27 protein-coding genes and 1 pseudogene (2 of these 28 cut by a window edge) are annotated in these 57,671 nt (G+C 70.4%); 20 read left to right on the forward strand and 8 right to left on the reverse strand.

Translation table 11 applies throughout. From position 1 onward, the window contains the following. From GD1_RS02015 to GD1_RS02030, 4 genes are all read left to right on the forward strand, one after another. Positions 1 to 23,146: the 3' portion of a non-ribosomal peptide synthase/polyketide synthase gene (locus GD1_RS02015; RefSeq protein WP_059035328.1), read on the forward strand. 17,246 nt of this gene lie to the left of the window's left edge; 23,146 of the gene's 40,392 nt are visible here — the last part of the coding sequence; its start codon lies beyond the left edge, outside the window; it ends in the stop codon at positions 23,144 to 23,146. Between the two features lie 85 nt (positions 23,147 to 23,231). Next, positions 23,232 to 36,950 carry a non-ribosomal peptide synthetase gene (locus tag GD1_RS02020; RefSeq protein ID WP_444979449.1) on the forward strand — a complete coding sequence of 4,573 codons (13,719 nt, stop codon included), beginning with the start codon at positions 23,232 to 23,234 and terminating at the stop codon, positions 36,948 to 36,950. 149 nt (positions 36,951 to 37,099) lie between these two features. Further along, entirely contained in the window at positions 37,100 to 37,351 is a 252-nt protein-coding gene (locus GD1_RS02025) for an MbtH family protein (RefSeq protein WP_020793989.1), read from the forward strand. A gap of 259 nt (positions 37,352 to 37,610) precedes the next feature. After that, a complete protein-coding gene (locus tag GD1_RS02030; RefSeq protein ID WP_157079346.1) occupies positions 37,611 to 37,937 on the forward strand; it encodes a hypothetical protein in 327 nt (108 codons plus the stop codon). Between the two features lie 68 nt (positions 37,938 to 38,005). Here GD1_RS02030 and GD1_RS02035 read toward each other — a convergent pair whose 3' ends face one another. Then, positions 38,006 to 38,587: a DUF4190 domain-containing protein gene (locus GD1_RS02035; RefSeq protein ID WP_083533796.1), complete on the reverse strand. Its 582-nt coding sequence runs from the start codon at positions 38,585 to 38,587 to the stop codon at positions 38,006 to 38,008. Between the two features lie 192 nt (positions 38,588 to 38,779). Continuing rightward, positions 38,780 to 39,289 carry an MTB12 C-terminal domain-containing protein gene (locus GD1_RS02040; RefSeq protein ID WP_059035335.1) on the reverse strand — a complete coding sequence of 170 codons (510 nt, stop codon included), beginning with the start codon at positions 39,287 to 39,289 and terminating at the stop codon, positions 38,780 to 38,782. 143 nt (positions 39,290 to 39,432) lie between these two features. Between GD1_RS02040 and GD1_RS02045 the strand changes: the two genes are divergently transcribed. From GD1_RS02045 to GD1_RS02055, 3 genes are all read left to right on the forward strand, one after another. After that, complete coding sequence (locus GD1_RS02045) at positions 39,433 to 40,545, forward strand: LLM class flavin-dependent oxidoreductase (protein ID WP_053777910.1); 1,113 nt, start codon at positions 39,433 to 39,435, stop codon at positions 40,543 to 40,545. Next, positions 40,542 to 41,222, forward strand: a complete 681-nt coding sequence (locus tag GD1_RS02050) for a CE1759 family FMN reductase (protein ID WP_059035338.1) — start codon at positions 40,542 to 40,544, stop codon at positions 41,220 to 41,222. Before GD1_RS02045 ends, GD1_RS02050 begins: the two co-directional genes overlap by 4 nt. A gap of 356 nt (positions 41,223 to 41,578) precedes the next feature. After that, positions 41,579 to 41,986 carry a nitroreductase family deazaflavin-dependent oxidoreductase gene (locus GD1_RS02055; protein WP_059035340.1) on the forward strand — a complete coding sequence of 136 codons (408 nt, stop codon included), beginning with the start codon at positions 41,579 to 41,581 and terminating at the stop codon, positions 41,984 to 41,986. Positions 41,987 to 42,491: 505 nt separating this feature from the next. On the opposite strand, the gene GD1_RS02060 is transcribed toward GD1_RS02055, so the two are convergent. Both GD1_RS02060 and GD1_RS02065 read right to left on the reverse strand, forming a co-directional pair. Further along, positions 42,492 to 43,505, reverse strand: a complete 1,014-nt coding sequence (locus GD1_RS02060; protein ID WP_059035342.1) for a pirin family protein — start codon at positions 43,503 to 43,505, stop codon at positions 42,492 to 42,494. Positions 43,506 to 43,583: 78 nt separating this feature from the next. Beyond that, positions 43,584 to 44,336 carry an acetoacetate decarboxylase family protein gene (locus GD1_RS02065; RefSeq protein WP_020793526.1) on the reverse strand — a complete coding sequence of 251 codons (753 nt, stop codon included), beginning with the start codon at positions 44,334 to 44,336 and terminating at the stop codon, positions 43,584 to 43,586. A gap of 205 nt (positions 44,337 to 44,541) precedes the next feature. On the opposite strand from GD1_RS02065, the gene GD1_RS02070 reads away from it, so the two are divergent. From GD1_RS02070 to GD1_RS02085, 4 genes are all read left to right on the forward strand, one after another. Next, positions 44,542 to 45,246 carry a response regulator transcription factor gene (locus tag GD1_RS02070; RefSeq protein WP_238403643.1) on the forward strand — a complete coding sequence of 235 codons (705 nt, stop codon included), beginning with the start codon at positions 44,542 to 44,544 and terminating at the stop codon, positions 45,244 to 45,246. Continuing rightward, positions 45,237 to 46,439, forward strand: a complete 1,203-nt coding sequence (locus tag GD1_RS02075) for a sensor histidine kinase (protein WP_059035346.1) — start codon at positions 45,237 to 45,239, stop codon at positions 46,437 to 46,439. Before GD1_RS02070 ends, GD1_RS02075 begins: the two co-directional genes overlap by 10 nt. Further along, positions 46,436 to 47,554: a DUF8320 family protein gene (locus GD1_RS02080; RefSeq protein WP_053777905.1), complete on the forward strand. Its 1,119-nt coding sequence runs from the start codon at positions 46,436 to 46,438 to the stop codon at positions 47,552 to 47,554. The genes GD1_RS02075 and GD1_RS02080 overlap by 4 nt, the downstream gene beginning before the upstream one ends. Before the next feature lie 131 nt (positions 47,555 to 47,685). Beyond that, positions 47,686 to 48,117 (forward strand): response regulator transcription factor, encoded by a 432-nt coding sequence (locus tag GD1_RS02085; RefSeq protein ID WP_244882452.1) that lies wholly within the window; start codon positions 47,686 to 47,688, stop codon positions 48,115 to 48,117. Here the strand turns inward: GD1_RS02085 and GD1_RS02090 are convergent. Next, positions 48,095 to 49,378 carry a CoA transferase gene (locus GD1_RS02090; RefSeq protein WP_059035348.1) on the reverse strand — a complete coding sequence of 428 codons (1,284 nt, stop codon included), beginning with the start codon at positions 49,376 to 49,378 and terminating at the stop codon, positions 48,095 to 48,097. The genes GD1_RS02085 and GD1_RS02090 overlap by 23 nt on opposite strands. Positions 49,379 to 49,426: 48 nt before the next feature. On the opposite strand from GD1_RS02090, the gene GD1_RS02095 reads away from it, so the two are divergent. Then, positions 49,427 to 50,830 (forward strand): amidohydrolase family protein, encoded by a 1,404-nt coding sequence (locus GD1_RS02095; protein ID WP_053777902.1) that lies wholly within the window; start codon positions 49,427 to 49,429, stop codon positions 50,828 to 50,830. A 206-nt stretch (positions 50,831 to 51,036) separates the two neighbouring features. Here the strand turns inward: GD1_RS02095 and GD1_RS25615 are convergent. After that, positions 51,037 to 52,004, reverse strand: a pseudogene (locus GD1_RS25615) (enoyl-CoA hydratase/isomerase family protein). 629 nt (positions 52,005 to 52,633) lie between these two features. On the opposite strand from GD1_RS25615, the gene rplN reads away from it, so the two are divergent. From rplN to GD1_RS02120, 4 genes are read left to right on the forward strand one after another with little or no spacing between them, the layout of a single operon-like run. Then, entirely contained in the window at positions 52,634 to 53,002 is a 369-nt protein-coding gene (rplN, locus tag GD1_RS02105; RefSeq protein WP_053777901.1) for a 50S ribosomal protein L14, read from the forward strand. A gap of 1 nt (position 53,003) precedes the next feature. After that, complete coding sequence (rplX, locus tag GD1_RS02110; RefSeq protein WP_020791091.1) at positions 53,004 to 53,321, forward strand: 50S ribosomal protein L24; 318 nt, start codon at positions 53,004 to 53,006, stop codon at positions 53,319 to 53,321. 1 nt (position 53,322) lies between these two features. After that, positions 53,323 to 53,901, forward strand: coding sequence for a 50S ribosomal protein L5 (gene rplE, locus GD1_RS02115; RefSeq protein ID WP_020791088.1), 579 nt, complete (start codon positions 53,323 to 53,325; stop codon positions 53,899 to 53,901). Between the two features lies 1 nt (position 53,902). Further along, on the forward strand, positions 53,903 to 54,088 hold the full coding sequence (locus GD1_RS02120; protein ID WP_020791084.1) for a type Z 30S ribosomal protein S14: 186 nt from the start codon (positions 53,903 to 53,905) through the stop codon (positions 54,086 to 54,088). 94 nt (positions 54,089 to 54,182) lie between these two features. On the opposite strand, the gene GD1_RS02125 is transcribed toward GD1_RS02120, so the two are convergent. After that, positions 54,183 to 54,638, reverse strand: coding sequence for an SRPBCC family protein (locus tag GD1_RS02125; protein ID WP_020791081.1), 456 nt, complete (start codon positions 54,636 to 54,638; stop codon positions 54,183 to 54,185). 166 nt (positions 54,639 to 54,804) lie between these two features. Between GD1_RS02125 and GD1_RS02130 the strand changes: the two genes are divergently transcribed. The 3 genes from GD1_RS02130 to GD1_RS02140 all read left to right on the forward strand — a co-directional run bounded on the left by GD1_RS02130 (position 54,805) and on the right by GD1_RS02140 (position 56,563). Beyond that, the gene (locus GD1_RS02130; protein ID WP_157079347.1) at positions 54,805 to 55,071 is read left to right on the forward strand and encodes a hypothetical protein; all 267 of its coding nucleotides are present in this window, start codon (positions 54,805 to 54,807) and stop codon (positions 55,069 to 55,071) included. Continuing rightward, positions 55,068 to 55,877 carry a thioesterase family protein gene (locus tag GD1_RS02135; RefSeq protein ID WP_053777900.1) on the forward strand — a complete coding sequence of 270 codons (810 nt, stop codon included), beginning with the start codon at positions 55,068 to 55,070 and terminating at the stop codon, positions 55,875 to 55,877. The genes GD1_RS02130 and GD1_RS02135 overlap by 4 nt, the downstream gene beginning before the upstream one ends. Positions 55,878 to 56,167: 290 nt before the next feature. Then, entirely contained in the window at positions 56,168 to 56,563 is a 396-nt protein-coding gene (locus tag GD1_RS02140; protein ID WP_244882454.1) for a hemophore-related protein, read from the forward strand. Between the two features lie 53 nt (positions 56,564 to 56,616). On the opposite strand, the gene GD1_RS02145 is transcribed toward GD1_RS02140, so the two are convergent. Further along, a complete protein-coding gene (locus GD1_RS02145) occupies positions 56,617 to 57,513 on the reverse strand; it encodes an SDR family oxidoreductase (protein ID WP_053777898.1) in 897 nt (298 codons plus the stop codon). A 146-nt stretch (positions 57,514 to 57,659) separates the two neighbouring features. Between GD1_RS02145 and GD1_RS02150 the strand changes: the two genes are divergently transcribed. Then, positions 57,660 to 57,671: the 5' portion of a TetR family transcriptional regulator gene (locus GD1_RS02150; protein WP_053777897.1), read on the forward strand. 546 nt of this gene lie beyond the right edge of the window; the window shows 12 of its 558 coding nt (coding positions 1-12); its start codon is at positions 57,660 to 57,662; the stop codon falls past the right edge of the window.

Below are 57,671 nucleotides of genomic sequence, written 5' to 3' on the forward strand. Positions count from 1 at the left end.
ACCGGCCGAGGTGGCCGACCGGGCCGCGGCGATCGGCGCCGACCACGGCAGCACCGCCTTCATGGTCGCCCACGCCGCCCTGTCGGTGCTCCTCGCCCGGCTGTCGGCGACCGACGACATCGCCGTCGCCACCCCGATCGCCGGGCGTGGCCGGCGCGAACTCGACCCGCTCGTCGGCATGTTCGTCAACACCCTGGTGCTGCGCACCGGCGTGGATCCGGCGGTGAGTTTCACCGATCTGCTCGGCCACACCCGCACCGTCGACCTGGACGCCTTCGCCAACGCCGACGTGCCGTTCGAAACCCTCGTGGAGAAGATCAATCCGGTGCGGTCGGAGGCATTCGCCCCGCTCGCCCAGGTGATGCTGACCCTCGATCGTTCGGCGATCCCCGGTGTCACCGATCCTTCGGTCGGCATCCCGGCAGGCGAGCACGCCGGACTCGCGATCTGTGCACTGCCGGCACCCGTGGTGGCGGCGCAGGTGGATCTCGCGATCGGACTGACCGTCGGCGAGCGGGGCGAGAGTTGGTCCGGGACACTGATCTACGCCACCGATCTCTTCGACGAACCGTCCGCACAGCGCTTCGCGTCGTCGTTCTCCGACGTGCTGCGCGCGGTCACCGCCGACCCGCAGATCGCGGTCGGCGACGTGGCCCTGCTCGACGACCGGGAACGCCGGGACCTCGACGTGTGCTCGCGCGGTGCGCGGACCCGCTACGCCACCGGCACCGTCGCCGACGCCGTGGCCGCCACGATCGCCGCCGCGCCCACCGCGGTGGCCCTGCACCACGAGGGTCGCGAGGTGACCTACGGCGAGTTCGGTGAGCGCATCGATACCCTTGCGCGACAACTCATCACACTGGGTGTCGGTCCCGACGTCGCGGTGGGCGTGTGCCTGCCGCGGTCGGTGGAGATGGTCGTGGCGATCGCGGCGGTCGTCACCGCGGGCGGACAGTACGTGCCGATCGACACCGCGGCGCCGACCGACCGTGTGGCGGGCATGATCGCCACCGCCGGGGTCGGAATCGTGCTGGTCTCCGGCACCGTCCCACCCGCGATCGCCGAGATCGCCGACGCCGCACCCGGCCCCGCCAGCACAGACAGCTCCGACAGCACAGACGGCCCCGACGCCACCGACGGCACCGGCCTGACGAACGTGTCCGTCACGGTGCTCGCCGTCGATGCGTCGGCCCCGGTCACCGGCGATCACACCCCGGTCACCGACGCCGAGCGCATCGCCCCGCTGCGCCCCGATCACGCCCTGTACACACTGTTCACCTCCGGCTCCACCGGTCGCCCCAAGGGGGTCACCGTCTCGCACGCCGCAGTACTCAACCGCCTGCACTGGGGGCTCGACGAGTACCCGTGGGGCCCGGCCGATCGCATCGTCCAGAAGACCCCGTACACCTTCGACGTCTCGGTTCCGGAGCTGTTCGGTCCGCTCCTGGCCGGGGCGCAGATGGTGATCGCCCGGGCAGGCGGACACACCGACCCCGAGTACATCGCCGATCTGATCACGGCCACCGGGGCCACCTCGGTCCACTTCGTCCCGTCGATGCTCGCGGTCTTCCTCGACGTGGTCGGCCGTGACCGGTTGCGCGAACTGAGCACGCTGCGATGGCTGTTCGCCTCCGGTGAGGCGCTGCCACCGGCGGTGGTGGCGCAGGCCCACGAGGCGTTGCCCTGGGTGGGTGTCCACAACCTGTTCGGTCCCACCGAGGCCGCGGTGGAGGTCGCCCATGCCGACGTGACCGACGCCCCGCGGATCGTCCCGATCGGACGCCCGGTGACCAACACCGACACCTGGGTGCTCGACGCGCGGCTGCGGCCGGTGCCGGTCGGCGTCCCGGGTGAGCTGTACCTCGGCGGCGTCCAGCTGGCCCGCGGATATGCCGGCCGGCCGGACCTCACCGTGCAACGATTCGTCGCCGACCCCCACGGTGAACCCGGTTCCCGGCTCTACCGCACCGGAGACCTGGTGCGGTGGAACACCTCCGGTGCGATCGAGTACCTCGGCCGCACCGACTTCCAGGTCAAGCTGCGCGGTCAGCGGATCGAGCTCGGCGAGATCGAATCGGTCCTCGCGGCCGTCGACGCCGTGGTGCATGCCGCGGTGACCGTGGCCACCGCGCCGTCGGGTGCCCAGCATCTGGTGGGCTACCTGGCGCCGGCGACGGTCGACCTCGACGTGGTGCGCACCCGGATCGCCCGCGATCTACCCGAATACATGCGGCCCACCGTGTACGTACGGCTCGAGACCGTCCCGCTGAACCCGGCGGGCAAACTCGACCGCCGCGCCCTGCCCGCCCCGGACTTCGGGATCGGCGACGAGCACGTCGCCGCCGAGGGCACCGTGGAGGTGGCGCTGGCGGCCATCGTCTCCGCCGTACTCGGCGTCGACGACGTGTCGGTGACCGAGTCGTTCTTCGCACTCGGCGGCGACTCGATCATGTCGATCCAGCTCGCCTCCGCCGCGCGCGCCGCGGGGATGGGACTCTCGCCACGGGATGTCTTCGAGCACCGCACCGTCCGGGCGCTGGCCCGGGCGGTGATCGCGGGTGCGAACATCCTCCCGGCGCTCGCGGAGCCCGACGGCGGGCCGACCGGCGGGCTCCCGGTGCCGCCGATCGTCTCCTGGATGCTCGAACATTCCGACACCACAGCCGATCTCGCCGACTTCTCGCAGGCATCGGTCCTGCAGGCACCCACCGGGATCACCGCCGAGGTGCTCGCCGGACTGCTCGGTACGGTGCTCGCCACCCACCCGATGCTGAGCGCTGCGCTGACCGTCGACGTCACCGGCCCGCGACTCGTGGCCGGTACCCGCACCGACCTCGCCGGGCCGGTGACGGTGATCGGGTCGCCCGAGGCCGTCGGCTCGGCGGGATTCGTCGACGCGGTGACCGCCGCACATGCCGACGCCGCCGGTCGACTCGACCCGGTGGCGGGCCGGCTGGTCGAGGCGGTGCTGGTGACCGACCCCGCAGGGGCCGGGTGGATCGTGCTGGTCATCCACCACCTCGGCGTCGACGCCGTGTCGTGGTCGGTGATCATCGAAGACCTCGTCACCGCGTGGGCCGCCCGCACCGCCGGACAGACCCCCGCGCCACGTCCCGAACAGACCTCCATGCGGGCCTGGGCGAGCGCACTGGCCGCCCAGACCGACCTGCGCACAAGCGAACTCGGCTACTGGCTGCACCGGCTGCCGGTGCGTCCGACCGCGCTGGGCGCCCAGCTCGACCGCAGCCGCGACCGGGCGGCCACCGCACGATCGGTGGTTGCGCGCGTCGGATCCGAACTCGCCGAGGCGATCCTGACGTCGGTACCGCGGGCCTTCGACGCCGGTGTGGAGGACGTGCTGCTGGCCACCCTGGCGCGTGCCGTCCGATCCTGGCAGGCCGAACGTGGCATCGTCGACGACGCACCGGTCTCGGTGCTGGTCGAGGGACACGGCCGCACCGAGGAGATCCTCGCCCGCGGCGACGACCCGCGCAGCGCCGACCTGTCGCGCACCGTCGGCTGGTTCACCACCGTCGTGCCGGTCGCACTGGACCCGTGCGCCGACCCGGTGCACGCGGTGAAGGCGGCCAAGGAGGAGCGACTGGGCCGCCCCGACGCCGGAGTGGGTTTCGGTGTCCTGCGCTATCTCGCCGACACCGAGCTGTCGGCGCGTCCGCTGCCGTCGATCGGCTTCAACTACCTGGGCAACGTCGCCGGCGGACCCGCGCGGTCCGGTGATCTGTTGCCGGTGGCACAGGAGATCCGGCTGTCCGGTTCGCCGGCCGGCCGGATGGTCGCCCTGAATTCGCTGACCATCAACGCGAGCACGGTACCCACCGCGGACGGCCGGGAGATCAGCGCCGACATCGCGTTCCCCGCAGCACTGTTCGACGATTCCGACATCACCGGGCTCGCCGACCGGTGGCTGGCCGAACTCGGTGCCGTGGCCGCCGTCGTGGCCGGCGGCATCCCGCTGGGTCTGTCGCCGTCGGATGTGCCCGGTGCCGATGTCGGGCAGGCCGACCTCGACGACCTCGCCGCACGGTTCGGGGACGCGGCGATCTGGCCGCTCGCACCCCTGCAGCAGGGCCTGTACTTCCAGGCCGAACTCGCCGCGGCGGGTTCGGCGGCCGGTGCCGTCGACGTGTACGTGACCCAGGTGATCGTGTCGCTCGGCGGTGACGTCGACGCCGAACGGCTGCGCGGGGCCGCCCGCCGATTGTTCGATCACCACCGGGTGCTGCGGTCGGGATTCGTCCGCACCATCGGCGGTTCGGTGGTCGCGGTGATCGCCGATGACGTCGAGATCCCCTGGGAAGTGGTCGACCTCGCCGATGATCTCACCTCGGTGACCGATGCCGATGCCGCTGCCGATGTCGAGGACGATCGGATCGCGCGGATCGCCGATCGCGAGCGGCTGGCGCGGTTCGATCTCGATCGGCCGCCGCTGGTCCGGTTCGTGCTCGTCCGCCACGCCGGCGGTGCCCATCTGGTGGTCACCAACCACCACATCCTGCTCGACGGATGGTCCGGGCCGCTGGTCCTCGCCGATCTGCTGGCGCTGTATGCAACCGGGCGCACCTACACCGAGAACACCGGTGCCGCAGGAGACTTCGCCGACCATCTGCGTCGGCTGGCGACCGCCGACACCACTGCGGGAACGGCGGCCTGGCGAGAGGTCCTGGCCCGGGTCGACCGGCCGACCCTGGTCGCCGCCGGACGTGAGGCCTCCGTCGACGATCTCCCGCAGGAACGCGTGCTGACCGTCCCCGCCGGCCGCACCGCGGCACTCGAGGCCGCCGCCCGCGATCTCGGCGTCACCCTGGCCACCCTCGTCCAGTTCGCGTGGGCGGTCCTGGTGTCGCGGGTCAGCGGCGAACAGGTCGTCACGTTCGGCGAGACCGTCTCCGGCCGCCCCGCCGACCTCGACGGTGTCGAGTCGATGGTGGGACTGTTCATCAACACGCTGCCCGTGGTGGTCGACGTCGATCCGGACCGTTCGGTGCGAGATGTGCTGGCCCGCCTGCAGTCGGACAAGGTCGCCGTGCTCGACCATCAGCAGATCGGCCTCCCCGACCTGCTCGCGATGACCGGGGTCGCCGGTGCATTGTTCGACACCCTGATGGTGCACGAGTCCTATCCGGTCGACACCGACTCACTGACCGGCACCGGGACCGGCACCGATCTCGAGATCGTCGACGTCGTGACCCGCGACGCCACCCACTACCCGCTCACCCTGATCTCGTCCCTGCGGGGTGAGACCCTCCGGATGACGCTGGCATATCTGCCGTCGGCCTTCGGCGACCGGCAGGTGGAGATCTTCACCGACATGCTGCTGCGGGTGCTCGACGCCGTCGCCGAGACGCCGTCGACGCCGGTCGGCGACATCGCGCTGCTCGACGTGGACGGCTACGTCGAGGCCCTGGCGGAACCGGTGCCCGGCCCCCGATCCGGGCGCAGTCTGGTCGACCTCGCCGGGGAATCGGCGGGCCGCTTCGCCGATCGCGTGGCGATCACCGCCGGACGGTCGGCACTCGGATACGGCGAACTCGACCGGCGGTCGGCTGCGGTGGCCACCGCCCTGATCGACCGTGGTGTGCGGGTGGGGGATCTGGTCGGCGTCGCCACCGGGCGCGGCACCGATCTGCCGGTGGCGATCCTCGGTGTCCTGCGCGCCGGGGCCGGCTACCTGCCGCTCGATCTGACCAACCCGACCGAACGCCTGCGGCACATCGTCACCGACGCCGCACCCGCTGTGGTGATCACCGACGCCGGATCGGCGGGTGCACCCCTGTGGGCGGAGCTGCCCGCGTCCGTGGCGATCGCCGACATCGGGTCGCTGGTGTCCGACGGCGCGGCGCACACACCGGCGGACCTGCCGCGAGTGCACCCCGACACCCTCGCCTACGTGATCTACACATCGGGTTCCACCGGCCTGCCCAAGGGGGTGGCGGTCAGCCATCGCGACGTGGTGGCCCTGCTCGACGCCGCGGCGGCCGAGTTCACCCTGGACGAGACCGACACCTGGACCCTGTTCCACTCCTATGCCTTCGACTTCTCGGTGTGGGAGTTGTGGGGTGCACTGTGCACCGGGGCCCGATGCGTGATAGTCGACCGGGACGTCGCGCGCTCCCCGGAGGAGTTCCTCGGCCTGCTCGCCGACGAACATGCCACCGTCGTCAGCCTCACCCCGTCGGCCTTCGTCCAGCTCGGCGAGGCACGGCGCCGCACACCGACCGCACTCCCGGATCTGCGCTACCTCGTCTTCGGTGGCGAGGCACTGGAATTCGAGTACGTCCGCCGCTGGTTCGACGAGCACCCCGCCGACACCGCGACCCTGGTCAACATGTACGGGATCACCGAGACCACCGTGCACGTCAGCTTCCGCGCACTCGATCCCGAGGTGGTCGCCGCGGGTGACGCCAGCTTCGTCGGCCGGCCGCTGAACAGTCTGGGCATCCACCTCCTCGACGGCCGGCTGCGGCCGGTGCCCGACGGCGTCGTCGGCGAGATGTATGTGACCGGACACCAACTGGCACAAGGATATCTGCGTCGTCCCGAACTGTCTGCGACACGTTTCGTCGCCTCCCCGTTCGGCACCGCCGAGCGCATGTACCGCACCGGTGACCTCGCCCGCCGCATCGGCGGGGACATCGAATACCTCGGACGCGGTGACGCCCAGGTGCAACTGCGTGGCTACCGGATCGAATACGGCGAGGTCGAGGCGGCACTGCTCGCGGCACCAGGGGTACTCGCCGCCGCCGCACGCGTCGTCGAGATGCCCGGGCGCGGTGACCAGCTGATCGGCTACGTGGTGCTCGGCGATACCGGGTCGGATGCCGGGGAGCCCGATGCCCAGCTCATCCGGGCGAGCGCCGCGAAGGTGGTACCCGGCTACATGGTTCCCGACATGGTGATGGGAATCGACCGGCTGCCGCTGACCGCGAACGGCAAACTCGACCGCGGCGCGCTGCCGATCCCGGAGCCGGTGGCACACACCGGCGGGATCGTCGAGGCCGCGAGTGCCGACGAACTGATGCTCGCCGAGGTGTTCGCCGATGTCCTCGGACTCGACGATCCGGCCGAGATCGGGGTCACCACAGGCTTCTTCGACATCGGCGGCAACTCGCTGTCGGCGTCGCGGCTGGCGGCCCGGGTGGCCGATGTGCTCGGCGTGGACGTCTCGGTACGCGATGTCTTCGAGGCGCCGTCGGTGCGGGCACTGCTGGCCCTGGTCGCCGACCGTGGTGCCGGCCTCGCCCCGATCACCGCGGTCAGCCCGCGGCCGGAGCACATCCCGCTGTCGTTCGCCCAGCAGCGCATGTGGTTCCTCAACCGCTTCGACGCGCGGTCGGCGGCCTACAACATCCCGGTGGTGGTACGGATCCGCGGACATCTCGAGGTACCCACCCTGCGGACGGCGCTGCTCGACGTCGTCACCCGGCACGAGATCCTGCGCACGGTGTTCCCCGCGCAGGACGGTGCCGGCCGTCAGGTGATCCTGTCGCCGGAACAGATGGCCGACCGATTCGACTGGGCGGTGGTCGATTCCGCGGCCGACGTCGAATCCGCGGTGATGTCGGGGTTCGACCTCACCGAGACGCTGCCGGTACGGGTGCGGCTGTGGCCGGTGTCGGCCGACGAGCACGTGCTGGCCGTGGTGATGCACCACATCGCCGCCGACGGCGAGTCGATGGTGCCGCTGGTGACCGACATGACCACCGCCTACGCGGCGCGCATCCGGGGCGGGGAACCGGAGTTCACGCCGCCGCCGGTGCAGTTCGCCGACTACGCGATCTGGCAGCATGCCGAGCTCGGCGCGGCCGACGCCCCCGACTCGGTGGTCGGCGCCCAGCTGGCCTACTGGACCGGTGCGCTCGCCGGACTGCCCGATCTCCTCGAACTGCCCACCGACCGGCCACGTCCGCCGGTGGCATCACAGCGCGGTGCCCGGACCGGACTGGACATTCCCGCCGAACTCGCCGACCGCATCGCAGCGCTGGCCCGCGATGTCGGGGTCACCCCGTTCATGGTGGTGCACGCCGGACTGGCGGTCCTGCTCTCCCGGCTGGCGGCGGCCGACGACATCGCCGTCGCCGTCCCGGTCGCCGGACGCGGACAGCGCGTCCTCGACCCGCTGATCGGAATGTTCGTGAACACCCTGGTGCTGCGCACCGGGATCGTCGCCGACGAGACGTTCACCGATCTGTTGCGCGGTGTCCGCACCGGCGATCTGGCGGCCTTCGCGCACGCCGACGTCCCCTTCGAGACCGTCGTCGAGGCACTCGAGCCGACCCGGTCGGAGGCCTTCTCGCCACTGGCACAGGTGATGCTGACCTTCAACGAGGGCACCCGCGGGGCCTCGGTGATCGAGGCGATCGGTGCGGTCACCGGTGACGAACTCACCCTCACCGCGGTCGAGCCCGCCGAGGTGCCCGCACAGCTCGACCTCAACGTCGTGGTGTCCACCGCACCGGCCGGGCAGGACTGGGATCTCCGGACCACCTATGCCACCGACCTGTTCGACGAGGCGACCATCGACCGGCTCAACCGGCGGCTCGTGCGGGTACTCGACCTGCTCACCGCGACCCCGGACGGCGCCGTCGGCGACATCCGGATCGTCGACGAGACCGAGAACCGCGCCATCGCAGAAACCGAAACGGGTGCGGCGGTAAATCTTCCGCGGGTGAACACGGTCGCCGATGCGATCGCCGCGGGTATCGCGGCACACCGCCGGTCCGTCGCGCTGGTCGCCGGCGACCGGGAGATGTCGTTCGCCGAGTTCGGTGCCCGGATCGGTGTCCTCGCCCGCGATCTCATCGCCGCCGGTGTAGGACCCGATGTGGCCGTGGCCCTATGCATCCCGCGTTCGCCGGAGATGATGGTGGCCGTCCACGCGGTGATCGCCGCAGGCGGACAGTATGTGCCCGTGGAGATCTCGGCACCCGCCGACCGTGTGGAGTACATGCTCACCACCGCCGGTGCCGCAGTGTTGCTGACCACCGCCGCGACCTCCGGCTCGGATGCCGCGACGGCGGCCCGCGCCGCCGGGATCCCGGTGCTGACGGTGGACACCTCCGGTCCGGCCGATCTCACCGTCGCCCCCGTCACCGACGCCGACCGGCTCGCCCCGCTGCATGCCGACGCGGCGGCCTACACCCTGTTCACCTCCGGATCCACCGGTCGCCCCAAGGGGGTCACGCTCTCGCATGCCGCCGTGCTCAACCGCCTGTGGTGGGGACTCGACGAACTGCCCATCGACACCACCGACGTGGTGCTGCAGAAGACGCCCTACACCTTCGACTGCTCGGTTCCGGAGTTGTTCGCGCCGTTGATGATCGGTGCGAAGACCGTGGTCCTGCGCGACGGCGGCCACCTCGATCCGGTACACGTGGCCGACGAGATCGAACGCACCGGTGTCACGATGGTGCACTTCGTGCCGTCGATCCTGTCGGTGTTCCTCGAGGTCGTCCCCGGTGACCGGCTCGCCCGGCTCGACACGGTCCGGATCCTCTCGACGACCGGTGAGGCACTGCCGCCGGCCGTGGCCGCCACCGTCCGGCAGATCTGGCCGGAGGCGTTGTTCTACAACCTGTACGGCCCCACCGAGGCCGCGGTCGAGATCACCTATCAGCGCATCGAGACCGTCTCGGCCGGCGACCCCACGGTCCCGATCGGCCTGCCGATGTGGAATTCGTCGGCGGTGGTGCTCGACGCACGTCTGCACCGGGTTCCCGACGGTGTCGCCGGTGAGCTCTACCTGGGTGGCGTCCAGCTCGCCCGCGGCTATGCCGCCCGGGCCGACCTCACCGCCGAACGGTTCGTCGCCGACCCCTACGGGGCACCCGGTACACGGCTGTACCGGACCGGAGACCTGGTGCGCCGCCGCGCCGACGGTGTGCTGGAGTACCTGGGCCGCACCGACTTCCAGGTCAAACTGCGCGGCCAGCGGATCGAGCTGGGGGAGATCGAGTCGGTGATCGCCTCGGCGCCGGGTGTGGTACACACCGCGGCGACCGTGGCGACGGCACCCGGCGGGGGAGAACACCTCGTCGGCTATGTGTCGGCCGCGACCGGCACGGAGATAGACCTCGACGCGGTGCGGGCGACCGTCGCCGCCGCACTACCGGAGTACATGCGGCCCACCGTGTGGATGCCGGTCGACCACCTCGCCCTCAACACGGCGGGCAAGATCGATCGAAAAGCGTTGCCGGAACCGGTCTTCGAGGCGTCGGAGTACGTCGAACCGCAGACCGGCACCGAGCGCACGCTGGCCGCGGTGTTCGCCGAGGTACTCGGCACCGACCGGGTCGGTGCCACCGACCACTTCTTCGATCTCGGTGGCAACTCGCTGTCGGCGATGCGGCTCACCGCCCGCGCCGGCCAGATCCTCGGCCGCGACCTGGGGGTCCGCGATCTGTTCGACGCACCGACCGTGCGCGACCTCGCCGCGCGGATCGGCGCCCCCGACCACAGCGGCGCGGCGCCCGGACCGGTCACCGTGGCCGATCCACGCCCGGAGCGCATCCCGCTGGCCTTCGCGCAGCAGCGCATGTGGTTCATCAACCGGCTCGACCCCACCTCGCCGACCTACAACATCCCGGTCGTCCTGCAGGTGTCGGGCGAACTCGACGTGGACGCGCTGCACGCGGCACTGATCGCCGTCGTCGTCCGCCACGAGATCCTGCGGACCACCTTCCCGTCGGCCGACGGTGTCGGCCACCAGAAGATCGGCCGGGTGTCGTCGGTGGCGGCCCGGCTCGACTGGGCCGTGGTGGACTCGACCGACGAGATCCGGGAGGCGGTGGAGACCGGGTTCGACGTCACCACCGCCTGGCCGATCCGGGTACGGGTCGCCCGCACCGCGCCGGCCGAGTACGTCGTCGCCGTGATCACCCATCACATCGCCGCCGACGGTGAGTCGATGGCACCGCTGATCGCCGACCTCACCACCGCCTACCTCGCCGAATCGGCCGACACCGACCCCGACTTCGCGCCGCTGGCAGTGCAATTCGCCGATTTCGCGATCTGGCAGCACCGTGTCCTGGGCAGCCCGGAGAACCCGGGATCGTCGGTGGGCGGGCAACTGGCGTACTGGACCGGCCGGCTGGCCGGACTCGACCCGGTCGGCGACCTGCCGACCGATCGGCCGCGCCCACCGGTCGCCTCGGGACGCGGTGGCCGCGTCGGATTCGGGATCGACACCGGCCTCGGTGCCCGGATCGACGATCTCGCACGCGAATCCGGTACGACACCGTTCATGGTGGTCCACGCCGCACTCTCGGTGGTCCTGGCACGGCTCGGTGCCGCCGACGACATCGCGGTGGGGACCCCGATCGCCGGTCGCGGCTCCGCGGAGCTGGATCCGCTGATCGGTATGTTCGTCAACACGCTGATCCTGCGGACCCGAGTCGACCGGGACGCCACCTTCGCCGCCCTCCTCGACGAGGTCAGGCGCACCGATCTCGACGCCTTCGCCAACGCCGACGTCCCGTTCGAGGCCGTCGTCGAGGCGTCCGGGGCGCCGCGCTCGGAGGCGTTCGCACCGTTCTCGCAGGTGTGGCTGACCTTCGACCAGTCCACCCTGCCCGAGACCGCCGGGGCCGATCTGGCCGCCGGGCGGCTCGGTGACCTCACGCTGACCCCGCTGACGCCGGACACCGTGCGGGCCCGGGTGGACCTCATGGTCTCGGTGGCCCACGCCGACGACGCACCGTGGCAGGCCTCGATCGTGTACGCCACCGACCTGTTCGACGAGCCGACGGTGTCGGGGCTGGCCGAGCACCTCGTCGGGGTGCTCGAGGCCGTGGTCGCCGATCCGCGCATCCTCGTCGGTGACGTGCCGTTCTCGGCGGGTACGACCGTCGGGGAACTGGCCCGCGCACCCCGGCCGGTGACCCCGGCGCCGCCGGCGAGTTCGTTCGATCCCGCCGCCTTCGATTCGGATGTGGTGGTGACCGGCGGGCGCCAGACCCCGCCGGTGATCCTCGCCGACATCTTCGCCACCGCCGCCGCCACCTGGGGGCCACGGCAGGCGGTGGTGGACGCCGACGGTGAGATGCTCACCTATGCCGAGCTCGATGCGCGCTCGAATCGGCTGGCGCGCTGGCTGATCGGGCAGGGGATCGGCGCCGAGTCGCTGGTCGCGCTGGCGATGGGCCGATCGGCACGTCTGCTGACCGCGATCTGGGCGGTCGCCAAGACCGGCGCCGGCTACGTCCCGATCGACGCCGACTACCCGGCCGACCGGATCGCCACGATGATCGAGGACTCCGGGGCGGTGCTGGGACTCACCGTTACCGCCGCCGGAGATCTGCCGGGTACGGCATTCGAGTGGATTCGGATCGACGACGACGCGGTGACGGCGACGATCGCCTCGACCTCCGACGCGGCGATCACCGACACCGATCGCCTCGCCACGGTCCACCCGACCTCGATCGCCTACGTCATCTACACCTCCGGGTCGACCGGCCGGCCGAAGGGCGTGGCGGTCACCCACACCGGGCTGGCGAACTTCGCCGCCGAGGAGATCGGCCGCAGCGGTGCCGACGAGTACGCGCGGGTCCTCGGCTTCGCATCGCCGAGCTTCGACGCGTCGGTGCTGGAGTATCTGCTGGCGACGGTGTCCGGTGGGGTCCTGATCTACCGGCCGGCCGATGCCGTCGGCGGTCCGGGACTGACCGACCACATGGCCCGGCAGGCGGTCACCCACGCCTTCCTCACCCCGTCGGTGCTGGCGACGCTGGAGCCACACGGTGTTCCGACGCTGCGCGTGGTCTACGCGGGCGGCGAGGCGGTGCCGCAGGCGCTCAAGGACCAGTGGGCGGCGTTCCGGCGGGTGCAGAACCTGTACGGCCCCACCGAGACCACGATCGGCGTGACGATCAGCGCGCCGATGGGTGTCGGCGAGCCGGTCACCCTCGGCGGGCCGCTCGCCGGTGTCGGGCTGATGGTGCTCGACGCACGGCTGCGTCCGGTCCTGGTGGGTGTGCCCGGGGAGCTCTACGTGTGTGGCGGCGCACTCTCGCGCGGCTACCTCGACGACCCGGCCCGCACGGCGAGCCGGTTCGTCGCCAACCCGCACGGGCCCGGCGGTGATCGCATGTACCGCACCGGTGACGTCGTCCGGTGGCGGCAGAACCTTGCCGGTGAGGTGGTCCTGGACTACTCCGGCCGCAGCGACGACCAGGTCAAGCTGCGTGGTCTGCGGATCGAGCTCGGCGAGATCGAGGCGGTGCTGGCCGGCCATCCCGGTGTGCGCGCCGCGGTGGTGGTCGGTGTCGGCGGTTCGGTGGCGACCGCACTGGCCGGCTACGTGGTGGCCGACGCCGGATCGCTCGACGTCGACGAGGTCCGTGCCCATGTCGCCGAACGCCTTCCCGCCCACATGGTCCCGTCGTCGATCATGGTTCTCGACGCACTGCCGCTGACCCCGGTCGGCAAACTCGACAAGCGGGCACTGCCCGATCCGGTGATCACCGTGGGCGAGTTCGTCGCACCGGCCGATCCCACCGAGGCCGCGATGGTGCGCGTCTTCGCCGAACTCCTCGACCTCGATCCCGCCGAGGTGTCGGTGACCGCCGACTTCTTCGATCTCGGGGGCAACTCGCTCTCGGCCACCCGGCTCGCCGCCCGGGCCGGTGAGGCGCTGTCGGCGGAGATCTCGGTCCGCGACGTCTTCGCGGCCGGATCGGTGCGGGCGCTGGTGGCCGCCGCGGTCGGCCGGGACGGCGGCATCGTCGCCCCGATCGTGGCCGAACCGGCACGGCCGGACCGTATCCCGCTGTCGTTCGCACAGCAGCGGATGTGGTTCATCAACCAGTTCGACCCGTCGTCGCCGACCTACAACGTGCCGATCGTGATGCGCGTGAGCGGTCCGCTCGACATCCGGGCACTGCGGTCGGCGATCGCCGATCTCGTGGTGCGCCACGAGATCCTGCGCACCACCTTCGTCTCCGTCGACGGTGATCCGGTGCAGCTGATCGGTGACGTCGCCGAGATCGGCGACCGGCTCGACTGGGCGGTGGTGGACACACCGGCCGAGCTCGAGTCGGCGGTGACCACCGGATTCGACGTCACCGCCGACCTGCCGCTGCGGGTCCGCGTGCTCACCCTCGCCGAGGGCGAGGCCGTGGTGGCGGTGGTGACCCACCACATCGTCGCCGACGGCGAGTCGATGGCACCGCTGATCGGTGACCTGATGACCGCCTACGAGGCCCGGCTGCGGGGTGCGGCACCGGAGTTCGCGCCGATGGAGATCCAGTTCGCCGATTTCGCACTCTGGCAGCGCGAGACCCTCGGCGACACCGGCGATCCGGACTCGGTGGTCGGCAGGCAACTGCGTTACTGGGCCGAACGGCTCGACGGTCTGCCCGACGTCCTCGACCTGCCCGCCGACCGGCCACGGCCACGCGTCGCCTCGCAGCGGGGTGCCTCGGTGGCCTTCGACCTGCCGGCCGACGTCGCCACCGCGGTCGCGACGATCGCCCGCGAGGCCGGGGTCACCTCCTACATGGTCGTGCACGCCGCACTCGCGGTGCTGCTGGCCCGGCTGTCGGCGACCGACGACATCGCGATCGGCAGTCCGGTCGCCGGGCGTGGCCGCCGCGAACTCGACCCGCTGGTGGGCATGTTCGTCAACACGCTGGTGTTGCGGACCCGGATCGACCCGGACATGTCGTTCGCCGATCTGCTCGCGGTGGTGCGTGAGACCGACCTGGATGCCTTCGCCAATGCCGATGTGCCGTTCGAGACCGTCGTCGAGACCCTCGCTCCGGTGCGGTCGGAGGCCTTCGCGCCGCTGGCGCAGGTGTGGCTGACCCTCGACCAGTCGGTGCTGCCGGAACTGGCGCCGGGCGCACCGGCGGCGACGATCGCCGGCCTGCAGATCACCCCGGTCGACGACCTGGGCGTTCCCGCCAAGGTGGATCTGCTGATCAGCCTGACCCCGGGCGCCCCCGGCGACCGGTGGCAGGGCGCGATCGTCTACGCGACCGATCTGTTCGACGCCGCCCGCGTCGCCGACCTGGCCGCCCGTCTCACCCGTCTGCTCGCCGACCTGACCGCGGCACCGCAGCTTCCGGTGTCGGCCCCGGCACTGGTGACCGACGACGAGCGCGCGACGATCGCGGGCTGGTCGGACGGCGCCGAGGTCGGTCTCACCGACGAGGCACTGCGCGGGGCGCCGACCCACGGCACCCTGGCCGACGTGATCGACGCCGCCTGGCGCCGGTTCGGCGAGGCGACCGCGGTGACCTTCGACGGTCGGGCGATGTCGTTCTCCGAACTGGGTTCCCGGGTCGGTGCCACCGCCCGCCGCCTGATCGGTCTCGGCGTGGGACCGGATGTGGCGGTGGGTGTGTGCACGCCGAGGTCCTTCGAGATGGTCATCGCCCTGCAGGCGGTGCTCGCCGCCGGCGGACAGTATGTGCCGATCGACACCGCCGCCCCCGTCGAGCGTGTGCAGTACATGCTCGACACGGCCGGTGCGGTCGCGGTGGTGGTCGCCGGACATACTGTGCCCGAGGTGATCTCCGCCCTCGCCGCAGACAGCGGTATGCCGGTGGTCGCCCTCGATGCCGACGACCCCGTCGACGGCGAGGTCGCCACGATCACCGACGCCGACCGCACCGCGCCCTTGCGGCCCGATCACGCGGCCTACACGATCTTCACCTCCGGATCGACCGGTCGCCCCAAGGGGGTCACCGTGTCCCACCGGTCGGTGTTGTCGCAGTTGATCTTCGACCAGGACTACTACGCCTTCGGACCCGACGACGTCTTCCTGCAGGTGCTCGACTACACCTTCGACCCGTCGGTGCTGGAGTTCCTCCGGTGGATGTACGACGGCGGTCGCCTGGTGATGATGCGGCCGGGGGAGCACCGCGATCCGTGGGCCGTCGCCCGCCACATCGCCGACCATCGCGTGACCAGCGCCATCATGGTGCCGTCGATGCTCTCCTCGCTGGTGGAGGCGATGAGTGAGGCCGGGACGGAATGGATCTCGTCACTGCGTCATCTGCACACCGGTGGCGAGGCCCTGACGCCGGCGGTGGTCGACCGCCTGTTGGGGCTGTGGCCGCACGTGGGTCTGCACAACCAGTACGGCCCCACCGAGGCGACCATCTTCGCCACCATCGCCGAGGTCCGGGCGGGGCGGGGCAGTGTGCCGATCGGCCGGCCGCTGTGGCATGTCGGTGCCCACGTCCTCGACAACCGGCTGCAGGTCGTCCCGGCCGGGGTGCCGGGTGAGCTCTACCTCGGCGGGCTGCAGATCGCCCGCGGCTACGCCGATCGTCCCGGTCTCACCTCGGAACGGTTCGTCGCCGACCCCTTCGGGCAGGCCGGCGATCGTCTCTACCGAACCGGCGACATGGTCCGCTGGAACCAGGACGGACATCTGGAGTACTTGGGCCGCACCGACTTCCAGGTCAAACTGCGCGGTCAGCGGATCGAGCTCGGCGAGATCGAGGCGGTCGTCGCCGCGGCGCCGGGCGTCGTGCACGCCGCCGTCGTCCTCGGCCGGGCACCGGCCGGCGGCGAGGTGCTGGTGGCCTACGTCGACGGGCCGGCCGGACTGGACCGCGAGACGCTGCGCACCCATGCGGCGGCGCACCTCGTCGAGTTCATGCAGCCCTCGGTCTGGATGATCCTCGACGACATGCCGCTCAACACCGCGGGCAAGGTCGACCGGAAGTCGTTGCCGGAACCGGATTTCGGTGCGATCGACGAGGAGTTCGTGGAGCCGGTCACCGAGGCCGAACGCATCCTGGCGGCACTGGTCGCCGGGCTGCTCGGACTCGACCGCGTGTCGGTCACCGAATCGTTCTTCGCACTCGGCGGGGACTCGATCATGTCGATCCAGCTGACCTCGGCGGCGCGTGCCGCCGGACTCTCGCTCTCACCGCGGGAGATCTTCGAGCTCAAGACGATCCGTGCGATGGCCGCCGCGGCCGCCGATCACACCGATCGCCTGCCGATGCTGGCCGAACCGGAGCACACCGGCGGCGCCGTCGACATCCCGCCGATCGTGTCCTGGATGCTCGAGTTGTCCGACGGCACCGGGTTGTCCGACGGCACCGGGTTGTCCGACGGCACCGGGTTGTCCGACGGCCCCGAATTGTCCGACGGAACCGAGCCGTTCGCGGACTTCACCCAGTCGCGGGTGCTGATCGCACCCACCGGGTCGACCCGCGACAGCGTCGCGGCGATCGTCGCCGACGTCGTCGCCGCCCACCCGATGCTCACCGTGTCGCTGCGTCGGGCCGGTGCCGGCTGGGACCTGGTGGCCGACGGGGTGTTCGATCCGCAGACCGCCGTCACCGAGACGACCACCGGACTCGCGGTGGACGATGCGGGCTTCGCCGAGGTGGTGCGGACCGCCCACGCGCAGGCCTCGGGTCGTCTCGACCCGTCGACCGGTGCCCTGGTCGCCGCCGTTCTGGTGCACGCCTCCGGCGGCGAGCAACGCCTCGTCCTGGTGATCCACCACCTCGGTGTGGACGCGGTCTCGTGGCCGATCCTGATCGAGGACCTGATCACCGTGTGGACCCGGCGCACCGACGACGCACCGGTGCAGGTCAGGCCCGAGATCACCGGTGCGGCAGCCTGGTACGGTGCGCTCGCCGGACAGGCCGGGGCCCGGACCGCCGAACTCGACCACTGGCTGGCCCGGTCCCCGCTGCAGCCGACCGACCTGGGGGTCACCCCCGACCGCTCCCGCGATCGGGAGGCCACCGCGAGATCGGTGATCCACCGGGTGTCGGCCGCCACCACCGAGGCGGTGCTCACCCGGGTGCCCGAGGCCTTCGGCGGCACCGCGCAGGACGTGCTGCTGGCCGCACTCGCACGGGCGGTGCGCCGCCGGCAACGTGAGCGTGGGATCGCCGACGACGCACCGGTCGTCGTGCTCACCGAGGGTCACGGACGGTCGGAGGAGGCCATCTCCGGCGGAACCGATCCGCGGCGGGCCGACCTGTCGCGCACCGTCGGATGGTTCACCACCATCGCCCCGGTGGCACTCGACCCGGCGGTGGACATCGTGCACGCGGTCAAGGCGGCCAAGGAGGAACGCCTCGGCATGCCCGACGCCGGAGTCGGATTCGGCATCCTGCGCTACGGAGCGCAGACCGAACTCGCCGAGCGACCGCTGCCGTCCATCGCGTTCAACTTCTTCGGTGCCGGCAAGAGATCCGGGGCCGGCAAGCGATCCGGGGCCGGTGAGGCATCCGGGGCCGCCCATGTCGTCCCGTTCACCGTCGCCCCCGAGGCACCGCCGCTGCCCCCGACCGTCGCCGGGGCCATGACGATGCCCGCGGCGCTCACGGTCACCGTGTCCACGGTGCCCGGCGCCGGCGGCCGCACCCTGGTCGCCGACCTGACCTTCCCCGGTGCACTGCTGACCGACACCGAGGTCGCCGCACTCGGACAGGCCTGGGAGGACGAACTCGCAGCCGTCGTCGACCACATCGCGGCCGACCCCGATCCGGGACCGTCCCCGTCGGATGTGCCGGGTGTGGCATTGACCCAGGACGATCTCGACGTCCTCGCCGTGCGCTATCCGCGTGCCGCCCTCTGGCCGCTGTCGCCACTGCAGGCCGGGCTCTACTTCCAGGCCGGGATGACCTCGGCCGGTGTGGGCCGGGCGGCGTCGGTCGACGTCTACGTCACCCAGGCGGTGCTCACCCTCGGAGGCGACATCGACCGTGCCCGCATCCGGCTGGCCGCGTCCGGTTTGCTGGCCCATCATCGGGTCCTGCGCAGCGGCTATGTCCGCACGGCCGGCGGCAGCGTCGTCGCGGTGATCCCGGACGTCGTGGACATCCCGTGGGAGACCGAAGAACTCGACCCCGCCGCCGCGGATCGTGAGGGGCTGATCGAGGCGATCGCGGCACGTGAGCGGGTACGGCCGTTCGACCTGGCCGCACCGCCACTGATCCGGTTCCGGCTGATCACCCACGGTGACACCGCGACCCTGGTGGTCACCAACCACCACATCCTGCTCGACGGATGGTCCGGGCCGCTCGTCCTCGCCGACATGCTGGCGCTCTACGCCCACGGCACCACCTTCACCGGCAGTCATGCGCCGCAGGCCGGCGACTTCGGCGACCACCTCCGTCGCCTCGCCCGGATCGACCCCGCGGCGGGGACGGCCGCGTGGGATCGCGTACTCGAACCGCTCGCCGAGCCCACCCTGGTGTCCTCGGATCTCGAGGTGAGCGCCGAATCGATGCCGCGCGACCACATCGCACTGCTCGATCCGGACCTGACCGCCGCGATCGGCCGGCTGGCCCGTTCCCAGGGCGTCACCGTCTCCACCGTGCTGCAGTTCGCCTGGGCGGTGCTGCTGTCGCGGATGACCGGCAACCAGGTGGTGGCCTTCGGCGAGACCGTGTCCGGACGTCCCGCCGACCTCGACGGGGTCGAGCAGATGGTCGGCCTGTTCATCAACACCCTTCCGGTGGTCGTCGACGTCGACCCGGCGGCCACCGTCGCCGACGTCCTGACCACGATGACCGCGCAGAAGACCTCGGTGCTCGACCACCAGCACGTCGCGCTGCCGGAGATCGTCGGCCGCACCGGACTCCCGGCGCTGTTCGACACCCTGACCGTCTACGAGTCGTATCCGGTGGACAGCGACTCGATCGCCACCGCCGACGCGTCACTGACCGGCGGTCTGGAGATCCTCGACGTCACCGCGACCGATGCCACGCACTATCCGCTCAACCTCGCGGCATCACCGGCCGGAGATCGGCTCTCGCTGAAACTGAAGTATCTGCCCGAGGCCTTCGCCGAGCACCAGATCACCGAACTGGCCCGGGCGCTGCGTCAGGTGCTGCGCAGTGCGGTCGCCGACGCCGGGACCCCGGTCGCCGACATCGCGTTGCTGGCACCGGACCGGGCACGGGAACTGGCCCCGGTGTCCGGTGGGGCACCCGCGGAACCGAGGCTGCTCGGCGAGGTCCTCGCCGAACGGGCCGTGCGGTTCGCCGACCGGCCCGCCGTCGCCGACGCCCAGGGCGGTGCGCTGACCTACGCCGAGCTCGATCGGTACTCGACCCTCGTCGCCCGCAGGCTCATCGCGGCCGGTGTCGGAGTGGACTCCGTTGTCGCACTGGCGATCCCGAGATCGGTGGATCTGCTGGCCGCCCAATGGGCGGTGGCGCGGATCGGGGCCGCCCATCTGTCGATCGATCCGGATCATCCCGCCGAGCGGATCGCGCACATGATCGCCGAGAGCCGGGCGCGGATCGCGATCACCACCGCCGCACTGCAACCGGTGATCGGGGAGGGTGTGGGCACGATCGAGGTGGAATCGCTGCGATCGGCCGTCGCAACCGATTCCGGCGGACCCCTCCGGTCCGACGAACTGATCGGGCGTCCCCACCTCGATGCCGTGGCATATGTCATCTACACCTCGGGTTCCACCGGCACCCCGAAGGGGGTCCCGGTGACCTACCGCGGTGTGTACAACTTCGCCACGGCGCAGGTGGCGTGCTTCGGTGCCGACCACACCTCGCGTGTGCTGGCCTTCGCCTCACCGAGTTTCGACGCCTCGGAACTCGAATGGCTGCTCGCCTCGGTGGCCGGTGGCGCACTGGTCTACCGCCCGGCCGATGTGCTCGGCGGCGAACCGCTCGCCCGCTTCATCGACGACAGCGAACTCACCCACGTCTTCCTCACCCCGGCGGTGCTGGGCAGTATCGGCGAACCCGACCTGCCGCATCTGCAGATGCTGGGTTCCGGGGGCGAGGCGGTACCGCAGGCACTCGTCGACCGCTGGGCCGGCCGGGTCGCATTCCACAACGCCTACGGCCCCACCGAGGCCGCGGTGGCGGTGACGATGAGCGCGGCGTTGACCCCGGGGCGCCCGGTCGACATCGGCGGGCCGATCCCGGGCGTCGACCTGCTCGTCCTCGACGCGCGGCTACGTCCGGTCCCGATCGGTGTGCCCGGCGACCTGTACGCCGCGGGGGCGGCCCCGGCGCGGGGCTACCTCGAGCGGCCCGATCTCACCGCCGAACGCTTCGTGGCCAACCCGTTCGGCCCCACCGGATCGCGGATGTACCGCACCGGCGACGTGGTGCGCTGGGCACGTAGCGACCGCGGTGACCTCGTCGTCGACTATCTCGGACGCGGCGACGACCAGGTGAAGTTGCGTGGCCTGCGCATCGAACTCGGCGAGATCGAGGAGGCACTGACCGCTCACCCGGCCGTGGACGCCGCGGTCGTGATCGGGGTCGGCGGGTCGGTCGCCACCTCGCTGGCCGCCTATGTCGTGCTCGGCCGCCCGGCCGAACCGGCCGAACTGCGCGATCACCTCGCCCGGCGGCTCCCCGCACACATGGTGCCCGCCACCGTCACCGGGCTCGATGCGATCCCGCTGACCTCGGCCGGCAAGGTCGACAAGCGGGCCCTGCCCGCACCGACGGTGACCGCCGCCGGCCACGTCGAGGCACGGACCCCGGCGGAGCAGGCGGTCGCGGCGGTGTTCGCCGAGGTGCTCGGCATCCGATCGGTGTCGGCGACCGCCGGGTTCTTCGACCTGGGCGGGAACTCGCTGTCGGCGACCCGACTGGCCGCACGCGCCGGGGAGGTCCTCGGCGCCGATCTCTCGGTCCGGGACGTGTTCGACGCACCGACGGTGCGCGACCTCGTCGGGCTCGCCGCCCTCCGCGGCGGCACCTCGGCACCGGTCACCGCGACATCGCCGCGACCCGAACGCATCCCGCTGTCGTTCGCCCAGCAGCGCATGTGGTTCCTCAACCGCTTCGACCCGTCCTCGGCGGCCTACAACATCCCGGTGGGTCTGCGGCTGCGCGGCCACCTCGACGTCGGCGCGCTGCGGACGGCGATCGCCGACGTCGTGGCCCGGCACGAGATCCTGCGCACCACCTTCCCGGCCGTCGACGGTGCCGGGGTGCAACGGATCGCACCCGCCGAGGCGGGCACGAGCGACATCGACTGGGCGGAGGTGGCCTCCGCTGCCGAGCTCACCGCCGCCGCCACGGCCGGATTCGACGTCACCACCCAGACGCCGTTCCGGGTTCGCCTGTGGCACAGCGGCGATGACGAGTGGACCCTGCTCGCGGTGATCCACCACATCGTCGGCGACGGTGAGTCCATGACCCCGCTGGTACGGGACATGATCACCGCGTACGTCGCACGGGCGGCCGGTTCCGAACCGGAATTCGTCCCGCTCGCCGTGCAATTCGCCGACTACGCACTGTGGCAGCATCGGGAACTGGGATCGGCCGAGGACACCTCGTCGGTGATCGGCAGACAGGTCGACTACTGGTCGCACCAGCTGCGCGGTACCCCCGACGTGCTCGACCTCCCGGCCGACCGGCCACGACCGGCGGTCGCCTCGCACCACGGTGCGCAGCTGGGGTTCTCGGTCCCGGCCGAACTCGGCGGGCGGATCGACCGGCTGGCCACCGAGCACGGTGTCACCGCGTTCATGGTGGTGCACGCGTCGCTCGCGGTGCTGTTGTCGAGGTTGTCGGCCACCGACGACATCGCCATCGCCACCCCGATCGCCGGCCGCGGCCGGCGCGAGCTCGACGCGTTGATCGGTATGTTCGTCAACACCCTGGTCCTGCGCACCCGCGTCGACCCGGGGATGACGTTCGCCGATCTGCTCGAGGAGGTGCGGACCACCGACCTCGAGGCGTTCACCCACGCCGACGTCCCGTTCGAGACCCTCGTCGAGGTTCTCGAACCCACGCGGTCGCAAGCCTTCTCGCCGCTGGCGCAGGTGATGCTGTCGCTGACCGCCCCGGTGGTCCGGGGGCCGGTGTACGACGGCACGGGTATCGAGATGTCGACGCTCGAACCGCCCGCGGTGGCCGCGCAGGTCGATCTGTCGTTCACCCTGGCCACCGCGCCCGGCGCGGACTGGACCGGGTCGGTGGTCTTCGCGACCGACCTGTTCGACGAGCCGTCGGTGGCGACGATGGTCGACCGGTTCGTCATCCTCCTCGACGCGCTCGTCGCGGCACCGGGACGCGCGGTCAACGACGCCGCGATGGTGGCCCCCGCCGAACTCGACGACATCGTCGCGTGGTCGTCCGGAATCCCGGCGCCGCCGTCGGAGACCACGCTCGTGGCGTTGACCAGACCCGACCGAAACGTCCCGGAGGAGCGATGAGCACCCCACGACAGATCCCGCCACCGGAAGGGGCACGACGATGACCGAGATGGTCACGATGACCGGGGAATCCGCCGCACCTGCCCTGGTCTTCGGTGACCGCCGGGTGTCCTACACCGAGTTCCGTGCACGGGTCGACACCCTGGCCCGGGAACTGATCTCGGCCGGGGTGGGACCCGACGTCGCCGTGGCCGTCTGTCTCGACCGGTCGGTGGAACTGCTGGTCGCGGTGCATGCGGTGGTCTCCGCCGGCGGCCAGTACGTACCCCTCGACCCGTCGGCGCCCGCCGACCGCACGAGGCACATGGTCGAGACCGCGGCGGTGCGGCTGGTGTTGACCGGCCCCGCCACGGAATCGGCCGACGGCACCGGCGTGGACGCCCTCGGCACCGGTGTCCGGGTGCTGACCGTCGACGCCTCGGGCCCTTTCGACCCGCACACCCCGCCGGTGACCGATGCCGACCGGCGCGCACCGCTGCACCCCGACGACGCCGCCTACACCCTGTTCACCTCGGGATCGACCGGGCGTCCCAAGGGGGTCACCGTCTCCCATCGCGCCATCGTCAACCGGCTCGACTGGATGCGGGAGTGGTACGCGATCAAGGACTCCGACGTCTTCCTGCAGAAGACGCCGGTCACCTTCGACGTGTCGGTGTGGGAACTGTTCCTCCCGTTCACCGTGGGTGCCACCCTGGTGATCGCCGAACCGGACCGGCACGGTGAGCCGGAGTACCTGGCCGGTGTGATCACCGGTCACCGGGTGTCGGTGGTGCACTTCGTGCCGTCCATGCTCGCCGCCTTCGCCGACGTGCTCGGCTCGCGCCGCCTGGCCGGATTGAGTTGTCTGCGACTGCTGTTCACCTCCGGCGAGGCGCTGACCGCGGCCACCGCCGGCACCGTGCTCGCCGCGCTGCCCGGGCTGGGGCTGCACAACCTGTACGGACCGACCGAGGCCGCGGTCGACGTCACCGCGCATCGGGTACGCCCGGGGGAGACGGTGGTACCCATCGGGGTGCCGGTGCCGTCCACCTCCACCTACGTCCTCGACCCACGGTTGCAACTGGTGCCGGTGGGGGTGCCGGGCGAGCTCTACCTCGGCGGTGTCCAGCTGGCCCGCGGGTATGCCGCACAGCCCGCCCTCACCGCCGAACGGTTCGTCGCCGACCGGTTCGGCGACGGCGGCGGACGGCTCTATCGCACCGGTGACCTGGTCCGCTGGAATGCCGGCGGCGAGATCGAATACCTGGGCCGCACCGACTTCCAGGTGAAGTTGCGCGGTCAGCGCCTCGAACTCGGCGAGGTGGAGGCGGTGCTGTCGGCCGTCGACGGCGTGGTGCACGCGACGGTGACCGTCGCGCGCGTCGGCGACGACGACCATCTGATCGCCTACCTCGCACCCGACGACGTCGACCTCGCCGCCGCCCGCACGGCGGTCGCCGCGGCTTTGCCCGAGTACATGCGCCCCACCGTGTGGATGCCGCTGGCCGAGATGCCGCTGAACTCGGCCGGGAAGGCGGCCCGCCGGGAGCTGCCGCCCCCGGTGCTGGGCACGGAATCCGATCATGTCGCACCGGAATCGGATCTGGAGGAGATGGTGGCGAGGGTTGTCGGCGACGTCCTCGGGATCGACCGGGTCGGTGTGGCGACCTCGTTCTTCGACCTCGGCGGGAACTCGTTGTCGGCGACGCGCGTCGCGGCCCGGCTGGCCGACACCCTCGACCTCGACGTCACCGTCCGCGATCTGTTCGACACCCCCAGTGTGCGAGAACTGGTGGCGGCCACCGCGGGTCGGGGCCGCCGCATCCCCCGCCTGGCCCCGGCGACCCGCCCGGAACGGATTCCGCTGTCGACCGCGCAGTCCCGGATGTGGTTCATCAACCGGTTCGACCCGGAATCGGCGGCCTACAACATCCCGATGGGTCTGCGTCTGTCCGGCGCACTCGATGCGGTGGCCCTGCGGGATGCGCTCGGCGACGTCGTCGAACGCCACGAGGTGCTGCGCACGCGATACCCGGCCGACGAGCACGGCCCCGTCCAGCAGATCCTGTCCGCGGCCGAGGCCCGCGCGATGCTCGACTGGGCCGACGGATGCGACGCCGATGCCCTGCTCCACGGCGCCACCGACGGATTCGACGTCACCACCGAACTCCCGATCCGGGCCCGGCTGGCCTCGGCCGGTGCGGACTGCTGGGATCTGGTGATCACCGTGCACCACATCGCCTTCGACGGCGAGTCGGCACCGGTCTTCGTGCGGGATCTGTTGGGCGCCTACCTGACTCGTACCGGAGCCGATGCCATCGCACCGGCGCCGCTGCCGGTGCAGTACGCCGACTTCGCCCTGTGGCAGCGGTCGGTGCTGGGATCGGCCACCGACCCCTCCGCCCGGATGGCGGTCCAGCTCGACCACTGGCGCACCGTGCTGGCCGACCTGCCCGAGGTCACCGATCTCCCGATGGATCGCCGGCGGCCCACCGTACTCGACACGGCGGCCGGTCTGGTCACGGTCACCATCGACGACGCGGTGGCCGATGCGCTCGAGGTGTTCGCGCGGGAGCACGACCTGACCGCGTTCATGGTCTCCCATGCCGCGCTGGCGATCACGGTCGCGCGCCTGGCGGTGACCACCGACGTGGTGATCGGCGCACCGATCGCCGGTCGCACCGATGCGGCCCTGAGTGATCTCGTCGGCATGTTCGTCAACACCCTGGTGCTGCGGACCCCGGTCGACCCGGCGCAGACGCTGTCGGAGTTCGTCGCCACCGTCCGCGCCGTGGACGTCGATGCCTTCACCCATTCCGACGTGCAGTTCGACGACCTGATCGACGAGCTCGCCCCGGATCGATCCACCGCTCATCAGCCACTCGTGCAGATCGCCATCACCCACGGTGCCGCCGATCATCGCCGCCCCGCCCGACTCGACACCGCGGCGTTCGGACTGACCGCCGAACCGCTCGGGATCGCCGCACCCGTCGCCAAGTTCGACCTCACCGTGGGCGTCACCGACCGGTCGTCCGACGGACCGATGAACGCCGGATTCGTCTATGCCACCGCACTGTTCGACGAGTCGACGGTGCAGCGCCTCGCCGACACCTGGCTGCGGGTGCTGCTCGCCCTGATCAGCGAACCCGACGTCGCCACCGGAGACGTCGACCTCGTCGACGAGCGGGCCCTGACATCGATGCGGCCGAGCCGCAACTCCACCGGGGTGGCAGCCCCGGCCGCCGACGGCGGCATCTCCGTCCCGCGCACCCTCGTCGACATCCTCGCCGCCCGGCACCCCGACCCCGACCGCCCGGCCCTGATCTGCGCCGGGATCGAGCTGTCGCACGCCGAGTTCGACCGTCGCACACAGCGACTGGCACGAGCCCTGATCGAGCGGGGGATCGGCGCCGACGACGTGGTCGCGGTGGGCCTCGAACGATCCGTCGAGTCGGTGATCGCGGTGTTCGGCGTGATCGGTTCCGGCGCGGCGTACGTGCCCGTCGACCCCGCGCACCCACAGGACCGGATCGACTACATGCTGGCCGATTCCGGTGCGCGATGGGGGATCACCGACGCCGCCACCCGATCCCGGCTCGGGGACACCTGCCGGTGGATCGACGTGGCCGAGGCCACCGACGCCACCCGCAGCTCCCTGCCGATCGAGGCCGGTGAGCGGCACGGCACGATCCGACTCGACACACTCGCCTACCTCGTCTACACCTCCGGGTCCACCGGCCGTCCCAAGGCGGTCGGGGTGAGCAACCGGGGACTGGCCACCCTGATCGATGCGCTCGCCGAGATCACCGGCACCCCGGAGCAGTCGCCGGACACGCGCATCCTGCATGTCGCATCACCGAGTTTCGACGCCTCGGTGCTGGAGATGATGTGGTCGGTCGCCCTCGGCCACACCCTGGTGATCGCACCCGCCGGGGAGTACGCAGGCGATGCGCTCGGACGAATCCTGGAGCGCGACAAGGTGACCGACACCCTGATCACGCCGACGGTACTCGCCACGGTCGACCCGCGACACGGGCGCGGAATCCGCAACCTGGTGACCGGCGGCGAGGCCTGCCCGCCGGAACTCGTCACGCGGTGGGCACAGGCCCGGCCCGGCGGGGCGATGTTCAACTTCTACGGGCCGTCGGAGGCCACCGTCTGGGCCACCACCGGCCGTTCGGTACCCGGCGAACCGATCGTGATCGGGCGTCCGGTGCGCGGATTCACCGGATATGTCCTCGACGCCCGGCTGCACCCGGTACCGCAGGGTGTGGTGGGGGAGCTGTACCTGGGCACCCCCGACTCCCTCGCCCGCGGATATCTCGGCCGGCCCGGCCTGACCGCGGCGTCGTTCGTGGCCGATCCGTTCACCGCGATCCCCGGCGGCCGGATGTATGCCACCGGAGATCTGGTGCGGATCGGCGCATCCGGGGACATCGAGTTCGCCGGGCGCGCCGACCACCAGGTGAAGATCAACGGACAGCGCGTCGAACTCGGCGAGATCGAGGCCGTGCTGGCGGCGCAGCCGGGTGTGGAATCGGCGGTCGTCCTCGGCGTCACCGACGACACCGGCCGTTCCCGGCTGGTCGCCTACCTGGTTCCCGAGACCGCCCCGAACCCCGAGACCGCCCCGAACCCCGAGAGCGCCGACGCCGATGGCCGGAGCGACCTCGACACCGAGGTGATCCTGCGGGGTGCCGCCGACCATCTCGCCGGCCACATGGTGCCCCACCACGCCGTCGTCCTCGACGCACTGCCCACCACTCCCGGCGGCAAACTGGACCGCAAAGCCCTTCCGCGGCCGACGCTGTCGGTGCTGTCGGCGCAGGACGCGGGCCACGAGGCCCCGGCCACCGCGGCCGAGGAGGCCCTCGCCGCGATCGTGGCCGGCCTGCTCGGCCGCGAGCGGGTCGGGGTCACCGAGTCGTTTTTCGCGCTCGGCGGCGACTCGATCATGTCCATCCAGCTCGCGTCCGCGGCCAAGGCGGCAGGACTGCACCTGTCCCCGCGGGAGATCTTCGAGCACAAGACGATCCGCGGGATGGCCCGGGTCGCCGGGGACGACGCCGACCGGATCGACCCGCTGCCCGAACCGGCGGGTGGACCGATCGGTGAGATGCCGATCCCGCCGATCGTGTCCTGGCTGGTGTCGGCCGCACCCACCCCGGCCGATCTCGCCGACTTCAACCAGTCGATGGTCCTGACCCGGCCCGCCGGCCTCGGGGCCGGCGAACTGCGCCGGGTGCTCTCGGCGGTCGTCGCCACCCACCCGATGCTGTCGGCCGCCCTGCGGATCACCGACGCCGGCCCGGTGCTCACCGCCGGTCTGCCGTTCGACGCCGACACCGCGATCAGCACGCACACCGTCGACCACGCCCACGGTGTGACAGGAACCGACGCGACGGTGCCGGCCGAACAGATCCGCCAGGTGCACGCATCTGCGGCGCGCCGCCTCGACCCGTCCGCCGGGCGGGTGGTGCACGCGGCCCTGATCGAGGACGGCGCCGGCGGTGGCCGCATCGTCCTCGTCGTCCACCACCTCTCCGTCGACGCGGTCTCCTGGCCGATCCTCGTGGAGGACCTGATCACCGCGTGGACACAGGTGTCGGCCGGACAGGAACCGACACTGCGCGGTGAGGGGACGTCGTTGCGCGCATGGCAACACGCCGTGGCCGGGCAGATCGACCGGCACCGAGGCGAACTGGGTCACTGGCTGACCCGCAGTGCAGGCGATGCCTCGACGGTGCCCGCCTCTACGGTGCTCACCTCTGCTGCGGACACCCCGGCACCCACACCGGATACCGGATACCGCTATCGCGAGACCGCATCGGTGGTCCGCGAGGTGACCGGCCCGATCGCCGCAGCCGTCGCCACCGCGGTGCCCACCGCCTTCGGCGGCACCGTCGCCGACGTCCTCGTCGGTGCCCTCGCACGCGCCATCCGCAGCCGGCAGTCCGCGCAGGGGATCGGTTCGGGCGCACCGCTGTCGGTGCTCCTCGAGGGACACGGCCGATACGAGGACCTCCTCGCCACCGGCAACCGGCCGGTGCGCGCCGACCTGTCGCGCACCGTCGGCTGGTTCACCTCCATCGCACCGATCGCACTGTCGGCCGACGGCGACATCGTGCACGCCGTCAAGGAGGCCAAGGAAGAACGGGTCGGCATGCCGGCCCACGGCATCGGCTTCGGGCTGCTGCGCCAGGACGACGGCACCGGACTCGCTGCCCACCGGCTCCCGGACATCGCCGTCAACTACCTCGGGACCCGGGCCGTGCGCGGCGCGGGCGACGACACCGCCGCCGCGGATGCGGCCGGGCCCACCGAATCCCTGCCCGCCGAAACCCTGCCCGGCCGGTTCCTGCCCGCCGCGGACGCACCGTTCCTGCCGTCGGTGGTCACCGGCGACCTCGCCGCGATGAGTGCCCTGACGATCAACGTCGGCGCCACCACCGGAGACCGGCCCGCGGTGACCGCGGACTTCCGGTATGTGCCGGAGGTGTTGTCGCACAACGACGTCGCCGACATCGCCGATCGCTGGGCGCAGGAACTCGACGCCGTCGTCCGATATGTCGCCGAGACCGGCGATGTCGGCCTCTCGCCCTCGGATGTGCCCGGGACCGGGGTGACGCAGACCGACCTGGACGAGCTGGGTGACCGGTATCCCGGTGCCGACGTGTGGCCGCTGTCGCCGTTGCAGCGCGGCCTGTTCTTCCAGGCCGAGCTGGCCGGTGACACCGACGTCGACGTCTATGTGACACAGGCGATCCTGGAGCTCGGACCCGATGTCGACCTCGACCGCCTGCGCCGGGCCGGAGACGACCTGCTGATCGGCCATCGGGTGTTGCGCAGCGGCTACCTGCGTCTGCGCAGCGGAGCCGCGGTCGCGGTGATCCCCACGCAGGCACAACTGCCCTGGCAGACCGTGACCGTCGACGACGCCGCAGTGGCCGCCGGCCGCATCACCGAGGTGGCGGCGGCGGAGCGGACCCGGCCGTTCGACCTGACCGCACCGCCGCTGATGCGTGCGGCCGCCGTCGTCCATCCCGACGGTGTCGACGTGGTGATCACCAGCCATCACCTGCTGTTCGACGGCTGGTCGGCTCCGCTGGTGCTCGCGGATCTGCTGGCGCTGTACGCAACCGGGGCCACCTACACCCGTCGCGGCACCGGCGACTTCGCCGACCATCTGCGTCGCCTGGCCGCTGCCGACGACGAGGCCGGTCTGGCCGCATGGCGCCGGCTGCTGGCACCGCTGGACGCCCCCACCCTGGTGGCTCCGGGTGCCTCGATCACCGCCGATGCGATGCCCGTGGATCTGGTCGTCCCGATCGAGGCCGACCTGGTGGCCGCGGTCGACCGCCTCGCCCGGGCACACGGTGCGACCGTCTCCACCGTGCTGCAGACCGCGTGGGCGATCTTCCTCGCCGAGTTCACCGGCAACCGTGTGGTGGTGTTCGGCGAGACCGTCTCGGGTCGTCCCGCCGACCTCGACGGTGTGGAATCCATGGTCGGGCTGTTCATCAACACCCTGCCCGTGGTGGTCGACGTCGACCCGGACCTCTCGATCGCCGGGCTGCTGGAAAACGTTCAGGCGGACAAGGTCTCGGTCCTCGATCACCAGCAGCTCGGGCTGCCCGAGATCGTTGCGGCGGCCGGGGTCCCGGTGGTGTTCGACACGCTCACGGTGCACGAGTCCTACCCCGTCGACCGGGACTCGGTGACCGCTGCGGCCCCGGGGGCGGGTCTGACGATCCGGGGGATCTCCACCCGGGACGCCACCCACTACCCGCTGAACCTGGCGTCGGCCCCCGCCGGTGACGCGCTCACCCTGACCCTGAAGTACCTGCCGTCGGCCTTCGACGACGCGCAGGTCGCGGTGTTCGGCGAGGTCCTCCGGCAGATCCTGCGATCGATGGCGACCGCACCGGCCACCCCGGTCGGACGGATCGAGCTCGTCGCGCCCGGCGCCCGCACCGATGCGCTGATCGCCCCGCGCCTGCCCGCGACCACCCCGGTCACTATCCCCGACCTGCTGGCCGGCCGAACCGTCGACGCCGGTCACCCGGCGCTGATCTGCGACGGACAGGTGCTCGACCATGCGGAGTTCGAGGCCCGGACCAACCGGGTGGCGCGATCGCTGATCGGCCGGGGGATCGGGGCCGAGGACGTCGTCGCGGTGGGCATCGAGCGCTCCGTCGACTCCGTCGTCGCCGCCTGGGGCGTGCTCAAGAGCGGTGCGGCCTACCTGCCGATCGATCCCGCACACCCCGACGACCGGATCGCCTTCATGATCGGCGACTCGCAGGTGAGCACCGGACTCACCACCGCGGCCACCCGTCCGCGACTGGGCGAATCCGACTGCCGGTGGCTCGATCTCGACGACGTGGCGACCCACGGTTCGGCGGCGCCGATCGCCGCCGACGAGCGGCATGGGCACCTGCGCGTCGACGGACTGGCCTATCTGATCTACACCTCCGGTACCACCGGACGACCCAAGTCCGTCGCGGTCTCGCACCGCGGTGTGGCCACCCTCACCGCAGAGCTGCGAGCCCTCACCGGCGAGCGCGGCGCCGACCCGGACACCCGGGTCCTGCACGTCGCGTCGCCGGGGTTCGACGCGTCGTTCTTCGAGATGATCTGGGCGATCGCCGGCGGACACACCCTGGTGATCGCGCCGGCCGGCGACTATGCCGGCCGGGCCCTGGGCACCGTACTGCGTCGCGACCGGGTCACCGACATGGTGATCACCCCCTCGGTGCTCGCGACGCTGGAGGTCGGCGACGCCGCCTACGTGCGCCTGCTCGCGACGGCCGGTGAGGCATGCCCGCCCGATCTCGTCACCCGCTGGGCCGGTGACGGCCGCGCGATGGTCAACCTCTACGGTCCCACCGAGTCCACGGTGTGGTCCACGGTGGCCGGTCAGACACCCGGGGCGGAGGTGACCATCGGTCGCGGTATCCGCGGGATGGCCACCTACGTGCTCGACGACCGGCTGCGCCCGGTGCCACGCGGGATGGTGGGCGAGCTGTATCTGTCCTCCGCGGTGTCACTGGCCCGCGGCTACCTCAACCGAAGCGCCCTCACCGCAACACGATTCGTTGCCGACCCGTTCGCCGGACCGGGTGGCCGGATGTATGCCACCGGCGATCTCGTCCGGGTGCGCGCCGGTGGCGGCCTCGAGTATGCGGGCCGCGCCGACCACCAGGTGAAGATCAACGGTCAACGCGTCGAACTCGGTGAGATCGAGGCCGTGCTCACCGGTGTGGACGGCGTGAGTGCGGCGGTGGTCCTCGGGGTCGGTTCGCCGGCCGTCGCGCTCGTCGCCCATCTCGTCGCCCCCGCCGATCTCGACATCGGTGTGGTCCGGGCCGCTGCGGCCAAACACCTTCCGGCACATATGGTCCCGGGCGCATTCACCATCCTGGACGCCTTGCCGCTCACCCCGACCGGCAAACTCGACCGGGATGCGCTGCCCGACCCGCTGCACCGCGGCGCGGACCTGCCCTACGTCGTCCCGGCCACCCCCGACGAGGAGGCCGTCGCGGGCGTGTTCGGTGAGGTGCTCGGCGTCGACCGGGTGGGTGCCACCGCGTCGTTCTTCGACGCCGGCGGCAACTCGCTGTCGGCGGCCCGGCTCGCGGCGCGGCTGTCGGATCGCTTCGACGCCACCGTGACCGTGCGCGATGTCTTCGACGCACCCACGGTGCGGTTGCTCGCCGACCTCGTCGGCAGCGATGCGATGGCCGGTGCACGCGCGCCGATCACCGCCATCACCCCACGGCCGCAGGAGATCCCGCTCTCGTTCGCGCAGCGGCGGATGTGGTTCGTCAACCGATTCGATCCGTCGGCGGCCACCTACAACATCCCGGCCGTGCTGCGGGTCGAGGGCCCGCTCGACATCGGGGCACTGCGGGCGGCATTCGGCGACGTCGTCGAACGGCACGAGATCCTGCGGACCACCTTCCCCGAGGTCGACGGCATACCCCGTCAGCACGTGCATCCGGCGACCGATGCCGGACGTCTGCTGGACTGGGCGGAGCTCGATTCGGTCGACCGGCTCGAGGCCGCCGTCACCGCCGGCTTCGACGTCACCGCCGAGTTCCCGATCCGCGCACGCCTGTGTCCCGTGCCCGGCGGTGCCCACCTCATCGCGGTGGTGCTCCACCACATCGCCGCCGACGGCGAGTCGGTGGGCCCGCTGGTCGGCGATCTCGCCTCGGCCTACCGGGCACGGGTCGAGGGCCGGGCCCCGCAGTGGACCCCGCTGGACGTGCAGTTCGCCGACTTCGCGATCTGGCAGCACCGCGTACTCGGCGACCCGGCCGACGAGCAGTCGCCGGTCGGGACGCAACTGGCCTACTGGCGTGAGCGTCTCGCCGGGCTCCCCGACATGCTCGCGGTACCGGCCGACCGGCCACGTCCACCGGTGCAGTCCCATCGCGGCGCCACCGCCGGCCTCGTGATCCCGGCCGCGGTGGCCGCACGGCTCACCGCGGTGGCGGCAGAGCACGCGATGACGCCGTTCATGGTGCTGCACGCGGCGGTCGCGGTGCTGTTGTCGCGGCTGTGCGCCACCGACGACATCACCGTCGCCACCCCCACCGCGGGCCGCGGCCAGGCGGTGCTCGATCCCCTGATCGGGATGTTCGTCAACACGCTGGTGCTGCGGACACAGGTCCGGGGGAGCGAGCCGTTCACCGATCTGCTGGCCCGGGTCCGCGCCGACGACCTGGCCGCATTCGCACACGCCGACGTCCCGTTCGAGGCACTGGTGGAGGCGATCGATCCGGTTCGGTCCGAGTCGTTCTCGCCGCTTGCCCAGGTGATGCTCGCACTCGACCAGGCGTCGGCGACGTCGGGTGGCGCGGCGGTGCCGGCGGTCGAGATCGGCGGTCTACACGTGGAACCGGTTGCCGCGCCCGCGGTCCCGGCACAGTTCGACCTGACGGTGTCGATCGCGACGGCACCCGACGGTGAGGACTGGGGTGGATCGGTGGTGTATGCGACCGACCTGTTCGATCCGTCCACCATCGAGGCCTTCGTCGCACGATTCGTCGCCGGACTCACCGACCTGCTCGCCGATCCCGCTGCGGCAGTGGCCGATACGCCCCTGCTGCTGCCGGCCGAGCGTCCCGGCCTCGCCGCCTGGACGGCCGGGCCGCAGCAGGCCGTGGCGCCGATGCTGCTGCCGGATGTGCTGGGGGCACAGGCGGTGCGGACACCGGATGCGACCGCGTTGGTCAGCGGTGATCGTGTGGTGACCTACGCGGAGTTCGCCGCGCGGGTGTCGGCGCAGGCCCGCGAGCTGATCGCACTCGGCGTGGGACCCGATGTCGCGGTGGCCGTGTGCATCCCGCGATCGGTGGAGATGCTGGTCGCGGTGCATGCGGTGGTGACCGCCGGCGGACAGTATGTGCCGGTGGACGTGGAGGCGCCGGTCGGGCGGGTGCGGTCGATGTTCGAGACCGCCGACGTCCGGGTGCTGCTGGTGGACCGGTCCGGCCGGTCGGTGTCGGCCACCGGCGTCGCCGCGGAATCCGGTGTCCCGGTGCGGCAGGTGGACACCGGTGGGCCGGTGCCCGCGGCCGACACCGACGGCGCCCCGGTGGCCGCCGCCGAGAGGCTCGCGCCGATCGGTCCGGAGACCGCCGCGTACACCCTGTTCACGTCCGGATCGACCGGTACGCCCAAGGGTGTCACCGTCGGCCATCGGGCGATTGCCAACCGGCTGGTGTGGATGCAGCACGACCATCGGTTGACCGCGGCCGACGCGGTGGTGCAGAAGACGCCCTACACCTTCGATGTGTCGGTGTGGGAACTGTTCTGGCCGTTCATGATCGGCGCACAACTGATCATCGCCGAGGCCGGCCGTCACGGCGACCCCCGCTACCTCGCCGACCTGATGGCCACCCGGCAGGTGTCGGTGGCGCACTTCGTCCCGTCGATGCTGTCGGCATTCCTCGACGTCGTCGACGCCCCCCGGCTGGCCGCACTCGACGGGCTGCGCCTGCTGTTCACCTCCGGTGAGGCGTTGCCGCCCACCGTGGCACAGTCGACCCTTGCCGCGTTGCCCCGGACCCGGCTGTACAACCTGTACGGGCCCACCGAGGCCGCCGTCGACGTCACCCGGCACGAGGTGACCGCGGGGGAGACGGTGGTGCCGATCGGGCGACCGGTGCTCAACACCACCACCCATGTCCTCGACGGGCGGTTGCGGCCGGTGCCGCCGGGAGTGGCCGGTGAGCTCTACCTCGGCGGTGTGCAGGTGGGCCGGGGATATGCGGCCCGTCCGGATCTGACGGCCGAACGGTTCGTCGCCGACCCCTTCGGTCCCGCCGGTGCTCGTCTGTACCGCACCGGCGACCGTGTCCGCTGGGATCGCGACGGACGGCTGGAGTATCTGGGGCGCACCGACTTCCAGGTCAAGCTGCGCGGTCAGCGACTCGAGCTCGGCGAGATCGAGGCGGTGCTGGCCGGTGCCCCGGGGGTGGTCCACGCCGCGGTGATCGTCGCGCCGGGTCCGGCCGGAGACCGGTTGGTCGCCTACCTCGCCCCGGCCGACGCCGACGTCGAGTCCGCCCGGGCACTCGCGGCGGGACGGCTACCGGAGTACATGCGGCCCGACGTCTGGACGACGCTGCCGGAGATGCCGCTGAACGTGGCCGGAAAGGTCGATCGGAAGTCGCTGCCGGCCGTGGCCGCCGAACCGTCGGTGTACCTCGCTCCCGGCACCGAGGTCGAACGCATGGTGGCGCAGGTGTTCGCCGAGATCCTCGGTGTCGACCGGGTGGGTGTCACCGACTCGTTCTTCGACCTCGGCGGCAACTCGCTGGCGGCGACGCGGGTGGTGGCCCGGGCAGGTGAACGATACGGTCTGCGCATCGAACTGCCCTGGCTCTTCAGCGATCCCACCGTCGGTTCGCTGGCCCGCCGGATCGCCGATCACACCGTTCTGGCCGGCGACGTCCTGATCGCGCTCCGGACGCAGGGCGGGCGAGCGCCGCTGTTCTGTGTGCACCCGGCCGGCGGCCTGGCGTGGTTCTACGGCGGACTCGCGCCGCATCTGGCCGACCGTCCGATCTACGGCCTGCAGGACCCGCACGTGATCCTCGGCGAGCCGACCGCCGGCGCCGAGGCCCTGGCCCGCCGGTATGTGGCCGAGATCCGTCGGGTCCGCCCGCACGGGCCCTACCACCTGCTGGGCTGGTCGGTCGGCGGTGTGATCGCCCACGCGATGGCCACGCTGCTCGAGGCCGAGCACGAGGAGGTGGCCTTCCTGGGCATCATGGACTCCGCACCCGAACCGGCCGGACCGGCGGAATCGGCCGGACCTGCCGACCGGTCGGCGGTTCCCGATGTGCTCGACGGTTCGGTCGCGGCCGATCTCCTCGGCGGGTGGCGCGACCTGTTCGACCTCGGCGACGAGGTCCGCGCCGAGTCGCCGGCGGAACTCACCGCGATCATCCGGTCGCAGATCGCCGGGATGGGACTGCTCGCCGACGATCAGGTGGAACGGATCATGGAGAGTTTCGCGGCCTCCGACGAGGCCGTGCTCGGCTACCGACCCGGTGTGTTCGGCGGTGACGCACATGTCTTCGTCGCCACCGCCGACAAGCCGGACCCAGCACGTGTCGTCGACGCGTGGCGACCCTTCGTGTCGGGTCCGGTGGCCGGCACCGAGGTGGACACACACCATCTCGGGATGGCCGACGAGGCGTCGCTCGCGGTGATCGGCCCGGTGCTCGACGAGGCGCTGACGGTTGCCGACCGTCGCGGCCCGTCCACACGGAGGCCGGTGTGGGGAGGGCCTGGGCTCAGACCGTAACCTGAATGTAGTTAGGTGACCCTATCCACGGGTCCCGACGTCGAACGAATGATGAATTGACGATGTCGCCGCGCGAATGCGCGCGACGACATGACAATGGTGGGAACGGCGGCCCGTGTGCCGTCGGCGCCAGAGAGAGGACGAGGTAGATGACGAACCCCTTCGATGACGAGAACGGTCGATTCTTCGTGCTGGTCAACGACGAGAACCAGCATTCGCTGTGGCCGGTCTTCGCCGACATCCCGGCGGGCTGGACCAAGGTCTTCGGTGAGGACAGCCGGGCCGCATGCCTGGAATACGTCGAGAAGAACTGGACCGATCTGCGGCCCCAGAGCCTGATCGACGCCATGGAGGCCGACAAGGCCGCGCGTGCGGGCGGCGGGGACGCCACCGGGCAGTGACCCGTGGGAGATACCCGGCGGCGAGCCGATGTCGCCGCCGGGTGTCGCACCCGTAACACTTTCACATCAGCAACATCTTTCACATTTTCCTCACGCGGTTGCGCTTGTATCGTCGGTGGCGAAAGTATTGTCATTATGGACTGTGTGATTCGTCACAGCTGCCGATGGCCACTCCGTGTAAGCGGCCTCGGTCGGGCACAGTGAGCAGAACGTGTTCCGTCGGCGGACCCTCAGTGGTGGCCAGTTCGAGGAGGCCGATGTGGTATCCGATCGTGAGGTCGAGGCCGTGGTGTCAGAGGTCGGGCGCCGTGCGCTGATCACGCCCAGTCTGGTGGCGGTGCGTGTCTTCGGCGAGGCCATCACCTTCGGTGATCTCGACCGATCCATCCGCGAGTACACCATCGTGATGGAGGCCCGCGGACTCTCGCCGCATGCGGCCTTCTTCGCGGCCCTGCTCCACTGTGCGCCGTCGCTGGCGTCGGTGATCGACGGCAAGAGCTGTGAGCGGGTCCTCGACGATGTCGTCACCTGGATCGGGCGCGGTATCGACACCGGTCCGGCGCAGGGACTGCGCGCCGTCGGCTGAACCGACTCGGGTTCCCACGATCAAGGCCCGGAGCTCTGCGCTCAGGCCCACATCCCCGCGATCGGACGTCAGAGTCCCGCGATCAGCAGTACCAGGAACAGGATCGGCAATCCGACGATGGCACTGCCGGTGCCCAGCACGATCCCGGTGATCGCGCGGCCGGTACCGCGGTAGTCCGGGCGCCTGCCGATCTGGAAGGCCCCTACCAGTCCGAGGACGACGGCCAGTGCGCCGACCAGGCCGCCGAGGCCGGCCAGTGGGATCAGTGGCATCGACGCCAGTCCCGAGATCATTGCCGCCTGTGCGACCGGCGCGGTCCGGCGCGTGGGCGGGAGGACGGGCTGCAGCGGCGTGTACGGCACCGGATCGGGGCGGCCGAGGTCCCAGTAGTCGCCCACCGCGGGTAGCGGGGAATCGTCCTGCCGGGCGCGGGGCGACAACCAGAAGCTCCCGGTGGCCGGCGTCGCGACCTCGACCGCGGCCGGGACTGGTGCTGCGGGGATCGGTGCGGCGGGTGGCGTGCCGGTGGAGGTGAAGGCCGTGGAGGCGGGGGCGGGGAGCGGTTCGTCGTCGTTCACCGTCGGCCATCGGAGATGCTGATCGGTCACCGCGGGCGCGATCGGACTGGTGGGGTGATCGGTCCGGGTCATCCGTTCCTCCTGGTCCATGGGCCGGGTCCGAGTGTACCGACGTCCGCCGACATCCCGGTCCGCCGAAGATCGCGTTCCCTGTTCCTCGTCGTCCCCGTCGCGGGCGCCGGGTGCGGAGATGACAGACGCCCCACCGGACGGGTCCGGTGGGGCGTCTGTGGTCGGTACCGGATGGATCGGTACCGGATGAGGTCAGTGACCGCCGGGCATCATCGACGACAGCTGCTCGACGACGCTGCCGCTGAGCTTCCAGGTGCCGTCGATGTTGACGTAGGTCAGGTCCAGGTCGACCGGGTGATCGGGGGCGTGCGGGCTGGTCACGGCGACGGTGACGGTGGCCTTGTCGCCATCGGCCTTCACGGTCTTCACCTCGTACACCTCGGGGCCGTAGCCGGCGGCCGACGCGCCCTTGTTGTAGGCCTGCAGGGCGGGCTTGGTGGCCGGGTTGGAGGTGTCGACCACGGTGTCGAGCTGCTCGCTCGAGGTGTCCGGGTTGAGTGCGGTGCGCAGGATGGTCTGCGCCGACGCCACGTCGAGATCGGTCGCCTGGGCCTCGCCCGAGGTGCTCGCCTCGGCGGATGCCGATGCGGACGCCGACGTCGTGGTGGTCGAGGTGGTGTCGTCGTCGCTGGAGCATGCGGCGACGGAGAAGACTGCAGCGCCGGCCAGCAGGGCCGCGGCGACGGACTTCCGAAGCGTCATTTCGTGACTCCCATCGAGGATTAGGTAAGCCCACACTAACTCACCGGTAGGTTTCGCTCGAGGAGGCGCCCCGCAGGAATTAAACGGACCAAGGTCCGGTTATGCTGGGTGACAGTTACCCACCGGCACCTCGGAGGCGCGCCATGCAGTTCGGACTCTTCAGCGTCAGCGACATCACCACCGATCCCACGACCGGCATCACCCCCACCGAGAACGAGCGCATCAAGGCGATGGTGACCATCGCGAAGAAGGCCGAGGACATCGGGCTCGACGTCTTCGCCCTCGGTGAGCACCACAACCGCCCGTTCTTCTCGTCGTCGCCGACCACCACCCTGGCCTACATCGCCGCCCAGACCAGCACGCTGAACCTGTCCACCTCGACCACCCTGATCACCACCAACGATCCGGTGAAGATCGCCGAGGACTTCGCGATGCTGCAGCACCTCGCCGACGGGCGCGTCGACCTCATGCTCGGCCGCGGCAACACCGGGCCGGTCTACCCGTGGTTCGGTCAGGACATCCGGCAGGGCATCCCGCTGGCAATCGAGAACTACCATCTGCTGCACCGGCTCTGGACCGAGGACGTCGTGAACTGGGAGGGCAAGTTCCGCACCCCGCTCACCTCCTTCACCTCCACTCCGCGCCCGCTCGACGACGTCGCACCGTTCGTGTGGCACGGCTCGATCCGCAGCCCGGAGATCGCCGAGCAGGCCGCCTATTACGGGGACGGCTTCTTCGCCAACCACATCTTCTGGCCCGCCGAACACTCCAAGCGGCTGATCGACTTCTACCGCGAGCGCTACGAGCACTACGGACACGGCAAGGCGCACCAGGCGATCGTCGGTCTCGGCGGACAGTTCTTCATCCGCAAGAACTCCCAGGACGCCGTTCGCGAGTTCCGGCCGTACTTCGACAACGCCCCCGTCTACGGACATGGCCCGTCGCTGGAGGACTTCACCCGCGAGACCCCGCTGACCGTCGGCAGCCCGGCTGAATTCGTCGACCGCACACTGTCTTTCCGTGACACCTTCGGCGACTATCAGCGTCAGCTGTTCCTCGTCGACCACGCCGGGCTGCCGTTGAAGACGGTGCTCGAGCAGCTCGACGAGCTCGGTGAGGTGCTGCCCGAACTCCGCAAGGGCTTCGCCGCGGGCCGCCCCGCCGACGTCCCCGACGCCCCGACCCACGCCTCGCTGGTCACCGCCCGCGACGCCGAGGCCGATTCCGCCGACAACACAGAGAAGGTGAACGCATGAGCGCCGTGGATCTCGTCGCGGTCAACGCCGGACTCGGTGAGCCGTCGTCGACGAGGATGCTCGTCGACCGGCTCGTCGCTGCGACGACCGCCGAATTCGGTTCGGACGGAGTCGATGTCACCGTGACGGTGATCGACCTGCGGGACCTCGCCGTGGACCTCGGGGCCTCGATGGCCGCCGGTTTCGCCGGCGGTGCGGCCCGGGCGGCGATCGAGCGGGTGCAGCAGGCCGACGCGCTGATCGTGGCGACCCCGGTCTTCAACGCCTCGTACTCGGGGTTGTTCAAGACCTTCTTCGACCTCGTCGACGTGGATACGATGACCGCCAAGCCGGTCCTCATCGCGGCAACCGGTGGCAGCCCGCGACATTCGATGGTGCTCGACCACGCGCTGCGCCCCCTGTTCGGGTATCTGCGCACCGTGGTGGTGCCGACCGGGGTGTACGCCGCGTCCGAGGACTGGGCCGGTGGTTCCGGTGACACCACCTCGCTCGACACCCGGATCAGGCGTGCGGCAGCAGAACTGGCGGCTGTGGCCGGCACCCGCCCCGCCCGCGCGGTGCGCTCGGGTCGTCGCCCGGCCGCCGATGCGGTCGCAGACACCGCCGACGGTTCGGATGCGAGCCGCCGCGCGGAGCAGGCGGGTATCGACAACTTCGCCCGGCTGCTGGGCCGCTGACCAGACCCCGCTGACCCGATCCCACCACGACACCGCCCCGGCCATCCGGCGGCGGACGGTCTGCTCGAGTCCGCCGACGAGCGCATAGGCCAGTACCGAGACCACGATGATGATCGCGATCGACGCCCAGAGCTGGTTGTAGTCGAAGGCCCAGGTCACCGATGTCAGCAGCGGTCAGATGTCGGTGGGCACCGCGGAGTGGATGTCGCCGAGACCTACGGCTCGTCGGGGCGGAAACCCGGCGGCAGGCGCGGCGGCTGCGGAGATGCTCAAACGCTGAGCAACAGGGGTCGTTCGCCAGATGTCCGTCGCTGGATCACAATGGGGGTCTCATCATCCTGTCGAGGAGGCGTCCCGTGGCCGGCTATCCACCCCGTAACGACACCCCGGACACACCGGTGTTGCTGCCCGCACCGATCGAGCGGATCGTGTTGGGCCTGCAGCCCGTCCTCGGTCCGATCGCCCGCCGGACCCCGGCGCTGGCCACCATCACCCATCGCGGTCGGGTCACCGGCGAGACGTTCCGGACCCCGGTGCGGGCGTTCCGTGGCGATGGGGTGCTCGCCGTCGCGATGATCCACGGCACCACCGACTGGGTGCGCAACATCCTCGCCGCCGGGGCCGCCGACGTCCGGCTGTCCGGCACACAGTGCCACATCGTCAACCCGCGGGTGGTGCCGGTCGGCGGTGACGCCGACGGTCTCCCCGACGCCGCACGCAAAGCGCTACGACGCAGTGCGGTCTTCGTCGCCGACATCGGCTGAGCCCATCGTCGCTCGCGTGGGCCGTCGTTGCGTCGTGAGGTCGGCTGTCTGAGGTTTCGACACGTCTCGTCGCTGCGCTCCTCGTCGGCTCAACCATCGTGTGGTTCTTGCGGTTTGGGTAGTGGGTGGTTGAGCCGGGGCCGAGCCCTTGGGTGTTCGTGTGGGCTGTTGTTGCGTCGTGAGGTCGGCTGTCTGAGGTTTCGACACGTCTCGTCGCTGCGCTCCTCGTCGGCTCAACCATCGTGTGGTTCTTGCGGTTTGGGTAATGGTTGGTTGAGCCGGGGTCGAGCTCTTGGGTGTTCGTGTGGGCTGTTGTTGCGTCGTGAGGTTGGCCGTCTGAGGTTTCGACATGTCTCGTGGCTGCGCTCCTCGTCGGCTCAACCATCGTGTGGTGCTTGTGGTTTGGGGAATTGATGGTTGAGCCGGGACCGAGCCCTTGGGCGAGGACCCGTGTCGAAACCCGGTGAGACAGCGGTGTTCGCAACCACTTCCGACTCGAGGGTGATCAGTCGTGCGCCCGACCCGGCGTGTTCTCCCGCGCACGGAGCCGGGTCCCCGGGAGTTGCGGAGCCGGAAGATGTTGCACCTCACCGGTATAACCCTGAACCTGGCCGAACCGTTCGCTGTGGTCCATCCACTCCTCGCGGAACCGGACGATGTCGTCGTGGCTTCGTCCCAGGAAGTTCCACCACATGATGATGTCCTCGCCCAAGGGCAGGCCGCCGAGGACGATCACCCGGGCGGAATCGGAACCGGGGTTGACCAGCGTGAGCTGCTCGGCTCCCAGGCCGACATACCCCAGCTCGGTCCGTTCGATTGTGCGGGAGGCGGATTCGGCGATCGCCACGGAACCGGAATCGACCAGGAATCCGTGCTCGAAGTCGGCGCGAACATCGAGGACGGCCCGGCTCCCCGCCGGCAGATGCAGTTCCGCGCCCATGAGTGGGGTGAATGTCGGCACCGGCGACGCCGATCCGAGCAGCTCGCCGAGGAAGACCCGGGCGGTGACCTCGCCGGCCGTGATCAGTGGTGGCGCGTAGTGGGCGAAACCGCGGGCGGTATCGGCCGCCGACGCGGGCAGGGCGATCCAGAGCTGCACCCCGTGCAGCACCGTGGTGTCGGGGGTGGAGACCTCGGTGTGGGCGATCCCGTGACCGGCGGTCATCAGGTTGAGCTCACCGGGGCGCACCATGGCATGGTTGCCCATCGTGTCCCGGTGCTCGATCTCGCCGGTGAAAAGCCAACTGGCCGTCTGTAAACCGGTGTGCGGATGTGGTGGTACGTCCATGCCGCCGGTGGCCGCGACGTCATCGGGTCCGTAGTGGTCGGCAAAGCACCAGGCCCCGATGAGCGAGCGATCCCGTTGCGGAAGGGTGCGATGCACCGTCATCGCGCGCGGGCCGCCCAGTGGCACGTCGCGTGCGGTGAGGATGTCCATCCGGATCGTTCCGGCCCCCTCCGCCGGTGCGGCGTCGGTGTGGCAGTGCACCTCGGCAGGTTCGGTCTCCAGATTGCTCATCGCGCACCACACTTTCACCGTCGGGCTGGACGTGTGGGCCCAGTCTACGGAGGTAGGGGTGGCGATGCCGTCAGGCCATCACACCACGGCGGCGTCGTCGAAGCTCATCGCCAGACGTTGTACCGAGGTGGTCATCAGTGCGTGCCGCCCCAGTTTCAGGGTGCGCAGTTCGTCGGCGATCTCGTGGTCGCCGAGCGTCAGCGTCGCCCCGCCGATCCGGGTGCGGGTGCCGGTGATCGACCGCAGCCGCCACGGCGTGCTGCGCAGCACGCCGTCGAGCTGGGAGTAGGCGTGCAGGGTGGTCTCGGCCGCCGACGACGGCACCGACAACCCGGGCTTGACCGTGAGATCGGCGATCAGGCTGCCGTCCTGGCTCACCCGGCCGTGACGGGTGGGGGAGTCGTGGTCGACGTCGAAGTCGGCGAGGATCTTCGGGAATCCCCAGATACCGCGGCCGGCGGCCAGGGTGAACTCGCCGTCGACGGGCAGCCGGTGGATCAGGGCGCGGGCGTTCCCGGCGACGAGCCGTCGCAGTGCGGTGACCGGTGAGGCCGGCGCTGCCGGGTCGTCCACCAGGAAGCACACGCCGAACTCGTTGTACGGGCCGAGATCGCCGTCGACATAGTCGACGAAGACGAGCATGCACATCCCCCGTCCGGGCCGGATGCGCAGCGGGGTGGGGCGATGCCGACCGGTCCCGGCGGCGTCGATCGCCGCCTGCATGGCGGCGGCATCGGCGGTGAACCCGGCGACGAAGCATCGCGCCTCGCGGATCTCGACCGGCATGGTGACGGTGGTGCCGAGGACGTCGTGGCGGGCCGGGGTGCTCATCGGGCCTCCTGTGCAATCACCGGACTATTAGAACACGTTCTATTTCTGGCCCGGGTGGCTTTACCGAATCGATGAATCCATGGCCCGCGAAACCGCCATTCGAACGATTTCACCCCGGATTCGGCCGTGTGCTGAGGACTTCGTCGCACCACCGTGATACCCAACAGGGAGCAGGGCGAATGGTCGGTGATCGGGAAGTGGTGTCATGGCTGGACGGGTTCTACGAATCGGGATGGTCGACGACCATCGATCACCGATCTGGGGTGTCGAACGCATTCTCGAGGACCAGCTCGACCTCGAACTCGTACGCGCCGCGGCGACCGTGGACGAACTGCTCGCCGGGGGCGCGAATCTCGACATCGTGCTCCTCGATCTGCGTCTCGACGACGGCACCACCCCGCGCGAGAACGTCAACCGGCTGCGCGACGCGGGGATCGGGGCGGTGGTCTACACCTCCGGTGAGCATCCGGCGCTGCTGCGTTCGGCGGCCAAGGCCGGTGCGCTCGGCGTGGTCCTGAAGTCGGCCTCCGAAGACGAGATCCGCGCGGCCCTCCGCGCAGCCGGAGAGGGCACCGCGGTGCTGACCACCGAATGGGCCGCCGCCATCGACGGCGATCCGGAACTCGCCGCGGTCGACCTGAGTCCGCAGCTGCAGCGGGTCCTCGCGCTGTATGCCTCCGGGGAGACCTCGGCAAGCGTCGGGGAGGCCCTCGGGGTGACGGCCGAGACCGTCAACGAATACCTCAAACGCATCCGCCAGAAGTACGCCGACGCCGGACGCCCGACGCGCACCAAGATCGACCTGTACAAGCGGGCCATCGAGGACGGCTGGCTCCCGGTGCCCGAACGCAACCAGTCCGGGGCCGAGGAGCGCGGCCGGCACGGGACCCAGGACACCGGATGGCCCTGACCTCGGTGGCCGTGGGGCGGCGAGAGGCGCGCATCCAGCGGCTGATGGCCCGGTTCGTCGGCGGCGGATTCATCGCCTATCTGCTGGTGTCGATCGGCGAGTTCGCCTCCACCGCGGTCTTCGTCGCACTGTGGTTCACCCCGGTCGGCGCGATCATTGCCTTCACGCCCGGGATCGTGTTGTTCGCCTACAGCTTTCGTGATCGACTCGACCAGCGGTTGCTCGCGGCGATCGCCTTGTCCACGACCATCGGGTATCTGATCGCAAGCGGCCTGTGGTTCCTCGCCTGGGACGGTGTGTCCCGCGATCTCGACCGGGTGTCGTGGCTGATGAGCTTCGGTGGACTGCCCAGCCTCGCCACCGTTCTGGTGCGTCCGTTCCCGGTCGGCGCGGCGAGCCTGGTGGTGTGCATCTCGGTGTCGACCGTCTCGACCGGACTGGGGCGTGACGGCGACCTCGGGTGGGGCACCGCGACCCAGACGTTGTGGGGTATCGCCTACAGCTCGGTCTATCTGATCGCCGCCGCGATGGTGCGGCGCACCGGCCGCACCCTCGACCAGACGCGTGAGGCGGCACTCGCCGCGGCATCGGCGACCGCCGCGACCGCCGCCCGGGACATCGAACGCGCACGATTCGACGCGCTGGTGCACGACCATGTGATCGCCACCCTGCTGGCCGCAGAACCCGGCACCGTCGACTGCCGCCTGGCCGCCCAGGCCCGCCGCGCCCTCGACACGCTCGACGATCTGGCACAGTCGCCCGAGATCACCGACCTGTCCCGCGACGACGCGGCGGCCCGGCTGCGCGTCACCGTCGCCTCGGTCGACGACGCGGTCGCGGTGCGGATCACCGACCTCCCCGCCGACGGCGAGGTCCGCTACCCGGTGGAGGTGGTGGCCGCCATCAGCGAGGCCCTCGCCGAAGCCGTCCGCAACAGCGTCCGCCACGGCGGCCCGGAAGCCCAGAGCGCGGTGTTCGTCGAACTCGGTGCCGATCACATCCGCGCCGGCGCCGTCGACGACGGCGCCGGGTTCGATCCCGCCGCGGTCCCTCCCGAACGCCTCGGAATAGAGGTGAGCATCCGGCTGCGGATGGCATCGGTGGCCGGGGGCGGGGCGCGGGTGCGCAGCGAACCCGGCGACGGCACGACCGTCGGTGTCTGGTGGCAGCGGCCCGCGGAGGTGTGGGAGTGAGCGCCGGGACCGGTGGCCCGGACGAGGCATGTGGACGGCGGTGGCGCCGCCCGCGCAACGATGCCTCGACGATCATCGGAATGCAGTCGCCGGTGGCGTTCGGGGTGATCGTCTGGTTCGCCACCGCGGCGGTCGTGGCCTCCGGTTACGGCAGCGGTGGGGTTCTCGACTGGCCGGTCTTCGGTCTCGGTCTCGCGCTCTCGGTGCTCGGGGCGGTGGTGTTGCTGCTCGCGCCCCGGGATCCGCTCGCCGTAGGCGCGACCGTCGTCGTCGCCGGACTGCCGTCGGTGGCGGTGCCGCTGGTGATGATCTCGGTCGAGCCGCCACCGGCAATAGCGTTCGGGGTGGTCAGTGGATGTGTGTCGGCCACCCTGGCATTCCTGTGTGTCCGCGGGCGGGTGCTGGCCGCATGGATCGGATTCGTCGCCTCGGTCGTGGTGTCGGTGGTGGCCGGTCTCTTCCTCACCGGGACGCAGGCGTGGCTGAGTTCGGAGATCCCCGGTATCGCGGTGTTGCTGATGTCGACGCTGTTCGCGACGATCATCCGCCCGGCCGCCCGCGAGATCTATGCGTTGCGGGCCCAGACGCTGCGGGAGGTGACCGAGGAGGCCGCCACCCGTGCCACGCTCACCGAACGCGACGTACAACTGGCCCGGCTCGACGAGCAGGCGCGCGTCCTGCTCGAACGTATCGCGTCGTCGCAGGTGCTGACCGAGGCCGACACCCTCCGGGCCCGACTGCTCGAGCGGCGCCTGCGTGACGGGATCCGTGCCCCGTCGCTCGACGCCCCGGACGTGGTGGATGCCGTATGGGCGGCCCGCGAGCGTGGCGTCTCGGTGACCCTGCTCGACGACGCGGGTGACGCCGCGCGTCCCGAGGTGCTGGCCGGTGTCCGGGCGGTGGTGGTGGAGATCCTGTCCGGTCTGGACGCCGGTGCGGCGGTCACCGTCCGGGTGAGCCCGCCGGGGCGTGATCCGTTCGCCACGATCGTCATCCGTGAGGGGGACACCAAGAGACGAGTTGATTATCACGTCCTGAGGGACCATTCTGTGGCGACGGTCGGCCTCGGCGATGGCCCCAGAACTGGGGACACCCCCGCTGACGTGCGAAAATAGTTGAGGGTGCAAGTGTGGTCCCCCTTTAGGGGACTGTTGCAAGACTGAGCGGCACCTTAAAATAACCTGTGACGAACCCAGTCAGAAGGTGAGTGGTCGGCCCCGCGACCACCGGAACAGGAGGACTTACGGTGACGACCGCAAGTACCGATATCCCGGTTTCCCCCGCACGTGTGCCCGGACGGGCCCTACCCCAGTCGCGTCAGCCGATGCGCCAGCCGGTGACCCGCATCGCGGACTACCGTCGTCCCCACTATGAGCGCCCCATCCCCGGGCGGCCCGTCGCACCGGGCGTCGAGCGCCAGCAGCCGGTCGTGCCGACGGCACCGCCGCTGCGCAAACCGAAGCTCTCGCGCCGCGAGGTCGAGGTGCTGATGGCGTGGCTCGCAGCCGACTCCAAGGAGGAAGCCGCCGAGGCGCTGTTCATCGCGGCATCGACGGTCAGCACCCACCTGGCCCGCATCCGCGCCAAGTACACCGCAGTCGGGCGTCCCGCCCCCACCAAGACGCACCTGCTCGCGCGGGCGCTGCAGGACGGGATCACCCGCCTCGAGGACTGGTGAGCCGCTCGTCGACGAGCGCGTCCACCACAGGGTTGTCGGCCCCGACCGCACGGATCGGGTGACCGCCGACCAGCGGCACAGACGGCCGGGTCTCACCGAGACCCGGCCGTCGCTCTGTCTGCGGGCCATGGATCGGTGGCTTCTGTGTTCGGGGGTCGTGACGGGGCGAGAGCGCCCCGGCACCGGGTCCGGTCGTCCCGCAGGCGGCGTGACGTGCCGCCACCGCCGACAACGCCACGTCGATCAGCCGCCCGCCACCGCCGTCGAGGGCCTCCGCCACCAGCCGCGCCGACTCGATCCCGGTGAGCGGGTCGGCGATCGCATCGGCACAGAACACCGGGCCGCGCGGGGTGTGGCCGACCAGCCCACCGGCCACCGCCGCGTCGTCGCCGAAGCCGACCCACTGTGCCGCCTCGTTCTCGGCTCCATGTGCGGTGATCCGCAGCCACACCTGACCGGGACGCGGCGCCAGACCATCGGCGTCGAGCCCATACCGGGCCAGGGCCCGCGGGCGTGAGGCCTCGATGACGACGTCGGCGGCCTGCAGGAGCCGCGCCACCGCGGCGGGATCTCGCGAGAAGTCGGCCGCATAGGTGAGTTTCGGCCCGTTCATCCAGGTGAAGAACTCCGGATTCCCGCGCCGCGTACCGTCCGGGCGCGTCACGCCCTCCACCTTCACCACCGTCGCTCCGGCATCGGCGAGCAGCCGACCGCACAGCGGTCCCGCCCAGAGCGACGAGAGATCGGCCACGAGGAGATCGCCCATCGGGCGGTGCGCCCGTGTCGTGCCGCGGGATCGGATGGGGGTCGGGGCCGGGGTGACCTCACCGAGAACCGCCGCGGCCAGTCCGAGCAGTCGTGCTCGCGCCACGAACTCGGCGGCGTCTGACTCGGCGACCGCGGCCTCCACATGAGGCCAGACATCGGTGTTCTCGAGGGGATGCCGGAGAAGTGCCGGGATCAGATCGACGTCGTCGGGGCGGGGGAGCGACAGCGCACACCACGTGTCGCGGGCGGCGATCAGACGGGCGGCGCCACCCGCCGAGATCCGGCCGCCGCGCCGGAAACCGGTGAGTGCGGCTCGGCCGCTGAGGAATTCGGCGGCGTCGGGGTGCGATGCGCGCACGCCGGTGAGCGTGCGGAAACGGTCGAGGTTGGCCTGGGCGCGATCGAGCAGTGGGGCGCAGCTGTGATCGGGCGGGCCGTCGGGATCGCCGGTGAGGAAGGCCAGGCCGGACTGTTCCCACCGGTCACCGGTCATCGAGGTCTCCTTCGCCGTCGCCGATCACGCTACCGGTAGGTTGACCGGATGGATGCGGGTGTGGTGATCGAGCGGGCCGACCTCGGGCGCTCCGCCACGCTCGACATCCGGATCGCACGCGCACCGGGCGGCGACCGGGTCATCGACGCCGTCGGCGCCGGGATACGAAGGCCCGGTGACGAGGTCGTCGATGCGGCCGGAGCCGCGGTGATCCCCGCCTTCACCGACCACCACCTGCATCTGCATGCGATGGCGGCGGTGTCGACGTCGGTGCACTGCGGCCCGCCCACGGTCACCGACCGCACCGCGCTGGCCACCGCGCTGCACACCGCCCCTGCGGGACCCGACGGATGGGTGCGGGGTGTGGGATACGTCGAATCGGTGGCTGGTGACCTCACGACCACCGAACTCGACCGGATCGAACCGGGCCGGCCGGTTCGGATCCAGCACCGCAGCGGAGCGCTGTGGATGCTCAACACCGCCGCGCTGCGCGCCGCCGGGATCGTCGCGGGCAGCCATCCCGGGGTGGAGGTGGACGCCGAGGGTCTACCCACCGGCCGCGTGTGGCGCGCCGACGACTGGCTGCGATGGCGGCTCCCGCGGTCGGGGCCACCGGATCTCACCGATGTCGGACGGCGCCTGCACGACCTCGGGATCGTCGAATCCACCGATGCCACTCCAGATCTCGACGAGCACAGGCTCGGTGCGCTGATCCGGGCGGTCGACGACGGGCTGGTGACCGGCCGGCTGCACCTGCTCGGGGTTCCCGTCGGGCGCCGGCTGGATCATCCGCGGATCACGGTGGGGCCGTACAAGATCGTCATCGCCGACTCGGACCTCCCCGACCTCGACGATCTGGTCGCACGGATCGCCGCGGCACACGCCGACCATCGGTCGGTCGCGGTGCACTGCGTCAGTCGTGTCGCCTTCGCGCTGCTGCTCGCCGCCTGGGAGATCGCCGGGGTCAGGCCGGGAGACCGCATCGAGCACGCAGGCATGGTGCCCGCGGAAGGCGGCGAACTGCTGGCGCGACTCGGAGTCGTCGTCGTCACCCAGCCCGGCTTCCTCCCGCATCGCGGAGACGACTTCCTCGACGGCACACCGCAAGCCGAGCACGCAGATCTCTACCGCTGCGGGTCACTGATCCGTGCCGGGGTGCCCGTGGCCCTCAGCAGTGATGCACCCTATGGCCCGCTCGACCCATGGCAGACGATCGCCGCGGCCACCGAACGCCGGACCGCGAGCGGACGGGTCGTCGGCGACACCGGTGAGCGGATCGGCGTCGCGCAGGCCGTCGCCGCACACTGCACCCCCGCCGCCCGGCCCGACGGTCCGCCGCGGCGCGTACAGGTCGGCGATCCGGGTGACCTGCTGATCCTCGATCGCCCGTGGGCCGATGTCGTCGCCGCGCCCGGGGACGTCCGGGTGGATCGGGTGACAGCGACTCGTTGAGTCGGGATCACCCCTCGTCGGCGTCACCCGGCGTCGGTTGAGTCCGCTGTCGGTTGAGCACAGTGCCTGCAGGTCAGGCTGACCGCAGGGCACTTCCGGCGGTTCACCACTGACGTCATCGGGCGTTCACCCGGCGAGCGAGATGCCCACACCGGTGACGTAGGCACGATCAGCGAGGAGAACGATGTCTCCGGTCGGCACGGGGCTCAGCCCGCATCGTCGACCACATCATCCACGAGACCCCACTCCAACGCCGTCGACGCATCGATGGAGTGGCCGGACAGTACCAGGTAGGCGCTGCGCCAACGGCCGATCCGTCGGGAGATGCTGTACGTTCCACCCGCGCCGGGGACCAGTCCGACACTGAGTTCGGGAAGCCCGAGCCGTGCATCCCGGTGGGCGGTCACGCGTCCGCAGTAGGCCGCCATCTCCAGGCCGCTGCCGAGGACCTGGCCGTGCACGATGGCGCGGCAGCGGGAGCCGAGGCGCCCGCGGAGGGCGTCGAGCGCGAGTGCCGGACTGTGTCGTGTCCGGGCGAGGTGAGACGCTGCCGGATTCTCGAAGGCGCCGACTCGGCCAGATCGCCACCGCTGCAAAACGATCGCCCGGCGCCCCGGATCTCGACGTCGGTGATCGAGGTGTCGAGTTGTGCGACGGTGAGCGCCTCCAGTAGCCGGATACGCATGGCGTCGGTGAAGGCGTTGTGGCGGTACGGGCGGTTGAACAGGATGCGCAGTGCATCGCCGTCCCGCTCATAGACGACGGGTTCCTCAGGGTCGGTGGCGATCCGGGTCGGTCCGCGCTCGGCCATCCACTGCGCGAACTCGGGGCCGGACTGCAGCGTGGAATACGCCAACGACTCCGTCACCAGCGCCGGCCGGACATCACCGTCGGTGTTGACCACCCGGAACACGTCCGCGGTGGTCGCCGCGGTGATCGGCATCCGGGTACAGCCGGATTCGATCACGGCGAGGGAGTCGTCGATGGAGTCCACCCGAACACAACGGGGGTCATCGGTGGGCGATTCGGTGAGCGTGAAAGACGCCAGACCGAGCCAGTACGGCGAGGGCGGCCGGTCGGTGTCGGTGATGACCGCCACGATCGGTGGTGCCAGTGACGTGACCGGCGGCAACTCCGGATCGGGGGGTGAATGTGCGTCGACGACGTGGATCATGCCCGGCACCGGTCCCGTCCGGGAGACAAGGTCATGTCCGGATGGTAGTCGGACGCACGAGGGTGATCTGCAGATCGACGGCAGTGTGGCGCAAACGTCGGCCAAGGGCCTGCCGACGTCGAGGCACGGCATGGACGCGCACAGCCGCGGTGGGACGTCGTGGGAGCGATCTACCCCGCGGGACAGGGCAGTCCTCGGTGTGGAGCCTCCTCGAGGAGGTCACGCCGACCGCGGCGGTCGTCGCCGGCCGTCCACGCCGATCGTGGCGCTCTTTCATGCTGCGAGTCACGGGCGGTCGACCGCGAACACGGTTCGAACCTGACGAGAATTGGATTCTCATCGGCGGTGAGAGATCATCTTCGGAGCGCTCGGATACCGGCCGTCGGACCTGGATTTGGTTCCGACCTGCGGTTTCCCCTACACTTGACGGGTTGCCTGCGGTACGCGAGTACTGCGAATCGGCACACGAACCCACTGGGATGGCCCGCTACCTGCGGAAAGTCCAAGGCAGGCGTGTGCTCGGTGGCAACAGACCGTGTGCGCCTGGGTCGGAAATCCGGCGCACAGATGCGGTGGATCGTGCAAGCGGTCCGGCGCATCGACGACATCCAGGTCAAGGAGAGAATCGAGTGATTCAGCAGGAGTCTCGCCTGCGGGTCGCCGACAACACCGGGGCAAAGGAAATCCTTTGCATCCGCGTGCTGGGCGGCTCGTCTCGGCGCTACGCCAGCATTGGTGACGTCATCGTCGCCACCGTCAAGGACGCGATCCCTGGCGGCAACGTGAAGAAGGGCGAGGTCGTCAAGGCCGTCGTCGTGCGCACCACCAAGGAGCGCCGCCGCCCGGACGGAAGCTACATCCGCTTCGACGAGAACGCTGCCGTCATCCTCAAGGGTGAGAGCGATCCCCGCGGTACCCGCATCTTCGGCCCGGTCGGCCGTGAGCTGCGTGAGAAGAAGTTCATGAAGATCGTGTCGCTGGCACCGGAGGTGATCTGACATGAAGGTGCACAAGGGTGACACCGTGATCGTCATCTCGGGCAAGGACAAGGGCGCCAAGGGCAAGGTCATCCAGGCCTTCCCGAAGGAAGAGCGTGTTCTGGTCGAGGGCGTCAACCGCATCAAGAAGCACACCGCTGCCTCGGCCAACGAGCGTGGCGCATCCTCGGGCGGCATCGTGACCCAGGAGGCCTCCATCCACGTCTCGAACGTGATGGTCGTCGATTCCGAGGGCAACCCCACTCGCGTCGGCTACCGCGTCGACGAGGAGACCGGCAAGAAGGTCCGTATCTCGCGCAAGACCGGGAAGGACATCTGACATGACCAGTACCGAAAAGGTTCAGCCCCGGCTGAAGACTCGCTACCGCGCCGAGATCAAGGACGCGCTGAACACCGAGTTCGACTACGCCAACGTGATGCAGATCCCGGGCGTCGTCAAGGTCGTCGTGAACATGGGTGTCGGCGACGCCGCCCGTGACGCCAAGCTGATCAACGGTGCGGTCGCCGACCTCGCCCTGATCACCGGCCAGAAGCCCGAGATCCGTCGCGCCCGCAAGTCCATCGCACAGTTCAAGCTGCGTGAGGGCATGCCGATCGGCGCCCGCGTCACCCTGCGTGGCGACCGCATGTGGGAGTTCCTCGACCGCCTCGTGTCGATCGCCCTGCCGCGTATTCGCGACTTCCGTGGCCTGAGCGACCGTCAGTTCGACGGCAATGGCAACTACACCTTCGGCCTGAACGAGCAGTCGATGTTCCACGAGATCAACATCGACAACATCGACCGGCCGCGCGGTATGGACATCACTGTCGTGACCTCTGCCACCACGGACGACGAAGGCCGGGCGCTGCTGCGTCACCTGGGCTTCCCGTTCAAGGACAACAACAGCAAGGACAACTGACATGGCAAAGAAGGCTCTGGTCAACAAGGCCAACAAGAAGCCCAAGTTCGCCGTGCGGGGCTACACCCGGTGCAACAAGTGCGGTCGCCCCCACTCGGTGTACCGCAAGTTCGGCCTGTGCCGTGTGTGCCTTCGTGAGATGGCGCACGCCGGTGAGCTCCCGGGCGTGCAGAAGTCCAGCTGGTGACTTCGCGCCGCGTCTAGCGGCACACTGATCTGTGCGATCGGCCCCACCTCCCTCGGAGGTGGGGCCGATCGTGCTTTCGGTGTCCGGCAGTGATTCAGTGCTCGGTCAGCCAGTCGTCGATGAGGTCGGGGATGTCGGCGACCGATGCGTTCAGCGAGCGCTGATAGGCGCGGACGACGATCGGATCGGCCATCTTGCCGAAGATGCCGCCGAGGCCCTGCTCGCTGAGCACGTGATAACTGAACTCGGTGCCGGCCGAGGTCTCGGTGACCTCCGTGGTGATGGTGAACCGGAAGGGCGACTCGGTGGAGCGGAACTCGCTTCCCTTGTCGGCGTCGACGCGGACGTACTCGCCCTTCCATTTCATCGTGCGGCCGAGAATGCGGGTGGTGCCCTCCCATTTCGTGCCGACTGCGACCGGTCCGTCGGTCAGGGAGCGGAGTTCGATGGTGCCGGGGGTGAAGTGCATGACGTGGTCGGGCTGGATGCAGTACTCCCAGACGACGTCGACGGGGTGTGCGATGGTGACGGTGGAGCCGGCTTCGAGCATGATGAATCGCCTCGGATGCGAATCGATGACAGTGCGGGTTGCTGTGACATGGTGCGAAGCCCACGCTACGCTAGTCGGTTGCCGATGGGCAGGTTGATTATTTTGTGTAACAAAGACATTCGCTGTCAACTGGTTGGCCGATGCAATCGTGTCGGTGTCGGTGTCGGTGTCGATGTCGGTGTCGGTGTCGGTGTCGGTCTCGGTCACGGTCACGACCGATCGGCAGGCTTGCGATGCCGAGGGGAGCGCGGATCCGATCGAGGTGGGTGTCGAGCGGGAAGTCGATCACCGGCAGTTGGAACAGCATTCGCACACCATCGTGCTCGGGCCGGCAGATTGCGACACCTGGTGGTGGGGGAGGGTACGGCGACGGGTGGGTGTCGGCGCCCCGTTGTCGCCGGACTATGACGGGCTGCATAGTATGGCCGCATGACGGTTATCGAGAGCGGAGTGCCCAGGGTGTCATTGGCCGAGGCCCTTGCGGACTTCCATCCGGACGCCGAGTTCGCGATCCCGCTGGGATGGACCCAGGGGCGCACGGCCTACGGGGGCCTCACCGCGGCGCTCGCGGTCGCGGCTGCCCAGCGAACCGACGGAGTCGTGCTCCCCCAGCTGCGTGCCGCGCAGTTCGCGTTCACGGCGCCCGCCGCCTCCTCGATGACCGTGAGTGCGCGCCGTCTACGCGAGGGTCGATCGGTGACGAGTGTGGGGGTCGAGACGCGCAGTGGCGATTCGATTGCTGCACACGCGACCCTGATCTTCTCCGCTCCGCGCGACAGCGCCGTCGAGCACGATCGGATCGCGCGGCCCGACGTCGCCGGCCCCGATGACTGCCCTGGCCTCGACGGATCGTCGTCGATGCAGCCGTCGTTCGCCGGCAACTTCGAACGCCGCGTGGCCGGTGGCGCGATGCCGGTGACAGGTACCGAAGTCCCCGAGATCATCTGGTGGGTACGCCACCGCGACGCCTCGGGGGTGGACCCGTCGGTCGCGCTCGTCGCACTCGGCGACAGTCTCCCGCCCGCGGCGATGACCGCGTTCTCGGATGTGGCGCCGATCAGTACGGTGCTGTGGTCGATCGACGTCTGCGACGAGATCGCCGATGCCGCCGGGTGGTTCTTGCTGCGCTCGTCGAGCATCGTGTCACGAGGCGGCTACTCCTATCAGTCGATGGAGGCGTGGGATGTGCAGGGGCGCCTGGTGATGACCGGAACCCAGACGGTCGCGATCTTCGCCTGAGCGGTCGCGCGCTCTCGCTCGCAGGCCGGCGTCGCCGCTGCGTCATCGCCGCCGATCCTCTGTCGCCCCGCCGCTGTGACGGCGAGAGCCGACGATCCACGCGATTGCCCCGGCTCGGTCGTGATCCGGGTTGACCAGTTCTTGACCGTTGCTTGTACCCAGACTTACTGGAGTGTTCTCACGGCTGATCCTCAGGCTGCACATAGGTTTTCGCGGTTGTGTGTGAGTCGCCGGCGCCGGCCGGGAACGAGTACGGGAAGAGGTCGAGAATGTCGAAGAGTTCGCGAAGTGTGAGGCGGCGGCTGACGGTCGCCGTCGCCGGACTGGCGATCGCAGGTGCGATCGGGGGCACCGGTATCGCCGGTGCCGCCCCCACGACTCCACCGGCGCCGCATCACGCCTACGGAACATCCTGCACGGTGGGGCAGGTGGAAAAGGCGCTCTCGGCGCAGGATCCGCATCTGTGGCAGCAGATCAACTCTCATCCGAAGCTCAAGAAGCACTTCGAGGAGATGCTCCTGTTGTCTCCCGCGCAACGAAAGGAGCTGCGGGACAAGGAGCGTCATGACCATCCGAACCGGTCGGCGGTGGTCGGGTTCCGACACGATCGTGGTGCCGGTGCGCAGCAGCGAAAGGCCACACACCAGGCCGTCGAGAAGGCACTGCACACCTGCAGCAGGTACTGACATCCTGCGGCGGGACATTCAGGTCGTGCGGACTCCGAACCACCGGACCGGACTCAACCGACGTGTGCGGTGTCGGTGTACGCGCCGGCCTCGATGTCCTCGATCAGGGTGCGTCCCACCGGGGTCCAGCCGAGCAGGTCCTGCGTCCGTGCACTCGACGCGGGTAGGTCCGCGCCGAACAGTGTGCCGATGAATCCGGCTTGTTCGGTGGCGTGTTCGGCGGTGACCGAGCGGCTGGGGACGCCGATGCTATGGCCGATCGCCTCGGCGATGGTCCGGGTGGGTATGCCCTCCTCGCCGACGGCCTGTATGACCGACCCGGCCGGTGCCTTCTCCAGCGCCAGCCGGGTCATGGTCGCGACATCGCTGCGATGCACTGCAGGCCAACGGTTCTCGCCGGTACCCACATATCCGGAATGGCCGGCCTGGCGTGCGACGTCGGTGAGTTGGGCGACGAATCCGTGATCGCCCGTGCCGTGCACGGTGGGGGCGAAGCGTAACGCCGCCGTCCGGACTCCGCGTTCGGCGGCGGGCAGGATCTGTGCCTCGACGCTTCCACGGGGGCTTGCCGCGCTGGTGTCGAGTTCGGTGGCGATCTTCGATCCGCCCAGCAACGGGATACCCGACGCGAACAGCAACGGTCGGTCGCTGCCGGCCAGCGTGTCGCAGAACATGTGCAGGACGGCCAGGTCGGTCTCGATCGAGGTGGCCATCCGGGTGAAGTCGTGGATGAAGGCGAGATGGACGACACCGTCGGCGGAGGCCGCGGCATGCCGGAGCACATCGAGATCGGCGAGACTGCCGCGCACGGCCTGTGCGCCGGTGGCGGTCAGTGCCCGGACGCCGGCGTCGGATCGGGCGAGTCCGACCACGTCATGGCCCGCATCGACGAGTTCTGGAACGACGGCCGAGCCGACCCAGCCGGTGGCGCCGGTGACGAATACGCGCATTGGTGACTCCTCTGTGGGAACGGGAACAGGATTGGTGCTGCGATCGTCGGTGATCGATCGGCAGCGCAGCGATGCTGCGATGTCAGTTTCTGACATCATCGACGGTAGCACCGATGTCAGAAACTGTCATCACCTATTATTCGTCCATGGGACGTTGG

Source organism: Gordonia desulfuricans NBRC 100010 (genome assembly GCF_001485495.1).
GTDB lineage: Bacteria > Actinomycetota > Actinomycetes > Mycobacteriales > Mycobacteriaceae > Gordonia > Gordonia desulfuricans.

Bases quoted from the DNA above. Each gene is read 5' to 3' on its own strand.
- GD1_RS02135 (WP_053777900.1), top strand. From the start codon at position 55,068: ATGACGGTTATCGAGAGCGGAGTGCCCAGGGTGTCATTGGCCGAGGCC.
- GD1_RS02095 (WP_053777902.1), top strand. From the start codon at position 49,427: ATGGATGCGGGTGTGGTGATCGAGCGGGCCGACCTCGGGCGCTCCGCC.
- GD1_RS02060 (WP_059035342.1), bottom strand. From the start codon at position 43,505: ATGAGCAATCTGGAGACCGAACCTGCCGAGGTGCACTGCCACACCGAC.
- GD1_RS02040 (WP_059035335.1), bottom strand. From the start codon at position 39,289: ATGACGCTTCGGAAGTCCGTCGCCGCGGCCCTGCTGGCCGGCGCTGCA.
- GD1_RS02025 (WP_020793989.1), top strand. From the start codon at position 37,100: ATGACGAACCCCTTCGATGACGAGAACGGTCGATTCTTCGTGCTGGTC.
- GD1_RS02120 (WP_020791084.1), top strand. From the start codon at position 53,903: ATGGCAAAGAAGGCTCTGGTCAACAAGGCCAACAAGAAGCCCAAGTTC.
- rplE (WP_020791088.1), top strand. From the start codon at position 53,323: ATGACCAGTACCGAAAAGGTTCAGCCCCGGCTGAAGACTCGCTACCGC.
- GD1_RS02090 (WP_059035348.1), bottom strand. From the start codon at position 49,378: ATGACCGGTGACCGGTGGGAACAGTCCGGCCTGGCCTTCCTCACCGGC.
- GD1_RS02050 (WP_059035338.1), top strand. From the start codon at position 40,542: ATGAGCGCCGTGGATCTCGTCGCGGTCAACGCCGGACTCGGTGAGCCG.
- GD1_RS02125 (WP_020791081.1), bottom strand. From the start codon at position 54,638: ATGCTCGAAGCCGGCTCCACCGTCACCATCGCACACCCCGTCGACGTC.
- GD1_RS02035 (WP_083533796.1), bottom strand. From the start codon at position 38,587: ATGACCCGGACCGATCACCCCACCAGTCCGATCGCGCCCGCGGTGACC.
- GD1_RS02075 (WP_059035346.1), top strand. From the start codon at position 45,237: ATGGCCCTGACCTCGGTGGCCGTGGGGCGGCGAGAGGCGCGCATCCAG.
- GD1_RS02145 (WP_053777898.1), bottom strand. From the start codon at position 57,513: ATGCGCGTATTCGTCACCGGCGCCACCGGCTGGGTCGGCTCGGCCGTC.
- rplX (WP_020791091.1), top strand. From the start codon at position 53,004: ATGAAGGTGCACAAGGGTGACACCGTGATCGTCATCTCGGGCAAGGAC.
- GD1_RS02070 (WP_238403643.1), top strand. From the start codon at position 44,542: ATGGCTGGACGGGTTCTACGAATCGGGATGGTCGACGACCATCGATCA.
- GD1_RS02065 (WP_020793526.1), bottom strand. From the start codon at position 44,336: ATGAGCACCCCGGCCCGCCACGACGTCCTCGGCACCACCGTCACCATG.
- GD1_RS02045 (WP_053777910.1), top strand. From the start codon at position 39,433: ATGCAGTTCGGACTCTTCAGCGTCAGCGACATCACCACCGATCCCACG.